This window comes from Mycobacterium sp. IDUB_21 (genome assembly GCF_055419425.1).
Map to the genome: position 1 here is coordinate 1 of NZ_JBVAXQ010000022.1, position 52,222 is coordinate 52,222.

The following is a 52,222-nucleotide window of genomic DNA, read 5'->3' on the forward strand; positions in this document are numbered from 1 at the left end:
CTGACGCCGCCTAACACCAGCACCGAGACCGCTCACCAGTCTTTGGTCACCTTGAATTTTCGAGTGAGGCGGGCAACTATCCCTATGGTCGCCGGCCGCCGGCTTGGTCACCGCGCCTTGTACCACCGGGGAATCAACTCCGGATCCGGCAGCGGGTACTGACCGTAGAACCCGTGCGGATCACCGCGCAGCACCTGGGCGTTCTGGATTTCGGCGCGATGCCGAACCGCCTGTAGACGGCCCTGTTCGGCGGCGCGGTGCTCGGCGTAGCTGCGAACCGACCACCGCGTGACGATCACCACCAGGGTGATCACCGCACCGGCCAGGATGAGCCAGCGCAGCCACCACAGCAGCGCGAGAAACACGATGATGGCGAACCCCGCCCCGCCGCTGTCCGATTGCCTGCGCTTACTCATGGCCGTCACGGTAGAACGGGGGTGTGACAAGCCCGTTATCGTCCCGGGGCAACGGCTGGCAAACCGAGGGTGCCTGCGGCGGTGCGTAGACGTTCGTCGTAGGCGACAAAGGCTGTCAGTCGGGTGCCGAACACCGCGTGACCGGTAGCCAGGTGGATCGCGTCCAACGAACGCAACGTGGGGTCCAGAAAAGCCGCTGCGGCGACCCGCACCACCTCGTTCACCTCGTACCGGGACACCCGTGCCAGCGTTGCCGGGACATCGGCCAGCAACAACGGCTCTGCCCGTCGGATAGCGCGAGGCAGTTCGACCTCGATCAGCGTTGAGGACACCCATGGCGTTGGCTCCTGTGCGGCAAGCCAATCGGCGAGCGCATCACTTTCCGGTTCACGCCGGATGAGCTTCACCAGAGCCGACGTGTCCAGATACAGCATCAGTAGCGCTCGTCATCCCGCATCTCGCGGAGCAGTTCCCCTGCCTCGTGATCGGTGCGAATCGGACCCGTTGGGCGAGGCACCGGCCCGCTGACGGTCGCCGGATGAAGTTGCCCCGCCTTGATCATCTCGGCTAGTGGACTGTCCTGGGCAGGGACAAGGCGGGCGACCACCGTTCCCCGTTCGGTGATCTCGAGATGCTCGCCGCGCTTGACGCGCGCCAGTACACCGGCGGTGTTCTGGTTCAGCTCGCGTACCGGTACCTCGGACATGAGTAAATGGTACTACGAATTTGTAGTACACGACCGGGTTCAGGCCTCTCGCAGCCGTAACGCCAGCCCGGACGCCCGCACCGCCCGGCGATCCAGCGCGGCACGGATCTCCTCCTCGGACCCGACCACCCGCACCTGGTGCTTGGCGCGGGTCACCGCGGTGTAGAACAGCTCGCGGGTCAGCAGCCGCGACTCGACCGGCGGCATCAGCACGGTCACCACGTCGGCTTCGCTGCCCTGGCTCTTGTGGATGGTCATCGCGTACATGCTGTCGACGTCGGAGAGCCGGCCGGTGGCGAAATCGGCCGGGCCCGACGCGGTGGCGATCACCGCGCGCAGTCCATCCGCGCGCGCCACGACCACCCCGGTGTCGCCGTTGCGCACGCCCAGCCCGTAGTCGTTGGCGGTGACCAGCAGCGGCCGACCGGCATACCAGTCCGCCCACACCGGATCCCCGGTCTGCTCGGAGACCCACCGCCGAATCTGACGGTTCCAATGGTTCGCCCCGTGCGGGCCGTCGCGGTGCGCACACAGCAGGCGGTGCTCGTCGAGGTTGCGCAACGCCTCGCCGGCGTCACCGAGCAGCGCCGCCTGGCGCACCCGCAGCGCGTGCGGCACCGCGATCGCCGCCAACTGCTCGCCCAGCGCGGACTGGCTCGCCACGTCGATCCAGTCCCGGTGCTCGTCGCCGGAGCGCAGCAGCTCGATCACGGTGTCGCCGTCGCCGGCGCGGATCGCCGCGGCCAGCTCACCGATCGCCTTCTTGTAGCGGTGTGCGGTGGCCAGCGTGGCCACCCGGGTGCCCGGGCGGGCGGCCAGCCCGTCCACCAGGTCGGCCAGCACCGCCCCGGCCTCCACCGACGCCAGCTGGTCGGGGTCACCCACCAGGATCAGCCGGGCCTGCGGCCGCACCGCCTCCAGCAACCGTGCCATCATCGTCAGCGACACCATCGACGTCTCATCGACCACGACCACGTCGTGCGGCAGCCGATTGCCCCGATTGTGCTTGAACCGCGCCGAATTCCCGGGCCGCGAGCCCAGCAGCGAATGCAGTGTGCTGGCCTGTAGGCCGGCCAGCCGGGCCTGATCCACCGCGTCGAGCCCGGCCACCTCCCCGGCGACCGCCTCGGTCAACCGGGCGGCGGCCTTGCCGGTCGGCGCGGCCAGCGCGATCCGCAGGCCCGGCCGGCCCGAGGTCGCGGCCTGGTCGGCCAGCAGCGCCAGCAACCGGGCAACCGTGGTGGTCTTGCCGGTGCCCGGCCCGCCGGTGAGCACCGTGACCGCCTGGGTCAGCGCGATCTCCGCGGCGGTGCGCTGCTCGTGGTAGCCCGCCGGGAACAACCGCTCGAGCGCGGGCAGCTCGGCAGGCCCGGCGTGCGGGGTGGACAGCGCCAGCAGGTCCGCGCAGACTTGCTCCTCCTCGCGCCAATACCGGTCCAGGTAAAGCAGCCGGTCAGCGTAGAGCCGCAGCACCTGCTTGGCGACCAGCGGACTGGCGCGCACCGCCGCCAGCCATGCCACAGGCTCCGGCCAGCTCAGCTCCGGCAACTCGGTGCCGGCGGCGACGGTGGCCAGCTCCACGCAGACCGACCCGGTGCGCAGCGCGCGCACCCCCAATGCGACCGCCAGCGCGACGGATTCGTCGGCCTCGGCGCCCAGCGCGCAGATCCGTTGGGCGGTATGCACATCCGCGGCATCCAGCACGCCGGCCTCGTTGAACTCCCGCAACACGCCGGTGGCGCGCAGCGCCACCCGGCACGACAGCGGGTCGACGTCGGTTGTGCTCACGCCGCCACCCCCTGGTGCAGCAGGTCGGACAGCGCGAGCACCAGCGCCGCCGGTGGCCGCCAGCTGAACACCCCGGCCGGCTGCCCGCCGAGTATCGGCGTGTCCGGCCCGCACATGCCGCGCACGAACAGATACAGCACCCCGCCCAGATGCCGGTCCGGGTCGTAGCCCGGTTGGCGCCAGCGCAAAAACCGGTGCAGCACCGCGGTGTACAGCAGCGCCTGCAGCGGGTAATCCGAGTGCAGCATCGCCTCGGCCATCCGCGGCGGGCTGTAATCGGCGGCGCTCTCCCCGAGGTTGTTGGTCTTGTAGTCGACCACCAGGTAGCGCTGATCGGGCAGGCGCAGCACCACATCCAGTGAACCGGACAGGTAGCCGCGCAGCGACTGGCCGCCGAGTGCCTCGGATGCCAACCGGTCGGCGTAGACGGCGAACGGATCATCTGGGGCAAGGTGTTCACGCAGCAACGCACCTACGTCGGCGACCCGCACCTGCGGCACCGTGCCGCGCGCATCGCCGCCGGCCAAGGGAATCTCGAAGTCCAACTCCCGCAGCCGATCCGCCGTCCCGATCTGCCGCAACGTCAACCCGTCGGCCAACGGTCCGAGCGGGGTGTCATGCATCGGCACCAGGGCCGCCGCCAGCACCTCGGCGTCTACCCCGATCGGCCACCACGGTTCGTGGGCCCGCACCTGCTCGGTCAGCTCGGCGGTCAAGTTCACGGCGAACGGGTCGGCGGTCTCCAGCACCCCGTGCACCAGCGACCCGAATGTCTTGCCGCCGGGCAGATCCGCCATCGGCGAGCGCAACTCGGCGCCGGTCTCCGAGGCCGCCTCGGTGACGGTGACATCCTCGGACTCGTCGTCGCGGGTGTGGGCGTCGGGTTCACTGTGCACGCCGGTGCCGGCTCCGGCTTCATCGGCGCCACGGATCAGCGCCGAATAGGAGGTGCGCCGCCAACCGGTGTCGATGTGGCGGTGGAAGTGGCGTGCCGCCAGCTCGCCGGGTGCCTCGCGCGGCACCGCCGCCGTCGGCGGGCCGATCACCGATTCCTCCACCACCGGCCCGCCCCGGCCCTGCCAACCGGTGAACACCGCCCAGGCGTCGTCGTCGGAGATCCGCGGGGTACAACGGTCGGGCACCTCCGCCTCCCCGGGCGCTCTTCCGCGCAGCAGCCGAGACAGCCCGCCGTTGAGTTCGTCGCCGGCCGGCGCCCACCAGGCGATGACCTGGGACTGGGCTCGGGTCAGCGCGACATAGGTGATCCGGATGTGGTCGAGCGCTTCCTCGCGCCGGTGCAGTTCGATCACCTCGGCGCTGCGGCCACCACCGATGTGCAGGCAGCGGACCTCTGACCCGTCGGCCCCGATCTCGTGGTAGAGCAGGTTGCCTTTGTCGCCGATGTAGCGGCGAAACATGAACGGCAGGTACACGATCGGGAATTGCAGTCCTTTGGCGGCGAACACCGTCATGATCTGCACGGCGCCGGCGTCACTGTCCAGGCGGCGATTGCGTTCGATCGCGCCGGTCCGGTCCTCGCGTTGGCGGCGCAACCAATCCCGCAGCGCCGGCAATCCGAGCCGGTCGGCATGCGCGGTCTCGTGCAGCAGCTGACCGATGTGGGCCAGATCGGTCATGTGCCGCTCGCCGCCCCGCTGGCCCAGCACGCGACGGCCCATCCCGGCCAGCTGGGCGGCCTCGAACACCGCCGCGACGCCGCGCAACCGGGCATGGTCGGTCCACTCGCGCAGCTTCTGGGTCACGTCGTCGGTCAGCTTGTCGCCACCGCGGGCCAGCGATTCCGCGGTCTCGCCGAAGAACATCGTGCAAGCGGCCGCGCGCGCCAACCCGGTACGGCCCGGCGCCTCGAACGCCTCCAGCAGGCACAGCCAGTCCTCGGCGGCCCGGGAGGCGAACACGTCGGTGTCGCCGGTGTAGACGACCGGGATGCCCAGCTTGGTCAGCGCGTCGCGGCACAATGCCGCGTCTTGGTGCTGTTCGACGAGGATCGCGATGTCACCGGCGCGGACCGGCTGTCCGTCGTAGTGGGCGCCGGAGTTCAGCAGGGCGCCGACGTCGGCGGCCAGGTCGGCCGGGATGTGTTCGCGCAGCGGGCCGATCAGCAGGTTGTCCAGGCCCTGGCGGTTCAACGTGGGCCGCTTGACGACCCGCAGCCGGAAGGGCGCGTTGTGTGGCGCCCCGGTCAGCCGATGTCCGGTGCGGTGGGCCTCGATGGGTGGAACGGTGATCTCGGGGTGGCCCAGCTGGGCGCCGCTCAGCACGGTCTGCAGGCTGTCGACGAGAACCTTGTCGCTGCGGTAGTTGGTGGGCAGGGTGCGCTGGTCGCCGGCGGCGCGGACGGCCGCCAGGTAGGTGTAGATGTCGCCGCCGCGGAAGCCGTAGATGGCCTGCTTGGGGTCGCCGATGAGCACCAGCGTGGAATGGCCGGTGAAGGCGCGGTCGATCACCTGCCACTGCACCGGGTCGGTGTCCTGGAACTCGTCGACCATCACGATCTGCCAGCGCCGGCGCATCCGGTCGGCGGCGTCGGAATCGGTGTGCTGCAAGGCCTCTGCCAGCCGGGTCAGCAGGTCGTTGTAGCCGAGGATGCCGAGCCGGCGCTTGCGGTGTGCGAGCTCGTCGAGCACCGCCTCGGCGAACGCCAGCCGGATGCCGGCCTCGGATTTCGGGTCGGGGTGCGCCGGGCGCAGCTGTGCGGCCGGGTCTTCGACGACCTTGGTGGCCAGGTCGAGCGCGTCCTTGCGTGACAGCGGCGGTTTGTTCTCGTCGCTGCCGAAATGCGCCAGGTAGTGGTCGTCGACGATCTCGGTGACCAGATCGGTGAGGCTTTCCACCAGGGTCGCCGACGACGCGGTATCGCCGGCCACGCCGAGGGATTTCAGCACCATGGCGCAGAACTGGTGGATGGTGACGATGGTGGCGGCGTCGAAGTCGGCCAGCGCGTCCCGCAGCAGGGCGCAGCGCGAAGGCCCGTCGGCGGTGTTGAGCAGATGCGACTCCAGCTCGTTGGCGGGCTCGCGGCGGCCCTCCAGCACCGCGACGGCATCACCGATCTGGGTGCGCACGCGCTCTCGCAGTTCCTGACTGGCCACCCGGCCGAAGGTGATCAGCAGCAACTGGTCCACGGTCGCGGCGCCGTCGGCCAGGTAGCGGGTGACCAGGCCGGCCAGCGTGAACGTCTTACCGGTGCCGGCGCTGGCTTCCAGCACCACGGTGGACCGCTCGGTGGGCAACGGCCCCAGCAGGTCGAAACGATGGGTCATGAGAGCACCTCTCCGCTCAGCAGCGGCGCCCACAGGCGTACCGCCAGCGCTCCCAGCCGGGTGCCTTCCCCGGTGACTTCCTCGCCGACGTGCGGAGTGCCGAGAATCTTCTCCAGTGCGGTATTTGCGCCCCACACCTTGATGTGGGGTGCGTCGGTGCAGTCGCCGAACTTGCCGCCCCAGGCGCGCCGGGCGGCGTCGACCGGGTCTTCGCCTGCCCGGCGGGCCTCGGCCCAGGCGTACGACGTCGGCAGTGGAAGCGGCAGCGGCTCCCGGCGGCCCGCGTCGTAGATCGCCACCAGATCGGCGAGCACCGCGACCGGATCCGGTGGCGGTGTCCACAGCCGCTGCCGGATGTGGGTGCGGCCCACACCCCGGCCGACGCACAGTGCGCTCCACTGCGTTTCGGGATGCTGGGCGGCCAGCGCCAGCAGCGGAATCCAGGACGCCAGCACATGTTTGGGCGCCAGTCGCGAGTAGGTGACCGAGACGGTGCGGCCGCCGTAGACACCGGCGACCGTCCCGGTCAGCCGGCGGCCGTGGAGGTCGACGTCCACGTCGTAGGCGCCCGGTTCCCCGGCGCGGTGGGCGATTGCAGCCTCGGCCAGCGCCCGGGACAGGTCGCGGATCTCGCAGGCGGTGCGCATGCCGAGCCGGCCGGGCGGCAGCGTGCCGCGGCGCCATTCGGCGTTGGCGGCGTCGTCGGGGTGCATGCCGGCGAGCATGTCGGCGAGCATCCGGTCGCCGACCGTCCACTGCTTGAGGCCCTCGATCTCGACGGGCATGGAGTCCTGGACCCCCTCGACCTCCCACGGCAGGGTGTAGTCCAGTGCCCGGAAGTAGCCCTTTACCGGGTCCTTGAAGAATCGGATCAGCTCTTCGAGCTCCACGTCGCCGGCCGGTGGCGGTGGCAGCAGCGCGGCGAAGGTGTCGGTGGGCTCGGTGCGTTTCCCGGCGGCGGCCTCGGCGGCCGTCAACGCCGTCGGGTCGAAGGTGAACGGCTTGCCGGGCACACCCAGTTCGCCCAGCTGGACGTTGCGGACATCGAAGGGCTGCAACGGGTGCCGCACCACGACGTGGTCGCGTACCGGCTCGGCGGTGGTGGCGTCCAGCGCGTCGAGGAGTTCGGCCAGCGGCACCGCAGGCGGGCGCACCTTGCCGGTGCTCTCGTCGGCGCCGGCGTAGGTGATGACCAGTGCCTCGGTGGCCGAGCACACCGCATCCAGCAGCAGCTGGCGGTCCTCGGAGCGGATGTCACGTTCCCCGGTCAGCGGGAGCCGGCTCAGCGCGTCGTCGCCGTCGACGTGATCCACCCGTGGGAACACCCCGTCGTCGAGACCGACCAGGCACACCACCCGGTGCGGCACCGAGCGCATCGGCACCATGGTGCACACCGTCAGGCCGCCGGTGCGGAAGTTCGCCCGGGTGGGCCGCCCGGCCAGGTGGCCGGCCAGCAGGGCACGCACATCGGCCAACTGCAGCGCGGTCCGGGCGTGCGAACCGGCCTGCATCACCACGTCGGACAGCTCCCGCTGCAGCTGGCCGGCCTGCCAGCCGTCGTCGACCGAGACCCGGGTCAGGGCGGTCACGCCGTCGATCAGGGCGGCGATCCACTCGGTGAGCGGCCGCGCCCCACTGAGCGCTTCGGCGGCGTTCTGCAGCCGGTCGATGAACTCGGCCAGTCGCCCGGCCAGCTCCACCCGGTTGCTGCCGACGTCATCGAGTGGCAGCGCGGTGCCCAGCCACGCCCGGGAATCCTCCGACATCGCCACCCCGGTCAGGATCCGGTCCAGTCCGAAACGCCAGGTGTTGTGCTGAATACCCTTGAGCCCATAGGGCTCCCGGTGGTCGGAGTCGAAACTCCACCGCACGTTGGCTTCCTGCACCCAGGCGGTGATGTCCTCGAGGTCGTCGTCGGTGAACGCGAACCGGGCCCGCACCGGCGCCGCCTGCGCCAGGTTGAGCACCGCACTGGCGGTGGCGCGGCTGTCGGCGATGCCCAGCAGTTGCTCGGCCACCCCCAGCAGCGGGTTGGTCTGGGTGAGCGCCCGGTCGGCCAACTGCACCCGCAGCAGGTGCGCGGGATGGTTCTCGCCGACCAGCTCGCCGAGCCCGAAGCCGGCAACGATCAACGGTGCGTAGTTCTCGATGTCCGGGCACATCACCACGATGTCGCGCGGCTGCAGCGTCGGGTCGTCTTCGAGTAGGCCCAGCAGTACCTCCCGCAGCACGTCGACCTGGCGGGCCGGGCCGTGGCAGGCGTGCACCTGCACCGAACGGTCCGCGACTGTGACGCAGCGCCCCTGCGGGCGTACCGCGTTGGCGGCGATATCGGCCTGCAGCCAGCCCAACAGCGTTTCGGGTTGCGTTGCAGCGCCGAGGTATTCATCGCTGTCGGGGGACGCGGGCAGGGCGCGCTGTAGTTCGCGCAGATCACGGCCCAGGGTCTGCAGCAGCGGATGGGTGGCGCTGTGCCGGCTTTCGTCGGTGGCGCGCGGCACCGTCCCGTGCACGTCGCGCAGTGTCTGCCACAGCGCATCGGAGGGGTGCGGCAGCCACAGATGCAGTTCGTGGTGGGTGGCCAGTGCATCCAGCAACGCGATATCGGTGCAGGACAGCCGGGTGTGGCCGAACAGTGACAACCGAGCCGGCAGGGTGTCGGTGGGCGCGTCTCGCAGCCGGTCGACGGCGCGGCGGTGCCGCAGGTGCGGGGGATCGACCGGGATCGCCGCGGCCAGCGCCCGCCACAGCGGTGGCTGCCAAGCAAGGTCGGGGTTCAGCTGCCCGCCCGACCCGTCACCCGAGCCGTCGCCGCAACCGCCGTCGAGCCAATCCGCCAGCATGTCGGGGCGCTGCCGGGCGTAGGAGGCGAACAGCCCGGCCAGCCGCCGCGCCACCGCATAGCGCCGGCCGCGCCGCACCTGCGCGTCATCGCCGGTGTGGAAATGACCCAAATGCCTTGCCAGCGTGCGGCACCAGTCCTCGTCGAGGCTGGCGTCGATCACCGTCAGCAACGGCCAACTCATCGCGTCCGGCGACCACGGATCATCACCGTCGGTCCCGATGATCTGCGCGATCAGCGAGATCGGACTGCGAAACTCCACGCCGGCACACACCCCGTCGCCCCCGGAACCGGCACCCAGCACGTGCGACAGCCGCTGGGACAGCCAGCGTTCCACCCCGCGCGCGGGCACCAGCACCAACTCCTGGGCGAACGGGTCGGCCGGCGGTGTCGCCAGCAGGGCACCCAGCCCGTCGACGAGGCCGTCGGTCCGTTCGGCGCGGTGCAGGTGCAGTCCCATCGCGGTCACCATAAACCGCCACCCCGACAGCGGGCGTCGAGCCTGCGGGTACGGCGCGGCCCGGCTCCGGCTGAACCATCGGCCGGTCGGGATCGTGTGCCTGTCATGAGGATCTACATCCTGGTCGTGGCCGCCGTTGCCGCACTGCTCATGGGGCTGGTCGGCCCACCGGCCGCCACCGCCGCCGATGACCGCTTGCAGTTCACCACGACCACCGTCGACGGGACCCCGTTCAACGGCGCAAGCCTGCAGGGCAAACCCGTGGTGCTGTGGTTCTGGAGGCCGAGCTGCCCGTTCTGCAACGCCGAGGCGCCGTCGGTGAGCCGCGTCGCGGCCGCCAACCCGCGGGTCACCTTCGTCGGGGTGGCGGGGCGCTCCGATGTCGCGGCGATGCAGGACTTCGTGGCCAAGTACCACCTGAACTTCACCAACCTCAACGACGCCGACGGCTCGATCTGGGCGCGATTCGGGGTGCCGTGGCAGCCCGCGTACGTGTTCGAACGCTCCGATGGCACCTCGACATTCGTGAACAACCCGACGTCGGCGATGTCGCAACAGGAGTTGTCCGACCGGGTCGCGGCGCTGACCTAGGTGAACCAGAATCTGCCGGGACTGGCCTTTGCCGCGGGATTGGTGGCGGCCCTCAATCCGTGCGGGTTCGCGCTGCTACCGGCCTATTTGGCATTGGTGGTGCGCGGGGAGAGCGGCGGCAGGTGGGGCGCGGTGGGCCGTGCGCTGGCGGCCACCGCCGCGATGACCCTCGGCTTTCTGGCGGTGTTCGGCGCCTTCGGGCTGCTCACCGTCACGGTCGCGGCGAGGGTGCAGCGATATCTGCCCTACGCCACGGTGGTGATCGGCATCGTGCTGATCGCGCTTGGTGTTTGGCTGCTGGCGGGCCGCCGACTCGCGGTCGCGTCTTTCGGTGGCCGGTGGGCACCGACCGCCCTGATCGGGTCGATGCTCGGGTACGGGGTGGGCTACGCCTGCGCCTCACTGGGCTGCACCATCGGTCCCTTTCTGGCGGTCACCGGAGCGGCGTTGCGCGGTGGCCGCTACGGGGTGACGGCCTATCTGGCCTATGCGGCCGGATTCGGGCTGCTGGTCGGCGTGTTGGCGATCGCGGTGGCGTTGGCTCGCTCGGCGCTGATCGATCGGATGCGCCGAATCACCGCGTACGCCAGCCGGGTCAGCGGTGGGCTGCTGGTGGCGGTCGGGCTCTATGTCGGCTACTACGGCTACTACGAGGTTCGGTTGTTCGAGCTGGGTGCGGGTCCGGACGACCGGGTGGTGGCCGCGGCGGGGCGGCTACAGGGCACCCTCGCCGGGTGGGTGCACCAGCAGGGGGCGTGGCCGTGGCTGGCGGTGTTGGCCGTTGTCACGCTGGCTGCGCTGTTGCATGCTCGCCGCCGCAGTCCCATCGCGGCCACCATAAACCGCCACCCCGACAGCGGTGCCTCGTAGGCTGGTTCGTGTGAAAGCGGTCAGCTGCAGCAATGCGCAACTCGAAGTCGTCGACCTGCCCACTCCGTCACCCGCCAAGGGACAACTGCTGCTGGACGTGCTGCGCTGCGGTATCTGCGGATCGGATCTGCACGCCCGCCAGCACTGCGACGAGGTCGCCGACATGGCGGCCGAGACCGGTTACGACGGCTTCATGCGCTCGGATCAGCAGGTGGTGTTCGGCCACGAATTCTGCGGCGAGGTGCTCGACCACGGCCCCGGCACCCGCAAGGCGCCGCGCCCCGGTACCCGGGTGGTCGCGGTGCCGCTGCTGCGGCGCGGCACTGACGTCCACACGGTCGGGCTGTCGGCGGCGGCGCCGGGCGCTTACGCCGAGCAGATGATCGTCGAGCAGTCTTTGACACTGCCGGTGCCCAACGGGCTGTCGTCGGAGGCCGCCGCGCTGACCGAGCCGATGGCGGTGGCCTGGCATGCCGTGCGGCGCAGCGAAGTGCGCAAGCGTGACGTGGCGATCGTGATCGGCTGCGGACCGATCGGACTGGCGGTGGTGAGCATGCTCAAGGCGCGCGGGGTGCGCACGGTGATCGCCAGTGACTTCTCACCCGGCCGGCGCACCCTGGCGGCCCGATGCGGCGCCGATATCGTCGTCGACCCGACGCAGGACTCGCCGTACGCCGCCGCCGCAGGCCACGGTCATCTGGAGAAGGCGACCGACGCGTTGGGGCTGGCGGTCGGCACCGTGGAGAAGCTGTACAAGGCCCGGCTGCCCTGGTGGCATGTCTGGCGGGCCGCCGAAGCCGTCGGCGCGGCCACCCCCAAACACCCCGTCATCTTCGAGTGCGTCGGGATACCGGGCGTCATCGACGGCATCATCGCCGGTGCACCGCTGTTCTCCCGCGTCGTGGTGGTCGGAGTGTGCATGGGTACCGACGCGATCCGGCCCGCGATGGCGATCAACAAGCAGACCGACCTGCGGTTCGTGTTGGGTTACACGCCAATGGAATTCCGCGACACCCTGCACATGATCGCCGAGGGCCAAGTCGACGTCTCGCCGCTGATCACCGGGACGGTCGGCCTGGGCGGGGTGGGAGCCGCGTTCGACGCGTTGAGTGACCCGGCCAAGCACGCCAAGATCCTGATCGACCCCAAAAGCCCGCTGCAGGAGGTCTCATGACGTCCGGCACCAAGCGCATTGCGATCAGCACCGGCGGTGGCGACGCTCCCGGCCTCAACGCCGTCATCTACGCCGCCACCCGGGCCGCCCGAAACCGCGGCTGGGACGTCGTCGGGATCCGCGACGGCTACAACGGGATGCTCCTGAGCGACGACTACCCCGACGGCGGGCTGATCGACCTGACCCGCGAGCGGGTGCGCGGGATCATCCACCAGGGCGGCACCATCCTGGGCAGCACCAACCGCGGCAACCCGACCGCCTACCCGGTGCAGCAGGCCGACGGCAGCTGGATCGAGGTCGACCGCACCGATGAACTGCTGGGGCGGTTCGCGGAGCGCGGGATCGACGCGCTGATCACCGTTGGCGGCGATGGGTCCCTGACGATCGGCAACCACCTGCATGAAGCCGGGCTGCGTCTGGTCGGAGTGCCCAAGACCATCGACAACGATCTGGACCGCACGATGGCGACATTCGGTTTCGACAGCGCCGTCGATTTCGCCTCGGAATGCATCGACCGGTTGTTCTCCACAGCCACCTCGCACGGCCGGATCATCGTGGTGGAGGTGATGGGTCGCTACGCCGGCTGGATCGCGCTGAACGCCGGCATGGCGTCGGGGGTGCATGCCATCTTGATCCCGGAGATCCCGTACCGCCTGGAACCGATCGCCGAGCTGATCAGGCAACGCGCGCAACGGGGTTCGACGTATTCGATGGTGTGCGTCGCCGAGGGCGCCAAACCGGTGGGTGGTGAGCACACCGTGGCGGGCAAGTCGGTGGGCCAGGCCGAACGCCTGGGTGGCATCGGCGCGAAGGTGGCCGCGCAATTGGAGGAGTTGACCGGGCGGGAGTCGCGCGCGGTGGTGCTCGGCCATCTGCTGCGCGGCGGTTCGCCGTCGTCGACGGATCGGCTGCTGGGGCTGCGGTTCGGGGCCGCCGCGGTGCGGGCCCTCGACGAGGGGCGCAGCGGGGTGATGGTGGCGCTCAACCCGCCGACGGTGGACTATGTACCGCTGGCCGAGGCCACCAGCCGGCAGAAAACCGTTCCGGTGGACTGTGATTCGATCCAGACCGCGCGCGACATCGGGGTCAGGTTCGGCGACGAAAGGGTCAGCCATGGCTGAGTCGGCACCGCATCGCGGCGACTACGGAATCGACGGATCGTTTCACCGGGTGCCGCTCGGCGGACAGCTTGCCGCGCTGGCGGTCGGGTGCAGTGCGCTGGCGGTCTACGCCGGCATCGCCCTGGCCCGCGGCCAGCACTGGGCCGGCGCGGCGGCGTTGGTGCTCGACGCCGGCATCCTCGCCCAGATCGGGCTGTACTGGCACGCAACCCGGGCCGGCAAGTTCAAGGTCTGGGGAGGCATCCTCGACGGGCTGCGGTTGCGCGGCGACGAAACGGTGCTGGACATGGGTTGCGGACGCGGTGCCGTGCTGTGTGCCGCGGCCAAACGGGTGCCCGATGGCCGCGCGATCGGGGTGGACCTGTGGCAGGCCGACCAGACCGACAACTCCGCCGAGGCCACCCTGGCCAACGCCGCGCTGGAGGGCGTCGCCGAGCAGGTCGAGGTGCGCACCGGCGACATGACCGCGCTGCCGCTGGCCGACGCCAGCGTCGACGTCGTGGTGTCCAACCTGGCGATCCACAACATTCCGTCCCGCGAGGGCCGCCGACGGGCACTGGCCGAGGCAGCCCGGGTGCTGCGCCCCGGTGGCCGGCTGGCGATCGCCGATCTAAGGGCGATCCGCAGCCACGCCGCCCAGTTACGCGAAATCGGTTGGGGCGACGTGCGATGGCGCAATCTGGGCTGGCGGATGTGGTACGGCGGGCCTTGGGCCGCGACCCGGCTGGTCACCGCGACGAAGCCGGGCTGAAGTCGGGGCGTGATCACTTCCGCCTCAGGCGTCACGCGAGGACGACTATGTGTTGTGTGCCCGGCTCATAGCGACAAGCAGCGTTATGTCAGGTTCTGAGGGGAGTTCCGCTTGGCGGAGGCGGGGTGGGATTCGGCGGGGGTGAATCGGCGAGCGGGATTGGGCGGGGCGGGAGCGGGATTGGGCGCCGGCACAGCCGATGCGGGTTGACATAACTGTGGTTGTCGCTGTGAGCCGGGCACACATCCGTATACCCGGGCGACGGTAGTGGGGGGCGGCGGCGATGGGCCAGTCGGCCGGGGAGGGGACGGTGGGCCGGTCGGTGCGCTGAGCAACCGGGCAAGCAACAATCCCAGTAGCTCAGTACGCAACGGTAAACCCGTGCCGCAGCACCAGATCGGCCGTCACGTCGGCGCGCTGCACCAGCGGCCATGACTCGACCGAGAACGCCTCGATGGCGAAGAACGCGTAGTTCACCGAGGTCTCCGGGGTGGTGCGCGACCGGTACACGATCGCGTCCGGGCATTCCTCGGGCTCGGGCCACCAGCGCCGCACCGCGTCGGCCAAGTGCTGGCAGGTGGCCCACACCGCGTCGTGCTGGCCGGTGCTGATCTGATCGTCGACCCCCAGGGCGTCCAGGTTGCGCTCGGTGCGCAGGTCGAGCACCCGCAGGTGCCGGGCGGCGGTCAGTCGCACCAGGTGGTGGCCGGCGTGATCGGCGGGGATCATCAGCCCGGTCAGCCGGTAGCGCTCCCGGAACGCACCCAGGAGATCGGTTGCGCCATAGCGGCTTCGGAATGCCCCCGAGGCAGGGTCGAAGCGGTAGCGCGGTTCGGTGAACCCGTCCCACATCCAGGCGTCCGGGTCCTCCGCATCCAGGCGCCACAGTGGTGTCCCGGCGGTGATGCGGCGGCGGCGCAGCCCGGTCGGCCGGACGTCGGGCAGCGGGGACCGGTAGCCGGCGGGAAGTTCAGGCACCGAGTGCGGTGAGCATTCGCCGGGCGGCCTGCGCGGTGTCCGGGTGGCGCAGCGCCTCGGCGATCGAGACACCGCCCAACTCGTCATGGGTGAGCCGCATGATGCGGTCGACGGCCAGCGGGTCGGTGGTGAACCGCCCCAGCGCCTCCAGGATCTCGGGCAGGTCGGTGCGAACCCGGGCGTCGTCGAATTGCCAGGCCGGGAACCAGGTTTGGTTGCCCACGGCCGCTCCGGTCAGCTTGCCGCGGCTGCGCAGCCGGTGCACGGCCTGAGGCGTGCCGAGCCGCAGCAGCGCCTGCACCTTCGGGGTGGGCAGCGCCCCGGCGACGAAGTCGTCGACAACCGCGGCGCGACGCTGGTCGTTCAGCGCGTGCGCGGCGATGCGCTCCAAGGTGCCCTGCGGCCCCGTCGGTGCCTCCAACAGGGCGTCGAGCACCTGGGCGAACCCGGCGTCGGCGCGGGCGCGTTCGGCGACTTGGCGGGCGATCGGTGCGACGGCGGTGGGCATGAGCCCATACTACCCGCAGCAACCCCGAATTGAAACAATCGAAACAGCTAGTCGGGAGTCGACCGGCGGCGGCGCATCAGCGTGCGCCCGCCCACCGCCACGGCCGCCAGCGCGATGATCATCCCCAACAGCGGCCAGACCCCCAGCGTGTCGACCCGATCGGCCAGCCAGGACTGCACCGTGCCGGCCGCATGGATCACCGGATCGTCGGGGTCGGCGCCGGAGAAGTACAACCGGATCTCGTAGTAGCCGTAGTAGGTGACGTACAACCCGGTCAGCAGCACGATCACCCCGGCGATCCGGCCCACATACGGCAGCACCCGGCGCATCGCCGAGGTGGCCGACGAGCCGGCCAGCGCCACCGCCAGCGCCGCGACCCCGACGGTGATGCTCATGCCTGCGGCGTAGGCGACGAACGCCAGCACGCCGGCCAGCGTCGAACCCTGTTGGAAGGTGGTGCTGATCACCGCGAGAAACGGAGCGATCGTGCAGGACAGCGACGCGATTGCGTAGCCGACGCCATAGCCGTACATCGACCCCAGCCGCGCGCTCGGCGTCCCGCCCGCCGCCTTGGGCAGCAGCACCGAGATGTCCCGGCCAGAGAGCAGCCAGGCGCCCATCGCCAGCAGCAGCACGCCGATGACCACCGTGGCGAACGGCAGATACTTCTGCGCCGAGGCGATCAACGGCGACACGGCCAGGCCGAAAATCCCGAACACCGTCAGGAACCCGGCCGCCATCGTCACCGTCGCCGCACCGGCCCTGGCCAGCGCGACCGGACGCGACGTGCCCCGGCTGTCGGCGATCACCAAACCCAGATACCCGGGCAGAAACGCGAACCCACACGGGTTGAGCGCCGCCACCAGCCCGGCGCCCAGCGCGAAACTCAGCGTGGCGGTGTCGATCACGACTTGGTCAGCGCCTGCACCCGCGCATTCAGATCAGCTTCGGGCAGCGAGCCCTTCACCACCTCGACCTGCCCGTCCGCGCTGACGAAGGCGTACGCGGGCTGGCGGGTCACCCCGAAGCGCGCCCAGACCGCGGCGTCGGTGTCGGCCAGCTCGGTGAAGCCGTCGACGCCGTACTTGGCGGTGAACGCCCGCAGTGCGTCCAGCTGGTCCTGGGCGCCTACGCCGACGAACGTCACCGCCGGGTGCGCGGCGGCTACCCGCGCGACCAGCGGCGCATCCTTTTGGCAGGTGGGGCACCACGGCGCCCAGAACCACAGCACCGCCGGCCTGCCCTTCAGGCTGGCACCGGCGAACGGCCGGCCGTCGAGGGTTTGGGCGGTGAAGTCCAGCTGCGTGCCTTCGGCCGTTGTCCGCGAACTGCATCCAGGCACCAGCAGGGCCATCGATGCGAGGAGCAGGGCGGCCAGCAGGCGCAGCCCAGGAGTGGTCTGACGGGGCATGCCGCCGAGTATGCCATCGGTTGCCGCCGGGCTAAGGTCGCTAGCATGGCACGCGGACGCCTGGAGCACACCGCCGACATCGCTGCGCCGCCGGACGCCGTTGCGGCGTTTCTGGGCGACCTGGTCAACTACGAAGCCCTGCACCCGATGCTGGTGGATGTGCGCGAGATTCCCGGCGGCGCCGACGGCGCCACCCGTTATCTGGCGCCGCACCGCATGCGCTTGTGCGGCATACCGATCCGCTTCACCTGCCGGGTGGACCTGCGCACCGACGGCCTCGGCAACATCTTGAGCCACACCCTGCAGCGGCCCGGCATCGAAATGTGGTCGACGGTGACGGTGCACCCGCACGGCGACGGCGCCCGGCTGCACGAGCAGGTCGACATCAGCGCCCCCCGCCTGTTGATGAACACGGTGCTGCGCGACGGCGGCAGATCGCACGCCGCGATGTGGGAGAACCTGCGCAGCTATTTCGAAGGCTGACCGATCCGGGCATGCTGGAAGCCATGAACCGAAGCGAGATCACCGAGCAGATCGTCGCCGCCCGGCTGGCCAAGGGGCTGAGCTGGCAGGAGTTGGCCGACGCGATCAAGAGGCCGGTCGTATGGACCACGTCGGCGCTGCTGGGCCAGCAGCCCATCCCCGCCGAGCTGGGCGAGATCCTGGTCGAGCTGTTGGGGTTGGAGCGCTCCGCGGTGCCGGTGCTGGCCGCGGTGCCGATGCGCGGCGGGTTGCCCACCCGACAATCTCAGGCCTCGACCGACCCGACCATCTACCGGCTCTACGAGGCGGTGGACGTCTACGGCCCGGCGATCAAGGAGCTGATCCATGAGCAGTTCGGCGACGGCATCATGAGCGCGATCAACTTCCATATGGACATCGACAAGAAGCCGCACCCGGGCGGTGATCGGGTGGTGATCACCTTCGACGGCAAATTCCTGCCCTACGAGTGGAATTCGGCGTCGGAGTGACGCGCCGCAGAAAGTAGGCAAACCGATGGCCGCTCGATCCGAGACCCAGCCGCTGACCGCCGACCTGGTGCTGTCCGGTGGGGGAGTGCGGTTCATCGGGCTGGTCGGATCGGTGGTCGCGCTGATGGACGCCGGATACTCGGTGCAGCGCATCTCCGGGGTGTCCGGCGGCTCGGTGGTGGGCACCATCCTGGCTGCCGCCGCCCAGGGCGATCAGCTGAGCGCGGCGCAGGTCAAGGAACTGGCGCTGTCGGTGCCGCTGGACACCTGGCGCGACGCGACGGTGCCGGTCCCGCTGCTGGGCGCGGCGTACGGGTTCCTGCGCGACAGTGGCCTGTACCGCGGCGACGTCGCCCACGACTGGATCCGCAGTGAGCTGGCGAACCTGGGGGTGCGTACCTGGGGCGACCTGTCCTACGACGATGACAACCTGCTGACCGAGCGGCGCTACCGGGCGGTGGTCACCGTGACCGACGTGACGACCGGACAGCTGGTCCGGCTGCCGTGGGACTACCGGCGGGTCTATGGGCTCGACCCCGACGAGCAGTCCGTCGCCGACGCGGTGCGCGCCTCGATGTCGGTGCCGTTCTTCTACCGCCCGATGACGCTGACCAGTGCGGCCGGGCTGCGGTCCACCCTGGTTGACGGCGGGGTGCTGTCGAACTTCCCGATCTATACGTTCGACCGGCTCGACGGCCGGAAACCGCTGTGGCCCACCTTCGGGGTGACGGTGGTGCCGGAGCTGTCCGGTGGCGACATCGGCGACATGGTTCCCGGCCTGCGGCCGCTACGCATGTTCGGACAGTCGCGACTGCTGGAGAACCTGATCAGCACCCTGCTGGTCGGCCACGACCAGACCTACCTGAACCAGCCGTGGGTCAGTGTGCGCGCCATCAAGGTCGACCCGACCGACATCGGTGTGCTGGACTTCGGGATCTCCCGCGACCGGCTCGAAGTGCTCTACGAGAACGGCTACACCGCGACGCAGCAGTTCCTGTCGACCTGGGACTGGCCGGCCTACCTACAGCGCTTCCGGGTGTCGCACTACCCCGGTGCAAGCTCGGACTGAAGCAGGCTCAGTGGCGGTGCTTGCCCAACTCGGCGCTGGCGTCGCCGAGCCGCACCGTGATGTCGGTGTTGCCGGCGCCATCCAATTGCTCGCGGCCACGCAGCCGGTCCTGGATCTCGCGGGCTGCCCCGTTGATCCGCTCGATCTCGCCGCGGAACACGTCCGGGCGGGTCTCCTTGCTGGCGTAGTGGAAGTAGCTGAGCAGGCTGCGCAACAACTCCAGCTTCTGCTTCTCCCGCTTGGCCAGGTCGTGCGTCGTCATCAACTCGACGCGCCGCACCGGAGGCAGGTCACCCCAGTCCAGCGTCACCTTGTTCTCGTAGCGGACGCGCTTGCCACGCCCGAACCAGCCCTTCGGCTCGTCGGGCGTGTCGGAGTAGCTGACCGTCCCGGTGAACCGCGACTCGATGCCCTCACCGAGTTCGGCCCGGTCGATCGCCGAGTCCCACACCGTGCGCCACTCCTGGCTCGGTGCCAGCACCGTCAGTTCCTCGGGTAGCTGCAAGGCGACCACGTCGGCGTAGCCGTCGGAGGCCGTCTCATAGCGGGCCACCGTGGGGGGCTGGGCGAAGGCGAACCTGATGTCATAGGCGGCGGTCTTGCCGAAGTTGCGAACCACCAGCTCGATGACGTGCCAGTCCGCGGCGTGCGGCTCCATGAACATGGCAACGTGCGGGCGGGTCTGCTCGGCGGCTGCGCGGCGATTGCGCTGCAGCTGCCGGTTCAGATAGATCAGCGCCAGCACGGTGATCGCGATCGCCAGCCATGCGGCAAACGCCAGCCAGGTCTCCGCCCCCGCATGCGTGACGTCGTACCAGCGATCCTCGACTGATCCCATCGACTATCCCCTCAATCCCCTCATCCGCCCATCAGCATGCGCCACCGGTCCAGGCTTCCGGCGCTGAATACGTAGTTGGATCGCTTGACCTCGGAGAGTGCAGCGCTGGGGTCGGCCGAATACCAGTGGCCGGGAAACACCGTCGGGTCGCCCGGCAGGGCGGCCAGCTGTTGCAGGCTGCGGTACATCTCGTCGGAGTCGCCGCCCGGGAAATCGGTGCGACCGCAACCGTCCAAGAACAGTGTGTCGCCGGCGACCAGTCGGCCGTCCAGCAGAAAACATTGACTGCCCGGGGTGTGCCCGGGCGTGTGCAAGAGCTCGATCTCGATGTCGCCGATGCTGACCTTGTCGCCGTGTTCATGCGAGGTCAGGTCCGTCATCGCAATCCCTGTGATTCGCGAAACCCACTGTGCCTCATGGGTATTCACATGAACCGGAACGCTGACCCGCTCCAGCAGTTCGGCGAGGCCCTTCAGCTCGAATCCCATCATCGACCCGCCCACGTGATCGGGGTGGTGGTGGGTCACCAGCACGCCGGACAGCTGCATGCCGTCGGCCTCCACGGCGTCGAGCAGATCACCCGCGGCGTAGGCCGGGTCTACCACCACGGCGTCGCCGGTCTGCCGGTCGCCGATCAGGTACGCGAAATTGCGCATCTGGGCGGCCATCGGGTCCCCGACCGCGAAATCGCGTCCAGAGAGCAGCTGGCGGAAATACAGCCGGTCGGATTCGGGCACGCCCTCCACCCTAAAGCAGGCGATTGCAAGCGCGGCGGAGCCGGGCGCCGCAGGTCGCCGTCGTGGGTAAAGCAGGCGGGGACCCGGATCGCTCATTGCGGTTTGGTGACCTCGTGGGCGAGGTTGTAACCTTCTACAGGCTTACGGCGCCGCTAGTGGTCGCCGTGGGCGAGGCCCCCTTAGCTCAGTCGGTAGAGCGTTTCCATGGTAAGGAAAAGGTCAACGGTTCGATTCCGTTAGGGGGCTCGGTGGACGCCGGGCCTGACTGGCAGGTGGATTACCCGCGGCGATGTAGCTCAGTTGGTTAGAGCGAACGACTCATAATCGTTAGGTCGCCGGTTCAAGTCCGGCCATCGCTACAACGAGAACCAGTGCAACAACAGATGAAAGAGGGCAGCTGACGTGGCCTCCAGCACCGATGTGCGGCCGAAGATCACTTTGGCCTGTGAGGTGTGCAAACACCGCAACTACATCACCAAGAAGAACCGCCGTAACGACCCCGATCGGCTGGAGTTGAAGAAATTCTGCCCCAACTGCGGCAAGCACGAGTCGCACCGCGAATCCCGCTAGATACCGCGAACCGTGTCGTTGGCCGATCGCCTCGCCGGGGCGCACTATCGATACCCCGACTACTACGACGTGGAGCGGGAAAAGATCCGCGAATACGCTCGCGCCGTCAAGTCACTGGACCCGTCCAGCTTCGACCTGCGGTCGGCTGCCGGGCTCGGTTACGATGGTCTGCTGGCTCCGCTGACCTACATCTCGGTGTTCGGGCACATGGCGATTTCGGCTTTCTTCGAGCACGCCGGCGTCAAGGTCGATGACGCCCAGATCGTCCAGGTCGACCAGAAGATTGAGTTTTATCACCCGATCAAGGAAGGCGACCGGTTGTACTGTGATGTGTCGGTCGAATCGGTCCGCCGCGCACACGGCACCGACATCATCGTGACCAGGCAAGTGGTCAGCAACGACGTAGGTGACATTGTGCAGAGGACATACACCACGCTGGCGGGTCGCGCCGGCGAAGGAGACAAGGGTTTCACCGATGGCGCTGCGTGAGTTCAGTTCGGTCAAGGTCGGCGATCAGCTGCCGGAGCGGGTCATCTCGCTGAGTCGCCAGGATCTGGTGAACTACGCCGGCGTGTCCGGCGACCTGAACCCGATCCACTGGGACGACGAGATCGCCCAGCAGGTCGGCTTGGACACTGCGATCGCCCACGGCATGCTCACCATGGGCCTGGGCGGCAGCTACGTCACGGCCTGGGTGGGTGACCCGGGCGCGGTGACCGAATACAACGTCCGATTCACCGCCGTGGTGCCGGTGCCCAACGACGGCAAGGGCGCCGAGATCGTCTTCACCGGCCGGGTGAAGTCCGTCGACCCCGAGTCGAAGTCGGTGACGATCGCACTGGCCGCCACCACCGGAGGCAAGAAGATTTTCGGACGGGCGGTCGCCTCGGCGAAGCTCGCCTAGGGGACACAAGTCGATGGCGCTCAAAACTGACATCCGCGGGATGATCTGGCGATACCCCGAGCCGTTCGTGGTGGGCCGCGAGAAGGTCCGCGAATACGCCCGGGCCGTCAAGGCCGATGATCCCTCCTCCCACGACGAGGCCGCCGCGGCCGAACTGGGACATGACTCCCTGCTGGCACCGCTGACCTTCGTGGCGATCCTGGCGAAGCTGGTGCAGGCCGACTTCTTCCGCAATGTCGACACCGGCTACACCACCATGCAGATGGTCCAGGTCGACCAGGGGTTCACCTACCACAAGCCCATCAAAGCCGGCGACTGGCTCTACGCCCGGATGGAGATCTCGTCGGTCAACGAGCGGTTCGGCGCCGACATCGTGACGACCCGCAACATCTTGACCAACGCCGACGGCGACGTGGTGTTGGAGGCGTTCACCACGATGATGGGCCACGACGGCGACGATTCGGTGAACCTCCGGTGGGACGCCGAATCCGGTCAGGTCGTCCGAACAGCCTGATTAGTAACTGGCCGCAACGGCGAGGTACACTCGTACCTCGGGGTTTTCCCAGCACTAGCGCGCTTTCCGTGAATCCGGGGGGCGCGCGAATTGTGTGAGCCGGAGACGGTGCACAGGTGAAACCTCGGAACGCGCAGGTTGGTCTGCCAACCGCGAAGGGGCGTAGCTCAACTGGCAGAGCAGCGGTCTCCAAAACCGCAGGTTGCAGGTTCAAGTCCTGTCGCCCCTGCTGACGTGCCATGGTGGACACTGGACACTGGACGCTGCCAGGCGCGGTGCGGAAATACGTAAGCGAGAAGAACGAAGGAGCATGCGGTGACCGACGAGCTCGACCGTCCCGACGCCGCAGCCGACGGCGACAGCGAGGCCGACTCCACCAGCCGTCACGGTCGCACGGCCGTGGCGAGCAGGCAGGTCGGCGACCCGCTGCGGCCCACCGGCAAGCGCTCCCGGCGCCGCGGTGGCGCCGATGACGTCGAGGAGCTCGAGTCCACCGCGACGGAGCTGGGTGGCGACGACACCGGCACCAAGAAGGCCAAGAAGGCGAAAAAGAAGTCGGACGGGCCGTCGCGCAATCCGTTCCTCTTCGTCTTCAACTATCTCAAGCAGGTCGTCGGCGAACTTCGCAAGGTGATCTGGCCGAACCGCAAGCAGATGGTCACCTACACCGCGGTGGTGCTGGCGTTCCTGGTCTTCATGGTGACCTTGGTCGCCGGAGCTGACTACGGATTCGCCCGGCTGGTGCTGCTGGTGTTCGGCGAGTGAAGTTATAGGAAGGACTGACAACCGTGACTACCTTCGACGGCGATACGCCTGCGGGCGAGCCGGTCGACGTGGCGGAGACCACCGAGGCGCCTACCGAGGCCTCGGCCGAGGGGACCGCTGAGGCTGCTGAAGCCGCTGAGACCCCGGAGATCGCCGAGGCGGCTGAGGCTGATCCTGCCGAGCCCGCCGAGCCTGCCGAGGAGGAGCTCGACCCCGCGGTGGCCCTGAAGGCGGAGCTGCGCAGCAAGCCGGGCGACTGGTACGTCATCCACTCCTACGCCGGCTACGAGAACAAGGTCAAGGCCAACCTCGAGACCCGCGTGCAGAACCTCGACGTCGGCGACTACATCTTCCAGGTGGAAGTGCCCACCGAAGAGGTCACCGAGATCAAGAACGGCCAGCGCAAGCAGGTCAACCGCAAGGTGCTGCCGGGCTACATCCTGGTGCGGATGGACCTGACCGACGACTCCTGGTCCGCGGTGCGCAACACCCCGGGCGTCACCGGATTCGTCGGCGCCACCTCGCGGCCGACCTCGCTGCCGCTGGACGACGTGGTCAAGTTCCTGCTGCCGCAGGGCGCGGCCAAGAAGCAGGGCAAGGGTGCGGCGAGCACCGCCGCGGCAGCCGCCGCAGGCGGCCTCGAGCGGCCGATCATCGAGGTCGACTACGAGGTCGGCGAGTCGGTCACCGTCATGGACGGCCCGTTCGCCACGCTGCCGGCCTCGATCAGCGAGGTCAACGCCGAACAGCAGAAGCTCAAGGTGCTGGTGTCCATCTTCGGCCGCGAGACACCTGTGGAACTGACCTTTACCCAGGTCTCCAAGATTTAGTACGTAGGAAAGGAACACCCCCTCATGGCCCCGAAGAAGAAGGTTGCCGGGCTGATCAAGCTTCAGATCGAAGCCGGTCAGGCCAACCCCGCGCCGCCGGTCGGACCCGCGCTCGGTCAGCACGGTGTCAACATCATGGAGTTCTGCAAGGCGTACAACGCCGCGACGGAGAACCAGCGCGGCAACGTCGTCCCGGTGGAGATCACCGTCTACGAGGACCGCAGCTTCACCTTCGCGCTCAAGACCCCGCCCGCGGCACGGCTGCTGCTCAAGGCCGCCGGTATCGCCAAGGGTTCGGCCGAGCCGCACAAGACCAAGGTCGCCAAGGTGAGCTGGGACCAGGTCCGCGAGATCGCCGAGACCAAGAAGGCCGACCTCAACGCCAACGACATCGAGGCCGGGGCCAAGATCATCGCCGGCACCGCCCGGTCGATGGGTATCACCGTAGAGTGATCCCGTCCCTCGGCGAATAGACCGAGCAGGACCGAGCGGGGCGAGGAACGAGCCCCAGCGAGGGAATGCGAGGGAGCATTCGACGAGAAACAAACCCGTGGGAGGGCCAGCTTCGGCCCGTGAACCACAACCAACCACGAGATTGGATAACCGATGAGCAAGAACAGCAAGGCATACCGCGCCGCCGACGCGTTGGTGGACCGCGACAACCTCTACACCCCGCTGCAGGCCGCCAAGCTGGCCAAGGAGACGTCGTCGGCCAAGCAGGACGCCACCGTCGAGGTGGCCATCCGGCTCGGCGTGGACCCGCGTAAGGCCGACCAGATGGTCCGCGGCACCGTGAACCTGCCGCACGGCACCGGCAAGACCGCTCGGGTTGCAGTGTTCGCAGTCGGCGAGAAGGCCGATGCTGCCGTCGCCGCCGGGGCTGATGTTGTCGGCAGCGACGACCTCATTGAGCGGATACAAGGTGGTTTTCTAGACTTCGACGCCGCGATCGCCACCCCGGACCAGATGGCCAAGGTCGGCCGCATCGCCCGCGTGCTGGGCCCGCGTGGCCTGATGCCCAACCCCAAGACCGGCACTGTCACCCCCGACGTCGCCAAGGCCGTCGCCGACATCAAGGGCGGCAAGATCAACTTCCGGGTGGACAAGCAGTCCAACCTGCACTTCGTCATCGGCAAGGCCTCCTTCGACGAGTCCAAGCTGGCGGAGAACTACGGCGCCGCCTTCGACGAGGTGCTGCGGCTCAAGCCGTCGTCGTCCAAGGGCCGCTACGTCAAGAAGGTCACCATCTCGACGACGACCGGCCCCGGCATTCCGGTGGACCCGGCCGTCACCCGCAACTTCGCGGCCGAGTAGGAGCTACGGAAAAGCCCCCGCACGCTCGCGCGTGGCGGGGGCTTTTCGCTGTGCTCGTGGGCGTCAGGCGGCTTGCTTGACGTAGCTGACCAGGCTGACGTCCAGGGCCTCGTCGGCGAAGTAGTGCTCGCAGCCGCGCAGGTACTTCATGTAGCGCTCGTAGACCACTTCGGACTGGATCGCGACGGCCTCGTCGTGATTGGCTTCCAGCGCGTCGCCCCAGATCCTGAGGGTCTTGATGTAGTGCGGCCGCAGTGAAATCGCCTCGGGCACAGTGAAGCCGGCCTTCTCGCCGTGCGCCACCATCATCTCGGTGGTGGGCAGGCGCCCACCCGGGAAGATCTCGGTGAGGATGAACTTGATGAACCGCGCCGTCTCGAACGTCAGCTTCTTGCCGCGGGCATTCAGGTCATAGGGGTGGAAGCTGACGCTGCTCTGGATGGCCATCCGGCCGTCGGCCGGCATGATCTCGAAGCAGCCCTTGAAGAAGTCGTCGTAGTTCTCGAAGCCGAAGTGCTCGAACGCCTCGATCGAGACGATCCGGTCCACCGGCTCGTGGAACTCTTCCCAACCCTGCAGCAGGACCCGACGGGTCCGCTGGGTGTCGATCTGGTCGAGCAGGTTCTGGGAGTAGGCGTGCTGGTTCGTCGACAGGGTCAGGCCGATCACGTTGACGTCGTACTTCTCGACGGCACGCTTCATGGTCGCGCCCCAGCCGCAACCGATGTCGAGCAGCGTCATGCCGGGCCGCAGGTCCAGCTTGTCCAGGTTCAGGTCGAGCTTGGCGATCTGCGCCTCCGCCAGGGAGATGTCCGGCGGCTCGAAGTAGGCGCAGCTGTAGGTGCGGCTCGGGTCCTGAAACAGCGCGAAGAAGTCATCGGATAGGTCGTAGTGGGCCTGGATGTTCTCGAACTTTGGCCGCATTCCCGCGGTGTGCGTCGTTTTCTCCACCATCGGTGCCTGACTGCCTTCCTGATGAAACTCGATATGACCGGAACGCCGTGTCCTGACGTGTCGCCTGCGGGTGCCGGTCAACTGTTGCAGCATACCGGGCCGGTAGCCGCTACTCGGTCAAGCTGGACCGGGTTGCCGTCAATGTAGCCAAGCGGGAATCGCTTCGCACATCGAGTCGACAGGCGGGCGGCGACTCGGACTAGCTGATGTGGCTGAGCCGGCCCTGCGCTACTTCTGCAGGGTGTACTGGTGGACGCTGTTGTAGCCCTCGCGGAACAGCTTGACGCAGCCGTTGAGGTACTTGTCGAAACGGTCGTAGGCCTCCTGGCCCTGCACTTCGATGGCCCGGTCCTTGTTGGCTGCCAACATCGCCGCCCAGTCCTCGAGGGTGCGCGCGTAGTGCGGGCCGATCTCGTCATCCCGGGTGACGGTGAAGCCGGCCTCCGCGGCGAACTTGCGGGGCAGCCACGCCGAAGGCACCTGCCCGCCGGGGAAGATCTCCTTCATGATGAACAGCGTGAACTTGGCCAGATCCATCGTCAGCGGCAAGCCCTTGGCCAGCGCATCCTCCGACCCGGCGATCGCGGTGATGGTGTGCAGCAGCATCCGCCCGTCGGCCGGCAACGCGCCGTAGGTGATCCTGAAGAAATCCGTCCAGCGGTCGCGGCCGAAGTGCTCGAACGCACCGATCGACACGATCCGGTCCACCTTGTCGGTGAACTCCTCCCAGCCCTGCAGCCGCACATCGAAGTTGCGGTTGGTGTCGACCTTGGACAGCTTCTCGATCGCATACTGGCGCTGTTCGCCACTCAGAGTGAGCCCGATGACGTTGACGTCGAACTTCTCCATCGCGTGTTGCATGCAGGCCCCCCAGCCGCAACCGATGTCGAGCAGGGTCATTCCGGGCTGCAGGCCCAGCTTGCCCAGCGCCAGGTCGAACTTGGCGATCTGCGCCTCGTCGCAGGTGGTGTCCTTGTCCGGGTAGAACCCGCAGGTGTAGCCCATGGTGGGACCTAGAAACAGCTCGTAGAACTCGTTCGAGATGTCGTAGATCGACTGTAGTTCCTCGTACTTTGGTTCCAGTTTGGACATTCCTGCTTTACTCGCGATCTGGTAAGGGGGGAGTGCAAGGCCAACACAGACTACCGGTTGCCGGCAGTGCGCCGCCCCTCCCTACCGGCTCACGGCAAACGTGGCAGTCAATTCACCGATGACCTGATCCCACAGCTCCTCGGGCAGGTCATGTCCCATGCCCTCGATCAGTACCAGCCGGGCACGGTCGATGGCGTCGGCAACCGCCCGTCCGCCCGCCGGGCGCATCAGCTTGTCGGCCAGACCGTGGATGACCACCGTCGGCGCGGTGATCAGCTGGTCGTAGGCGGCCAGGCTGCCGCTGGCCAGGATGGCGCCGAACTGCCGGGCGATGCCCCACGGGTAGTAGCTGCGTTCGTAGGCCTCGGTGACGTTGGCCCGCAGCTGCTCCTCCGGTGTCGGGTAGCCGGGGCTGCCGATGATCCGGCTGGCCCGCACCGCGTTGTTGATGATCACCTCGCGGGGCGAGTCCGGCGGTGGCCCCGACAGCAGTGCCAGCAGCGCCCGCGGCGCCGGCGGTGGCAGGAACCGCCGGTTGTTGCTGGAGAAGATCACCGCCAGCGACTGGGTCCGGGCCGCGAACCGGGCCGCGAAGACCTGCGCGATCATCCCGCCCATCGAGGCGCCGACCACATGCGCCCGGTCGACGCCCAAGTGGTCCAGCAAAGCCGCGGCGTCGTCGGCCATGTCCTCCAGGGTGTACACCGCCGAGCTGGGCTTGCCCAGCCAGAACCGGGCCATCCGGGGCACCAGTGCGCCGCGGGCGTGCTTGCGGCCCAGCTTGCTGGACAAGCCGACATCGCGGTTGTCATAGCGGATCACCCGCAGGCCTTGGGCCACCAGCCTCTCGCAGAACCCGGTGCGCCACAGTAGAAGTTGAGCACCCAGGCCCATCACCAGCAGCACCGGCGGGTCCTCGGCGTTTCCCATGTCCTCGTAGAAGATGTCCAGGTCTCCAGAGCGGGCGGTACCGCTGCGCACCTCCACTGCTAAACCTCCGGTGAGTCTTTGTGTTCGCGGCTGACGTCGACCATGAAGTTGGCGAAGTAACCGGTCAGCTGTGGGTCCGTCATCATCTGCCAGCGGGGCGCCAGCAGCTTCATGTAGCGCTCCACGTAGAGGAACTGCTTGCCGATCAGCACCAGCTCGCGCGGCAACTTGACATCGTAGGCATCGGCGAGCGCACCGAGCTGCTTGCCGATCTCGGCATAGGACATGTCGCCCAACGACTTCATCGTCAACGGGGCGGCGAACGCCTCCAGATCCTTGGCGGCCTGGCCTTCCGGTTTCATCGTCCCGACCGCGCCCATCAGCACCACGATCTTGCCGGCCGCGGCGTGGTCCTTCTTGACCAGCAGCGCGTACACCAGCTCACGCAGCAGCCAGCGGGTGCGCGGGTCGATACGGCCCATGATCCCGAAGTCCAGGAACACCACCCGGCCCTCGTCGTCGACCAGCAGGTTGCCGGCGTGCAGGTCGCCGTGGAACAGGCCGTGCCGCAGCCCGCCCTCGAAGGTGGAGAACAGCAGTGCCTTGACCAACTCCACGCCGTCGAAGCCGGCTTTGCGGATGGCGGGGGCGTCGTCGATGCGCAGGCCCGCCACCCGTTCCATGGTCAGCACCCGCTCGCTGGTGAAGTCCCAGTGCACGTCGGGCACCTTGATGTTCTTGCCGAGCGGTGAGGCGTGCAGGTGCGACACCCAGGTCTGCATCGACTGCGCTTCGATGCGGAAGTCCAGCTCCTCGGCGAGGTTGTCGGAGAAATCGGCGACGACGTCCTGGGCGGACAATCGTCGGCCCAGCTTGGCCAGTTCGACCAGCTGCGCGAACCGTTTGAGGATCTGCAGGTCGGCGGCGACCCGGCGGCGGATGCCCGGGCGCTGGATTTTGACGACGACGTCCTCGCCGCTGTGCAGGGTGGCGAAGTGGACCTGGGCGATGGACGCCGATGCGATCGGGGTCTCGTCGAAGCTCGCGAACAGCTCCTGCGGCTCGGCGCCCAGTTCCTCGACGAACAGTTCGTGCACCGCGTCCGGGTCGGCCGGCGGCACCGAGTCCAGCAGGCCTCGGAACTCCCGCGACAACGGCTCGCCGAACGCGCCGGGGCTCGAGGCGATGATCTGGCCGAACTTGACGTAAGTGGGACCCAGGTCGACGAATGTCTGCGGCAGCTCCCGGATCACCTTTTGCTGGATCGGTCCCGGCCCGAGCAGCCGGGTGAAGACCCGGGTGACGGCACGGGTGAGCTGCCAGCCTGTCGCACCGATACGGGCGGCCTCGACCGGCAATGGCACCCGGTCCAGTTGGACCACCTGGCGAGGTGGGGTCGAACTCATTGCTGCAGTCTGCCAAATCAGCGAAGGAAGTTCTCCGCCAGCGCACCGCCCTAGGCTTTGGCGCCCGGTCGCCAGGGGGTCAGCCACGCGGTCGGTGCCCAACCCTCGACCCCGGCGATCAGTTCGTACATGGTGGCGTCGTCGATGCTCTCGCGGATGATGTCGGCGTGCCCGGCATGCCGAGCGAGCTCGTTGATCAGGTGATGGAACACCCAGCGCACCGTCCACGCGTCGACGTCGGTTGGGAACCACGGTGCATCGCGCGGTACCGGCACCGCGGCGTCGAGGTCGGCGCACTCCAACAGGCGTAGCGTTTCGGCGTTTTGGGTTGCGAACGCCTCCAGCGCCCCGGCCAGGGTTTCGTCCTGGCGCAGCACGTACTGGTCCTGATACTCGCGTTCCCTCTCCTCGCGCGGCCGGCTGTCCGCGGGCGGGGCGGCCGGTGCGGTGGCGACGCGGGACATCCAGGCGTGCTGCATCCCGGTGGCGTGTTTGATCAACGCGCCGATCGACAGGGCGCTGGCTGTCGGGGTGGCGCGAGCCTGCTCGTCGGTCAGGCCGTAGGCCACCGCGAAATAGGCACCCTGGTGGTAGGTGACGAATTCGCGCAGTGCGTGGCGTTCATCGGTCACCGGTGGGGCAAGTCCGGGCATGGTCTAGTCCTTTCGATCGGGTCGGTGCGCGTACAGATCGCGCAGGCATGCGATTTCGGCTCCGTGATGGATGGCTTCACGGTTGATGTGCAAGACCAGCTCCGCCATGGTGTGGTCGGCCCACGGCCCCTCCGCCGCTCCGATGGGCCGGCCCAAGGCGGCGTCATCGAGGCCACGAACCCCGGCGATCCAGCCCGCATACGCGTCGTCGAGTTGGCGCAGTGCGGTGGCGGCGTCGCGTGCGTATGGCCAGCTCTGGTAATCGGCCGGCGGCCCGCCGAAGTGGTGATGGTTGCGCATGGCGAACACGCCGACGGTGACGTGCACCATTCGCCAGGCGATGGTGGTGAACGGCGCGGGTTCGGGTGCCGGGAACGCGAAGTCGATGCCGCCGCGGTGCACGGTCCAGCAGCCCGGCACCGGCTCCCACAGGTACTCGTCGTCGGTGAGGCCGTCCAGCCGTGGGCGCAGCTGGTTTTGCCAGTGCCAGTCGAGTTGCTCGGCCAGTAACTCGCTCGTGACGGGCATGAACCGAGCCTGCCAGTCCTATCTGACATTTCCCACGCGTGCCGGTCGCGGCCGGTCGCCGAAAGGCTCCGCGGCATCGGGTCGGCTCCGTAGGTTGAACGCATGCAGGTCATCTCCGCCGAATCGACCGAGAAGTTCGTCGGGCCGTCCGATGCACCCGTGCAACTGGTCCGGATCGCCTACCGCAGCGCCGCCGCGCGCACAGCGGTCCGGGTGGACGGGGACGGCCTGGCCGGGGAGGCCGTCGCCGAGCCGGGAAGCGGCGTTGTCGAGGTGCCGGTGAGAGTCGAACACCCGGTGCCCGGCGAGCAGCGGGCCGCCCGGGTCGGCGGCACCGAGTTCACGTTCACCGTGGCCGATCCCGGCTGGACGATGTTCATGGTCGGCCACTTCCACTACGACCCGGTGTGGTGGAACACCCAGGCCAACTACACCAGCGTGTGGACCGAGAGCCCGCTCGGCGCGTGCCGGCAGACCAACGGTTTCAACCTGGTGCGCGGCCACCTGGACTGGGCCCGGGACAACCCCGAGTACAAGTTCGTGATGGCCGAGATCGACTACCTCAAGCCGTACTGGGACACCCATCCGGCCGATCGCGCCGAACTGCGGGCGCTGCTGGCCCAAGGCCGGGTCGAGGTGATGGGCGGCACCTACAACGAGCCGTCGACCAACCTCACCGACGCCGAGACCACGATCCGCAATCTGGTGGCCGGGATGGGCTTTCAGCGCGACATCATGGGCGCCGCACCGGCGACGGCCTGGCAGCTCGATGTGTTCGGCCACGATCCGCAGTTCCCCGGGCTGGTCGCCGACGCCGGCCTGTCCTCCAGCGCCTGGGCGCGCGGGCCGTTTCACCAGTGGGGCCCGATGGCCGATCGGGGCGATCCGCGCCGGATGCAGTTCCCCAGCGAGTTCGAATGGATCGCGCCGTCTGGGCGCGGCCTGCTGACCCATTACATGCCGGCGCATTATGCGGCCGGTTGGTGGATGGATTCGTGTGCGACCTTGGCCGCCGCCGAGGACGACGTCTATCGGTTGTTCACCGAGATGAAGAAGGTCGCCGCCACCCGCAACGTGCTGCTGCCGGTGGGTACCGACTTCACGCCGCCGAATCGCTGGATCACCGAGATCCACCGGGCCTGGAACGCCCGCTACACCTGGCCGAAGTTCGTCTGCGCCCTGCCGAGTGAGTTCTTCGCCGCGGTGCGCGCCGAATTCGAGCAACGCGGCGAAGACCCGTCGCCGCAGACCCGGGACATGAACCCGATCTACACCGGCTGCCACGTCTCCTATATCGACACCAAGCAGGCCAACCGGGCCGCCGAGCAGGCGGTCCTGGCTGCGGAGCGCTTTGCGGTGTTCGCCGCGATGCTGACCGGGGCGGACTACCCGGAGGCGGCACTGGCCAAGGCCTGGGCGCAACTGTCCTACGGCGCCCACCATGACGCCATCACCGGGTCGGAGGCCGACCAGGTGTACCTGGACCTGCTGACCGGCTGGCGCGACGCCTGGCAGCTGTGCACCGACACCCGCGACAACGCACTGGCGGTGCTGTCGGGCTTGGTCGGAAGCCACGACGGTGGCGAAAGCACAGTGGTGTGGAACCCGGTGGCCGCCGACCGCACCGACATCGTCACGGTGCACCTGGACACACCGCTGCCGGCCGGGGTACGCGTGGTTGCCCCTGACGGCACCGAATGTCCGACCCACGTCGAGCATGGCGGCAGCACCGTCAGCTGGCTGGCTCACGTGCCGTCGCTGGGCTGGCGGGCCTACCGGCTGATTCCCGCTGCGGACGCGCAGGGCTGGCAGCCGATCCCCGGAACCCGGATCACCAACGAGCACCACCAGCTGACCGCCGACCCGGACCGCGGCGGCGGCATCTCGTCGTGGCGGCACAGCGGGCGGGAAATGATCGTTGAGGGCGGGCTGGGCAACCAGCTCGCCGTCTACGACGAATACCCCAAACATCCCCAATCCGGTGAGGGCCCTTGGCATCTGGTGCCCAGCGGCAACCTGTTCACCTCGGCGGTCGCCACCGACGTCACCGTGCAGGCCTACCGCGGGCCGCTGGGAGAGCGACTGGTGGCCTCCGGGCGGATCCGCAACGTGCTGGCCTACACCCAGACCCTGACCCTGTGGCATGGCGTGGATCGGGTGGATTGCTCCACCACCGTCGAGGAGTTCACCGGCGCCGATCATCTGTTGCGACTGCGATGGCCCTGCCCGGTGCCCGGTGCCATGCCGGTCGCCGAGGTGGCCGACGCCGTCATCGGCCGCGGTTTCGGCCTGCTGCACGAGCCGAGTGGGCGCTCGGTGGACACCGCGCAGTTCCCGTGGACCCTCGATACCCCCGCCAACCGTTGGTTCGGTCTGTCTGCGACGGCCCGGATCAGCGTCGGCGACGGCAGCCGGGCGGTGTCGGTGGCCGAAATAGTCACCGCTGGCTCGCCGTCGCGGGAGTTGATGGTCGCGCTGGTGCGTGCCGGGGTCACCGCCACCTGCTCGGACGCCGACGGGCCCCGCTACGGCAACCTCGACGTCGACTCCAACCTGCCCGACACCCGCATCGCGCTGGGTGGGCCGGACCGCAACGCCTTCACCCGGGCGGTGCTGGCCGCCGCCGATCCGGCCTACACCGACGAGCTGCATCGCCAGCTCGAGCGGCACGGCCGGGCCCGGGTGTGGGTGCCGGCCCAGAAACCCCTCGCCGAGGTCTGGGTTTCCGGGGCGGACCTCACCGGCCCCCGCGACCTGCCGGTGCTGGTGATCGCCGGCCGCGATGACGACAATCTGGTGGCCGAGATCGCCCGGGTGGTCGACGACCTGGCCGACGCCGAGATCGCGGTGGACCAGGACGTCTGTGCGGAGATGGAGCCCTTCGAGGCGCGCACCGTCGCCCTGATCAACCGCGGCGTGCCCAGTTTCGCCGTGGACTCCGCGGGCACGTTGCACACCGCCCTGCTGCGATCGTGCACCAGCTGGCCGTCGGCGGCCTGGGAAGACGGCCCGCGCCGTACGGCCCCTGACGGCAGCGCATATCAACTGCAGCACTGGACGCACACGTTCGACTACGCACTGGTGACCGGCGACGGCGATTGGCGCCAGGCGGCGATTCCGGCGCGCAGCGCGGAGTTCGCCGACCCGCTGCGGGCCGTTCCGGTCGCCGGCAGCTCCGGTCCGCTGCCAGTGAGTGGCTCGCTGTTGCGCGTCGAACCGGCCGACGCGGTGGGCCTGGGCGCGCTCAAGGCGGCCGGCAACCCGATCGCCCGGGGTAGCGCGCAGCCCGTCGACCCGAACACCATCACGCTGCGGTTGGTCGAGACCCACGGGGGCGACGCCGCTGTCACGCTGCGCAGCGACCTGGGTCCGGTGACCGTGTTGGGCCGGGCGGATCTGCTGGAACAGCCCCGCGAACATCCGGACCCGGACCGGCTGCACGGCTACGAGATCGCCACCGTCACCGCGCGCCTCGATAGTGAAAACCTGGGCACCGGCCGTCCCTTGGCACCCGAATCCGAGGCAGCCCAACCGCTCTACGCCCGCTACTGGCTGCACAACCGTGGTCCGGCGCCACTGGGCGGTCTGCCGGTGACCCCGGCGGTGCATCCGCACCGGGTCGACGCGGATCCGGGCGCACTGCCGAAACTGGAGCTGACCGTGGCCAGTGACTGCATCGATGCGGCCCTGTCCGGTGCGGTGACGTGGCAGTGTCCGCCGCGCTGGGTGGTCACACCGACCGAACAACCGGTGCGGCTGGCGGCCGGGGACCACATGCGGGTCCCGGTGGCGGTGACGGTTCCGGACGACGCCGCCCCGGGGCTCTATCCGCTGCGCGCTCGACTCGGCCTGTCCGGTGACGTGCCGCGGGCCTGGCTCCAGCAGGTCGAAGATGTGGCGGTGATCCGCGTCGGCGATACGGGTCCCGACCGGTTGCTGTACGTGGACGACCCGCCCGAGATCGATGTCACTGCCGGCCGCTCTGCTCGGCTGACGGTCACGGTCGGCACCGACGCCTATGCCGACCTGGCGGTCGAGGCGCACTTGATCAGCCCCTGGGGTACCTGGGAATGGGCCGGCCCGCCGGCGCTGGGTGCGGTGGTGCCGGCCGGTGGCCAGGTGCCGATCAGCTTCGACATCGCCCCGCCCGTCTGGGCTAGGCCGGGCACCTGGTGGGCGCTGGTCCGGGTCGGTGGGGCGGGTGTGCTGGCCTATTCGACCGCGGTGCGACTGGCGGTGCGGGCGCCCGTCACGGTGGATGTCGACTGATGGCCGCGGTCCTGGCGCTGGACGTCGGCGGCACCAAGATCGCCGTCGGCCTGGCCGATCCCGACGGGTCCCTGATCTACACCGCCACCCTGCCCACCCGCGCGGACCAGGGCACCGAGGTGGTGTGGGCGGTGGTTGCCGAGCTGATCGAGAACGCCCTGGAACGGGCCGGTGGGCGGGTGGACGCCGTCGGCATCGGCTCGGCCGGACCCATCGATGTCAACGCCGGAACGGTCAGCCCGGTCAACATCGCGGGCTGGCGTGGGTTCGCGCTGCGTGACCGGGTGGCCGCCGCGGTGCCCGGGGTACCGGTCCGGTTGGGCGGCGACGGCGTCTGCATGGCGCTGGGCGAACATCGGCACGGCGCCGGGCGCGGCACCCGCTCCATGCTGGGCATGGTGGTCTCGACCGGGGTGGGCGGTGGACTGGTGCTCGACGGCGCACCGGTGCATGGCCGAACCGGCAACGCGGGCCACGTCGGGCATGTCGTCGTCGATCCCAATGGGGAGCGGTGCCGCTGCGGTGGCCGCGGCTGCGTGGAGACCATCGCCTCCGGCCCGGCGATGGTGCGCTGGGCGCTGGCCAACCGATGGGCACCGGAAGCTCCCGTGGCAGATGCCAAGGCGCTCGCCGCGGCTGCCGACGCTGGTGACCCGGTGGCGCTGCGGGCTTTTCGGCGCGGCACCGACGCGCTGGCGGTGATGATCACCTCGGTGGCCGCGGTGTGCGACCTGAATCTGGTGGTGATCGGCGGGGGAGTCGCCCGCTCCGGTGCCTTGTTGTTCGACCCGCTGCGGGCCGCGCTGGCGCAGCGTGCCGGGTTGGACTTCCTGGTCGGCCTGCAGGTGGTGCCTGCCGAACTCGGCGGCGACGCCGGGCTGGTGGGGGCGGCTGTGCTGGCCACCCTGTCTGACTCTGCTTAGGTGGCCTGCGTCATCGCGTGGCTGGGCAGGGAGCAGATCGCGTCCAGGCCGAAGACCCTGTTCAATCGGCCGAAGGCCAGCCAGGCGCCCAGGGACATCGTCAGTTCCACTGCCTCACGCTGGTCGTAGTGGCCCTTGAAGCGGGTCCAGAACTCGTCGTCCAAGCCGTGATGGTCGAGGACGTAGCGTTCCGCGTACTCCGCGGCCAGGCGTGCTCTGTCGTCCAGGCGGTCTGTGGTGCGCCACTGTTCTACTGCTTCGGCGAACTCTTCTTCCACCTTGACGCCGTCGCGTTCCGTTCTCCAGTCCTGGCAGAACAGGCAGCCGTTCAACTGGGCTATGCGCAGTCGCGCGGCCTCGAACTCGCGCAGTCCCAGCGTCGAGTGGGCGTAGACGGCCAGGGAGAAGTTCGCCGCTGCCGGGCCGATCCCGGGGACCAAGGTGCCCCAGACGTACTCGATGGCGTCCTGGCCCTCGGGGATGTCGATGTTCACTTCGTGCCTCCGAAGGTTCGGCCGGGGATCCAGCGCAGCGGGACGTCGAGGGCGTCGTACAGGCCGGGACCGGCGGCGACGAGCCAGTCGAGGGCGCCGACGATGCGGCCGACCGCGGTGGCGTTGCCGCCCTCGGAGCGGTTGCCGTTCTCGGTGGCTTCGACGGTCACCTCTACCCGGGGGCTTCCTTCGATGATGACGCGGTGGGCGCCGTCGTCGCCGTCAGGTGGCTGCGGCCAGTCGGGCGCGCAGGAGGGGTCGATACGGGTGACGTGTTCGATGACGATGCGGGCCTCGCCGTCGACGATGCCCTGGACCTCGAACCGCACGGCGCCCTGGGTGCCCGCCTCGAAGTCGCCCATCGCGGCGGTCGTCACGGTGCTGTCGAGGGTGCGGCGTTCGACGTGCTCGCGGATGTCGTCCAGTTCGATGCCCAGCGCCCGGGCGATCAGCCGGACCTGACCGCCCCACACCATCGACGGGACGGTCGCCATCAGCATCGGCGGGTCGTACTCAAGCGGGTGCCCCATGCCGACGAGGTGGCGGACGGAGTCCGGCTGGTCGTAGGTCGTGTAGTCGAAGATCTCCTGGCAGCGGATCCCGTCGACACGGGTAGCGAGCCCGCTGACGAGCAGCGGCAGGATGTCGTTGCCCCAACCGGGGTCGATGCCGGACACGAACAACGATCCGCCGCCGTCGGCGATGGCCTTCTCAACGGGTTCGCGTATTTCGGGCGGGGCGCTCCGGTGGTCGTACAGGGCATAGAGGGACGGTGTGACTACGGCGGCGCCGGCGCGGATCGCGCGGCAGACGTCGGCGAGGGCGTCGTCGGGGCGGATGTCGCCGGAGGCGGCGTAGACGACGGCGCGGGGACCTGCGGCGAGGGCGGCTTCGACGTCATCGGTGGCGGCGACGCCGAGCGAGCGGCCGAGCCCGCCGAGGTCGCCCGCATCGCGGCCGACCTTGGCCGGGTCGTGGACGATGACGTGCGCGAGTTCGAGTGCCGGGTGGGCGTCGACGGCGCGGATGGCCAGCCGTCCGACGTTCCCGGTGCCCCAGACGAGGGTGGGGATGGTGTCGCTCATCACAGGAGCCTAGCAAGCGATTGGTTGGCCACCTGGAGCCCTGAGTCAACGCGAAAGGTGCGTACGCCCCCAGTCGCAGAGCGCTTCCAGCACCGGGGCGAGCGTCATGCCGTAGTCGGAGATCGAATAGTGCACACACGGCGGCACCGTCCCGGCGTCGTGGCGATCGATGATGCCGTCGTCAACCAGCTCGTGCAGGTGGCGGATGAGCATCCGCTCGGTGATGCCGGCAATGCTGCGCCGCAACTCGGCGGTGCGCATCGGCCCATCGGTGAGCCGCCACAGGATGGTGCCCTTCCAGCGGCCGTCGACCACCGACAGCGCGGCGTCGATCGGGCAGTCGCTGACCTCTTTCTTCGATACCGCCACCAGGCCTCCTTATGCTGACTAAAATGTCAGTACCTTGTTTTTTGTCAGCATAGCCCGCATAGTCGACTCGTGAAAGAAATTGTCGAGATTCTGGCGCTGCTGGTGCTCGGGACCCTGGCGGGCTCGGAGTTCGCGGTGGCCGCGTTCTTCAACCCGCTTATCGGGCGCTTGCCCGACGAGGCGTTCCGCGCCGTCCGCAGCGACGGCAGCCGGCTGCTGGGCCGGGTGATGCCGTTCTGGTACCTGGCGTCGTTCGCGCTGCTGGTGGGAGTCGGCGCAGTCGGTGGTCCGTGGTGGCTGATCGGTACCGGTGCGGGCCTGATGGCGATCGTCGTGCTGCTGTCGGTGGGGGTGTTGGTGCCGATCAACAACCGGATCGGCGACTGGGGCGACGCCGACGAGGTGTCTCGGGGGCTCGCCGCGCGGTGGGATCGGCTGCACTGGGTGCGGGTGGCGCTGTTGGCGGCGGTCTTCGTGCTGTTGGCGATCGGCGTGGTCAGCGCCTGAGGTTCTAAGGCGGCGACGGCCGTTTTGGCTGATCGACATCCCTCGCGCTATGGTGTGTCCCGATCCACCGAAGACCGTCGGTCACCGAGCAATCGGTTGAAGGTCCGGGAACATCCCGGCGGCCCACGCAGGAGGACGAGGCACCGGCCCAGCCGGCACGTAATTGTGACGCCCCGACCGCTTCCTGCGTCGGGGCGTTCGTCGTTTTTCAGGTGGATCACCTGGAGACTTACAGCGACCCCGAGGAGGTATGCATGGCGCGGGCTGACAAGACCGCCGCCGTCGCGGACATCGTCGAGCAGTTCAACGACTCGACCGCCACCGTGATCACCGAGTACCGCGGTCTGACGGTTGCGAACCTGGCGGAGCTGCGGCGCTCCCTCGCCGGCTCGGCTACCTACGCGGTGGCGAAGAACACGCTGGTCAAGCGGGCCGCTTCGGAGGCCGGTATCGAGGGTCTCGACGAGATGTTCGCCGGCCCGACGGCGATCGCGTTCGTCCAGGGCGAGGCGGTCGACGCCGCCAAGGCCATCAAGAAGTTCGCCAAGGACCACAAAGCGCTGGTCATCAAGGGCGGCTACATGGACGGTCACGCGCTGACCGTGGCCGAGGTGGAGCGCATCGCCGACCTGGAGTCGCGCGAGGTGCTGCTGGCGAAGATGGCCGGCGCCATGAAGGGCAACCTGTCCAAGGCCGCCGGCCTGTTCGCGGCCCCGGCTTCGCAGATGGCCCGCCTGGCAGCGGCGCTGCAGGAGAAGAAGCCCGCCGCCGAGACCCCGGCGGTGGCCGACGCCCCGGCCGAGACCGAAGCCCCGGCCGAGACCGAAGCTCCGGCGGAGACCGCCGAGGCTCCGGCCGAAGCCACTGAATAACCAGGCACAACCCCAACCCCCGACTTCCTAACCGGAATCAGAAAGGACCGAAATCATGGCCAAAATTTCCACCGAAGAGCTGCTGGACGTCTTCAAAGAGATGACCCTGCTGGAGCTCTCGGACTTCGTGAAGCAGTTCGAGGAGACCTTCGACGTCACCGCTGCGGCTCCGGTCGCGGTTGCCGCCGCTGGTGCTGCCCCGGCCGCCGCTGAGGCCGCCGAGGAGCAGTCCGAGTTCGACGTCATCCTCGAGGCTGCCGGCGACAAGAAGATCGGCGTGATCAAGGTGGTCCGCGAGGTCGTGTCCGGCCTGGGCCTCAAGGAGGCCAAGGATCTGGTCGACGGCGCTCCCAAGCCGCTGCTGGAGAAGGTCGCCAAGGAGGCTGCCGAGGAGGCCAAGGCCAAGCTCGAGGCCGCCGGCGCCACCGTCACCGTCAAGTAGTTTCAGTTCAGCCCAAGCCCCCGGACGCCGCGAGCGTCCGGGGGCTTTCGGCTATTCAGAGCCGGTCGCTCACCGCGGCCAGCGATTGCGCCACCCGCTCGGGCGTGTCGCCCAGCGCCACCAACAGGGCGGTTGTCATGGGGCCCAGCACCGGCCCCACTGCCATCGCCGGGTCGTTCACGTCGCCGAAGAAACCGGCCAGCTCCAACATGACGAACCCGTGCATCACCGTCCAGAACCGCGCCGCGGTTGCCACCACGGCCGCGTCGGTGGACTCGGTTTCGGCGGTGTTGTCCCGGACCACGGTGATCCGGCCGGCCTGCATCGATCGCTGCACGCCGCGTACCAGATGCGCGAAACTGGGGATGTGGACGTCGATCTGGGCCAGGCTCAGCGTGAGCATGTTGTGAGCCGGCGCGTTGATGCCGTGCGCGCTAGTGCTGCCGAACATCAGCCGATACAGGTGCGGCCGTTCGATCGCGAAGCCGCGGTAGGCGATCCCGGTGGTCAGCAGGTCGGCCACCGGATCGTCGGTCTCCGGGACGCTCAGCGCCGCGTCGAACTGGCGCAGGCCTTCGTCGGTGACCGCCGTGATCAGCTGCGGCATTCCGCCGAAGTGGGTATAGACCGCCATCGTCGAGGTGCCGGCCGCGGCGGCGACCTTGCGGGTCTGCAGCGCGTCGGGTCCGTGCTCGTCGAGCAGTCCGACCGCGGCGTGCAGCAGGTCGTCGCGGACGGTGCGTTCGGGCTGCGACGTCACGGTTGCCATCGTTTCACAGGCCGCGTACGGTATCCATAACGTTGAAATAACATTGTTATAGGAGTCTCCATGACGATCAAGACCACCGGGCAGCCCGCACAGGCGGCGAATCCGTACCTGGAAGGCGTCATGGGGCCGGTGCCCACCGAGGTGACGGCCACCGAACTGCGGGTGACCGGGCAGATCCCGGACTATCTCGACGGGCGCTACCTGCGTAACGGGCCCAATCCGGTCTCCGAGGTGGATCCGGCCACCTACCACTGGTTCACCGGCGACCCGATGGTGCACGGCGTGGCGCTGGGCGACGGCCAGGCGCGCTGGTACCGCAACCGCTGGGTGCGCACCCCGGCGGTCTGTGCCGCGCTGGGCGAACCCCTGCCGGCCCGGATCGACGTCCGTGCCGGGATGCAATCCGTCGGCCCCAACACCAACGTGCTCGGCCACGCCGGCAAGACGCTGGCGCTGGTCGAAGGCGGTGTCGCCAACTACGAACTCACCGAGGACCTCGACACGGTAGGCACCTGCGACTTCGACGGCACCCTGGCCGGCGGGTACACCGCGCACCCGCACCGTGACCCGGCCACCGGCGAATTGCACGCGGTCTCGTACTCGTTCGCCCGGGGCAACACCGTGCAGTACTCGGTGATCGACAACACCGGGCGGGCGCGGCGCACCGTGGACATCGAGGTGACCGGGTCGCCGATGATGCACGACTTCTCGCTGACCGAGAAGTACGTGGTGGTCTACGACCTGCCGGTCACCTTCGACTCGGCTCAGGTACTGCCGGTGAGCATGCCGCGCTGGCTCAAAGCGTCCGCCCGGCTGGTGCTGAGCAGCCTGGTCGGCAAGGTCCGGGTGCCGAGCCCGGTCACCGCGATCGTCAACCGCGACAGCCGGCCGCCGGGCGGACTGCCCTATGCGTGGAATCCCGACTACCCGGCGCGCATCGGAGTGATGCCGCGGGAGGGTGAGCCCACGGTGCGGTGGTTCGACGTCGAACCGTGCTACGTCTTCCACCCGCTCAACGCCTACTCCGACGTCTCGCCGGCTGGGCAGGAACTGCTGATTCTCGACGTGGTGCGCTACGCGAAGGTCTTCGACGTCGACCGGCGCGGGCCGGGTGACGCCCCGCCGACGCTGGACCGCTGGACGATCAACCTGGACACCGGCGCGGTTAGCACCGAGGCCCGCGACGACCGGCCGCAGGAGTTTCCCCGGATCAACGAGACGCTGCTGGGTGGCAAGCACCGCTTCGGCTACACGGTCGGGATCAACGGGGGCTTCATCGGCGACACCCAGGCGGAGCTCTCGACGTCGCTGTACAAACACGACTACGCGACCGGCTCGAGCATCACGGCGCCCCTCGACCCGCAATTGGTGCTCGGCGAGATGTCGTTCGTCCCGCGCCCCGGCGGACGCGACGAGGACGACGGCATCCTGATGGGGATGGGCCACCATCGCGGCGCTGACGAGGGCCAACTGCTGATCCTGGACGCCGCGACCTGTGAGTCGGTGGCCACCGTGCATCTGCCGCAACGGGTGCCGATGGGCTTCCACGGCAATTGGACGCCGGTCGACTGAGGCGGACCGCCGTTGCGGGTCGCACCTGTGCGCTACAGTGGCCCAAGCCACAGGGGCAAACGTGGCACGACGAGACGTTGCGGAAGGACCTCACTAATGGGTGTCGCCATCGAGGTAAACGGGCTTACCAAGTCCTTTGGATCGGCCCGGATCTGGGAAGACGTCTCCATGACTATTCCCGAGGGGGAAGTCAGCGTGCTGCTGGGCCCCTCCGGTACCGGCAAGTCGGTGTTCCTCAAGTCGCTGATCGGCCTGTTGCGGCCCGAGCGCGGCTCGATCGTCATCGACGGCACCGACATCCTCGAGTGTTCGGCCAAGGAGCTCTACGAGATCCGCACGCTGTTCGGGGTGCTGTTCCAGGACGGCGCGCTGTTCGGGTCGATGAACATCTACGACAACACGGCCTTCCCGTTGCGTGAGCACACCAAGAAGTCGGAGAGCCAAATCCGTGACATCGTCATGGAGAAGCTCGAGATGGTCGGTATGCCCAACGACGGCTACAAGTTCCCCGGTGAGATCTCCGGTGGTATGCGCAAGCGTGCCGGCCTAGCCCGCGCCCTGGTGCTGGACCCGCAGATCATCCTGTGTGACGAGCCGGACTCCGGTCTGGACCCGGTCCGCACGGCGTACCTGAGCCAGCTGCTGATCGACATCAACGCCCAGATCGACGCCACCATCTTGATCGTGACGCACAACATCAACATCGCCCGCACCGTGCCGGACAACATCGGCATGCTGTTCCGCAAGCAGTTGGTTATGTTCGGGCCCCGTGAGGTGTTGTTGACCTCTGATGAGCCGGTGGTGCGCCAGTTCCTCAACGGTCGGCGTATCGGCCCGATCGGCATGTCCGAGGAGAAGGACCAGGCGACCGCCGCGGCCGAGGAGGCCATGATGGCTGCCGGTCAGAGCGACGGTGGTGTCGAAGAGGTCGAAGGCGTGCCGCCTCAGCTCAGTGCGACCCCCGGCCTGCCGGAGCGCAAGGGTGTGGGTCGGCGTCAGGCCCGGGTGCGCGAGATCCTGCACACCCTGCCGGCAGGCGCCCAGGCGGCCATCCGCGACGATCTCGAGGGCACCCACAGGTACGCGGTGCACGAATTCCCGGAATCCGACGAAGCCCCCACCGCGTCGCTCCCGACCACTCCTGGCTGAATCCCCGCCGGGCCGCGCCGTGTCAGCTCTTGACGGACGGACCTAAACGGTCCAATCTGGTCCCAGAGTTTGTGCGGGGCTCCGGCGGAGGCTAGTCGGCACCGATAGGGCCCCGGGACACGGCAGTTGAGGTTTGCGTGAGCCTGCGCTATTGTTGGACGTTGCGCTGGCTTCCTCCTGCCCACCCTTACCCGCACCCAGCCCCGCAGTCCTAGCCCTGAGTCGCGTTCGTTGGCTCATTAAGGCTTATGACCTCGTGGTTTGGTTGTGCGTGAGATCGGACAGAGCGTTCGCCAGCCGAACCAACGGTCGATATTCGCAGCGAACGGGGTCTGGTGATTACCGGGACCCGCTGGCCGCATTAGGTGCTGGAAGGATGCATCTTGGCAGTCTCCCGCCAGAGCAAGAAGAACGCCTCAGGTACTACCTCTCAAAATTCTCCCAATAGTTCCGTGCCCGGAGCTCCTAACCGGATCTCCTTTGCCAAGCTGCGCGAACCGCTCGAGGTTCCGGGTCTGCTCGATGTGCAGACCGACTCGTTCCAGTGGCTGATCGGGGCGCCGGAGTGGCGCGAGAAGGTAGAAAAGCTGACCGGCACCGCACCCAAGGGTGGCCTCGAAGAGGTGCTCGAGGAGCTGTCGCCGATCGAGGACTTCTCCGGCTCGATGTCGCTGTCATTCTCCGACCCGCGCTTCGACGAGGTCAAAGCGCCCGTCGAGGAATGCCGCGACAAGGACATGACTTACGCGGCGCCGCTGTTCGTCACCGCGGAGTTCATCAACAACAACACCGGTGAGATCAAGAGCCAGACGGTGTTCATGGGTGACTTCCCGATGATGACCGAGAAGGGCACCTTCATCATCAACGGCACCGAGCGTGTCGTCGTCTCCCAGCTGGTGCGGTCGCCGGGCGTGTACTTCGACGCCAACATCGACAAGTCCACCGAGAAGACGCTGCACTCGGTCAAGGTGATCCCGGGCCGTGGCGCCTGGCTGGAGTTCGACGTCGACAAGCGCGACCTGGTCGGTGTGCGTATCGACCGTAAGCGCCGCCAGCCGGTCACCGTGCTGCTCAAGGCGCTGGGCTGGACCAGCGAGCAGATCCGGGAGCGGTTCGGTTTCTCCGACATCATGATGTCGACGCTGGAGAAGGACAACGCCGCCAACTCCGACGAGGCGCTGCTGGACATCTACCGCAAGCTGCGTCCGGGCGAGCCCCCCACCAAGGAGTCGGCGCAGACTCTGCTGGAGAACCTGTTCTTCAAGGAGAAGCGCTACGACCTGGCTCGGGTGGGTCGCTACAAGATCAACAAGAAGCTGGGCATGCCGGCCGCGCCGGCTGCAGTCGGATCTGCGCCTACCACGCTGACCGAAGACGACATCGTGGCCACCATCGAGTACCTGGTGCGGCTGCACCTGGGCGTTCAGGAAGGCCAGTTCGGCACGATGACGGTGCCCGGCGGCGTCGAGGTGCCGGTCGAGGTCGATGACATCGACCACTTCGGCAACCGGCGACTGCGCACGGTCGGCGAGCTGATCCAGAACCAGATCCGGGTCGGGTTGTCGCGCATGGAACGTGTCGTCCGGGAGCGGATGACCACTCAGGACGTCGAGGCCATCACGCCGCAGACCCTGATCAACATCCGCCCGGTGGTCGCCGCGATCAAGGAGTTCTTCGGCACCAGCCAGCTCTCCCAGTTCATGGACCAGAACAACCCGCTGTCGGGTCTGACCCACAAGCGCCGGCTGTCGGCGCTGGGGCCGGGCGGTCTGTCCCGTGAGCGGGCCGGGCTGGAAGTTCGTGACGTGCACCCGTCCCACTACGGCCGGATGTGTCCGATCGAGACCCCTGAAGGCCCCAACATCGGCCTGATCGGTTCGCTGTCGGTGTACGCGCGGGTCAACCCGTTCGGTTTCATCGAGACGCCCTACCGCAAGGTCAACGACGGTGTGGTCAGCGACGACATCGAGTACCTGACCGCCGACGAGGAGGACCGCCACGTCGTGGCGCAGGCCAACTCGCCGCTGGAGGACGACGGTCAGTTCACCGAGGACCGGGTTCTGGTGCGACGCAAGGGCGGCGAGGTCGAGTACGTGTCGTCGGCCGAGGTCGACTACATGGACGTCTCGCCGCGCCAGATGGTGTCGGTGGCCACGGCCATGATCCCGTTCCTGGAGCACGACGACGCCAACCGTGCCCTGATGGGCGCCAACATGCAGCGCCAGGCGGTTCCGCTGGTGCGCAGCGAGGCGCCGCTGGTGGGCACCGGGATGGAGTTGCGGGCCGCGATCGACGCCGGCGACGTGATCATCGCGGAGAAGGCCGGTGTCATCGAGGAGGTGTCCGCCGACTACGCCACGGTGATGGCCGATGACGGCACTCGGCAGACCTACCGGATGCGCAAGTTCAACCGGTCCAACCACGGCACCTGCGCCAACCAGCGTCCGATCGTCGACGCCGGCCAGCGCGTCGAGGTCGGCCAGGTCATCGCGGACGGTCCGTGCACCGACAACGGCGAGATGGCCCTGGGCAAGAACCTGCTCGTGGCGATCATGCCGTGGGAGGGGCACAACTACGAGGACGCGATCATCCTGTCCAACAGGCTGGTCGAGGAGGACACGCTGACCTCGATTCACATCGAGGAGCACGAGATCGACGCCCGCGACACCAAGCTGGGCGCCGAGGAGATCACCCGGGACATCCCGAACGTCTCCGATGAGGTGCTGGCAGACCTCGACGAGCGCGGCATCGTCCGCATCGGCGCCGAGGTCCGCGACGGCGACATCCTGGTCGGCAAGGTCACCCCGAAGGGTGAGACCGAGCTGACCCCCGAGGAGCGACTGCTGCGCGCGATCTTCGGTGAGAAGGCCCGGGAGGTCCGGGACACCTCGCTGAAGGTGCCGCACGGCGAGTCCGGCAAGGTCATCGGCATCCGGGTGTTCTCCCGCGAGGACGACGACGAGTTGCCCGCCGGGGTCAACGAGCTGGTGCGCGTCTACGTCGCGCAGAAGCGCAAGATCTCCGACGGTGACAAGCTGGCCGGCCGCCACGGCAACAAGGGCGTCATCGGCAAGATCCTGCCGGCCGAGGACATGCCGTTCCTGCCGGACGGCACCCCGGTCGACATCATCTTGAACACCCACGGTGTGCCGCGACGGATGAACATCGGTCAGATCCTGGAGACCCACTTGGGCTGGGTCGCCAAGACCGGTTGGAACATCGATGTGGCTGCCGGCGTGCCGGATTGGGCCGACAAGCTCCCCGAGGAGCTGTACTCGGCCGGCCCGGACACCCGCACCGCGACGCCGGTGTTCGACGGCGCCCGGGAGGCCGAGCTGCAGGGCCTGCTGTCCTCGACGCTGGCCAACCGGGACGGCGAGGTCATGGTCAACGGCGACGGCAAGGCGATGCTGTTCGACGGTCGCTCCGGTGAGCCGTTCCCGTACCCGGTGACTGTTGGCTACATGTACATCATGAAGCTGCACCACCTGGTGGACGACAAGATCCACGCCCGCTCCACCGGTCCGTACTCGATGATCACCCAGCAGCCGCTGGGCGGTAAGGCGCAGTTCGGTGGCCAGCGGTTCGGTGAGATGGAGTGCTGGGCCATGCAGGCCTACGGTGCGGCGTACACGCTGCAGGAGCTGCTGACCATCAAGTCCGATGACACGGTCGGCCGCGTGAAGGTCTACGAGGCGATCGTCAAGGGCGAGAACATCCCCGAGCCGGGTATTCCGGAGTCGTTCAAGGTGTTGCTCAAAGAGCTGCAGTCGCTGTGCCTCAACGTCGAGGTGCTGGCGAAGGACGGTGCGGCGATCGAATTGCGCGAAGGTGAGGACGAGGACCTGGAGCGGGCAGCCGCCAACCTGGGAATCAACTTGTCCCGCAACGAATCCGCTTCGGTGGAAGACCTCGCTTAGTTATCAGCTACTAAACCCGCAAGGGGAAAGGAAGTTACGTGCTCGACGTCAACTTCTTCGATGAGCTCCGCATCGGCCTGGCTACCGCGGAGGACATTCGGCAATGGTCCTACGGTGAGGTCAAGAAGCCGGAAACGATCAACTACCGCACGCTCAAGCCCGAGAAGGACGGCCTGTTCTGCGAGAAGATCTTCGGACCGACTCGCGACTGGGAGTGCTACTGCGGCAAGTACAAGCGCGTGCGCTTCAAGGGCATCATCTGTGAGCGCTGTGGCGTAGAGGTGACCCGCGCCAAGGTGCGTCGTGAGCGGATGGGCCACATCGAACTGGCCGCCCCGGTCACCCACATCTGGTACTTCAAGGGCGTGCCGTCCCGGTTGGGCTACCTGCTGGACTTGGCGCCGAAGGATCTCGAGAAGATCATCTACTTCGCCGCCTACGTCATCACCGCCGTCGACACCGAGATGCGCCACAACGAGCTGTCCACCCTGGAAGCCGAGATGGTCGTCGAGAAGAAGGGTGTCGAGGACCAGCGGGACGCCGACCTGGAGGCGCGCGCCCAGAAGCTGGAGGCCGACCTGGCTGAGCTGGAGGCCGAGGGAGCGAAAGCCGATGTGCGGCGCAAGGTTCGCGATGGTGGCGAGCGCGAGATGCGCCAACTGCGCGACCGCGCCCAGCGTGAGCTGGACCGCCTCGACAACATCTGGGACACCTTCGTCAAGCTGGCTCCCAAGCAGCTGATCGTCGACGAGACCGTCTACCGCGAGCTGGTCGACCGCTACGGCGAGTACTTCACCGGTGCGATGGGCGCGGAGTCGATCCAGAAGCTGATCGAGACCTTCGACATCAATGCCGAGGCCGAGTCGCTGCGCGACACCATCAAGAACGGCAAGGGGCAGAAGAAGCTTCGTGCTCTCAAGCGCCTCAAGGTGGTCGCCGCGTTCCAGATGTCGGGCAACTCGCCGATGGGCATGGTGCTCGACGCGGTGCCGGTGATCCCGCCGGAGCTGCGCCCGATGGTGCAGCTCGACGGTGGCCGGTTCGCCACGTCCGACCTCAACGACCTGTACCGCCGGGTCATCAACCGCAACAACCGCCTCAAGCGACTGATCGACCTCGGTGCGCCCGAGATCATCGTCAACAACGAGAAGCGGATGCTGCAGGAGTCCGTCGACGCGCTGTTCGACAACGGCCGCCGCGGCCGGCCGGTCACCGGACCGGGTAACCGTCCGCTGAAGTCGCTTTCGGATCTGCTCAAGGGCAAGCAGGGCCGGTTCCGCCAGAACCTGCTCGGCAAGCGTGTCGACTACTCGGGCCGTTCGGTCATCGTGGTCGGCCCGCAGCTCAAGCTGCACCAGTGCGGTCTGCCCAAGCTGATGGCACTGGAGCTGTTCAAGCCGTTCGTGATGAAGCGTCTGGTCGACCTGAACCACGCGCAGAACATCAAGAGCGCCAAGCGAATGGTGGAGCGGCAGCGTCCCCAGGTGTGGGACGTCCTCGAAGAGGTCATCGCCGAGCACCCGGTGCTGCTCAACCGTGCACCCACGCTGCACCGCCTGGGTATCCAGGCCTTCGAGCCGCAGCTGGTGGAGGGTAAGGCCATTCAGCTGCACCCGCTGGTGTGTGAGGCCTTCAACGCCGACTTCGACGGCGACCAGATGGCGGTGCACCTGCCTTTGAGCGCCGAGGCGCAGGCCGAGGCCCGCATCCTGATGCTGTCCTCCAACAACATCCTGTCGCCGGCTTCGGGTCGTCCGCTGGCCATGCCGCGACTGGACATGGTGACCGGTCTGTACTTCCTGACCACCGAGATCGAAGGTGACACAGGCGAATACACTCCTCCTGCCAAGGACCGTCCGGAGACCGGCGTGTATTCCTCGCCGGCCGAGGCGATCATGGCCGTCGACCGCGGTGCGCTGTCGGTGCGGGCCAAGATCAAGGTGCGTCTCGACCAGCTGCGGCCGCCGGCCGCGGTGGAGACCGAGTTGTTCGGCGTGAACGGCTGGCGGCCGGGCAACGCCTGGATGGCCGAGACCACCCTGGGCCGGGTGCTGTTCAACGAGCTGCTGCCGATGGGGTATCCGTTCGTCAACAAGCAGATGCACAAGAAGGTCCAGGCCGTCATCATCAACGACCTGGCCGAGCGCTACCCGATGATCGTGGTCGCCCAGACCGTCGACAAGCTCAAGGACGCCGGTTTCCACTGGGCCACCCGCTCCGGGGTGACGGTCTCGATGGCCGACGTGCTGGTGCCGCCGCGCAAGAAGGAGATCCTGGACTCCTACGAGGAGCGCGCCGACAAGGTCGAAAAGCAGTTCCAGCGTGGCGCTCTCAACCGTGACGAGCGCAACGAGGCGCTGGTGGAGATCTGGAAGGAAGCCACCGAGGAGGTGGGTCAGGCACTGCGTGACCACTACCCGCCGGACAACCCGATCATCACGATCGTCGAGTCCGGTGCGACGGGTAACTTCACCCAGACCCGGACGCTGGCCGGCATGAAGGGTCTGGTGACCAACCCCAAGGGTGAGTTCATCCCGCGGCCGATCAAGTCCTCCTTCCGTGAGGGCCTGACGGTGCTGGAGTACTTCATCAACACCCACGGCGCCCGAAAGGGTCTGGCGGACACCGCGTTGCGTACCGCCGACTCGGGTTACCTGACCCGCCGTCTGGTGGACGTGTCCCAGGACGTGATCGTGCGCGAGCACGACTGCGGCACCGAGCGCGGGATCTTGGTGGAACTGGCCGAGTTGGCCGCCGATGGATCGCTGATCCGCGACCCGTTCATCGAGACCTCGGCGTACGCCCGCACCTTGGCGGTCGACGCGGCCGACGAGAAGGGCAAGGTGGTCGTCGAGCGGGGTCACGACCTCGGCGACCCGGCGATCGAGGCACTGCTGGCCGCCGGCATCTCGACGGTGAAGGTGCGTTCGGTGCTGACCTGCACCACCGGCACCGGCGTGTGCGCGACCTGCTACGGCCGGTCGATGGCCACCGGCAAGCTGGTCGACATCGGTGAGGCCGTCGGTATCGTCGCGGCCCAGTCCATCGGTGAGCCCGGTACCCAGCTGACCATGCGCACCTTCCACCAGGGTGGTGTCGGTGAGGACATCACCGGTGGTCTGCCGCGTGTGCAGGAGCTGTTCGAGGCCCGGATCCCGCGCGGTAAGGCGCCGATCGCCGACGTCGCCGGACGGGTGCAGCTGGAAGAGGGCGACAAGTTCTACAAGATCACGATCGTGCCGGATGACGGTGGCGAGGAAGTGGTCTACGAGAAGTTGCCCAAGCGTCAGCGGCTGCGGGTGTTCAAGCACGAGGACGGCTCCGAGCGACTGCTGTCCAACGGCGACCACGTCGAGGTCGGCCAGCAGCTCATGGAGGGCTCCGCCGACCCGCACGAGGTGCTGCGTGTGCAGGGCCCCCGCGAGGTGCAGATCCACCTGGTCAAGGAGGTCCAGCAGGTCTACCGGGCCCAGGGTGTGTCGATCCACGACAAGCACATCGAGGTGATCGTCCGGCAGATGCTGCGCCGGGTGACCATCATCGACTCGGGCGCCACGGAGTTCCTGCCCGGTTCGCTGACCGAGCGGGCCGAGTTCGAAACGGAGAACCGCCGGGTGGTGGCCGAGGGCAACGAGCCCGCGGCCGGGCGTCCGGTGCTGATGGGAATCACCAAGGCGTCGCTGGCCACCGACTCGTGGCTGTCGGCGGCGTCGTTCCAGGAGACCACCCGCGTGCTGACCGATGCGGCGATCAACTGCCGCAGCGACAAGCTGCAGGGCCTCAAGGAGAACGTGATCATCGGCAAGCTGATCCCGGCCGGCACCGGGATCAACCGCTACCGCAACATCGCGGTGCAGCCGACCGAGGAGGCCCGGGCCGCTGCGTACACGATCCCGTCCTACGAGGATCAGTACTACAGCCCGGACTTCGGCGCCGCCACCGGTGCCGCGGTTCCGCTGGACGACTACGGGTACTCCGACTACCGGTAGTGAATTACGAAAAGAGCCCCCGAGAATCCTCGGGGGCTCTTTTCGTCGGCTTTCGTGGGCCCCGACAGAGCAGCACTGGCGCGGGCAACGGGCCCAGGTTGCGGGCCGCGCGTGCGCAAGGTTGCATCGTGGGTATGGGGGATGAGGTCAACCGCACCACCTACGGTCGCACCCAACGGCAGCGCTACCGGCGCAAGATCCAGCAGTGCCTGGACGTTTTCGAGACGATGCTGGCACAGTCGAGCTTCGACTGCGACCAGCCGCTGACCGGCATGGAGATCGAGGGCAACCTGATCGACGGCGACTACCGGCCCGCGATGTCGAATTCCCACGTGCTCGCCGCGATCGACGACCCGGCGTATCAACGCGAATTGGGCGCCTACAACATCGAATTCAATGTTCCGCCCCGGCCGTTGCCCGGGCGGTTGGGGCTGGAATGGGAAACCGAGGTGCGCGCCAGCCTCAATGCCGCGGAGGCCAAAGCCCACGCCGATGGTGCACGCATCGTGATGATCGGCATCCTGCCCACGCTGATGCCCGAGCACCTGACCGGTGACTGGATGAGTGACTCGGCCAGGTATGCCGCGCTCAACGATTCGATCTTCGCCGCACGCGGTGAGGACCTCGCCATCGACATCGACGGGCCGGAGCCGCTCAGTCTGCACGCAGGGACCATTGCGCCGGAATCCGCTTGCACCAGTATGCAGTTGCACCTGCAGGTGTCGCCGGCCCAATTCGCCGACCACTGGAACGCCGCCCAGGTGTTGGCCGGCCCACAGTTGGCCTTGGGCGCCAACTCCCCGTTCTTCTTCTGTCGGCGGACATGAAAAAATGCCCACAGGCGGACATGAAAATGCCCATTCGCGGCCAATAAGACCTGCCCACCG

The 52,222-nt window shown here is 68.2% G+C and carries 47 protein-coding genes, 3 tRNA genes and 1 pseudogene; 29 read left to right on the forward strand and 22 right to left on the reverse strand.

Translation table 11 applies throughout. The annotated features are described in order from the left end of the window. Positions 1-107: 107 nt before the first annotated feature. From ACZYY4_RS22360 to recC, 6 genes are read right to left on the reverse strand one after another with little or no spacing between them, the layout of a single operon-like run. The gene (locus ACZYY4_RS22360; protein WP_463812248.1) at positions 108-416 is read right to left on the reverse strand and encodes a hypothetical protein; all 309 of its coding nucleotides are present in this window, start codon (positions 414-416) and stop codon (positions 108-110) included. Positions 417-451: 35 nt separating this feature from the next. Continuing rightward, positions 452-850, reverse strand: coding sequence for a type II toxin-antitoxin system VapC family toxin (locus ACZYY4_RS22365; protein WP_463812249.1), 399 nt, complete (start codon positions 848-850; stop codon positions 452-454). Beyond that, positions 850-1,122 (reverse strand): type II toxin-antitoxin system Phd/YefM family antitoxin, encoded by a 273-nt coding sequence (locus ACZYY4_RS22370; RefSeq protein WP_463812250.1) that lies wholly within the window; start codon positions 1,120-1,122, stop codon positions 850-852. The genes ACZYY4_RS22365 and ACZYY4_RS22370 overlap by 1 nt, the downstream gene beginning before the upstream one ends. A 39-nt stretch (positions 1,123-1,161) precedes the next feature. Next, on the reverse strand, positions 1,162-2,910 hold the full coding sequence (gene recD, locus ACZYY4_RS22375; protein WP_463812251.1) for an exodeoxyribonuclease V subunit alpha: 1,749 nt from the start codon (positions 2,908-2,910) through the stop codon (positions 1,162-1,164). Next, complete coding sequence (gene recB / locus ACZYY4_RS22380) at positions 2,907-6,194, reverse strand: exodeoxyribonuclease V subunit beta (RefSeq protein WP_463812252.1); 3,288 nt, start codon at positions 6,192-6,194, stop codon at positions 2,907-2,909. Before recB ends, recD begins: the two co-directional genes overlap by 4 nt. Beyond that, the gene (recC, locus tag ACZYY4_RS22385) at positions 6,191-9,496 is read right to left on the reverse strand and encodes an exodeoxyribonuclease V subunit gamma (RefSeq protein ID WP_463812253.1); all 3,306 of its coding nucleotides are present in this window, start codon (positions 9,494-9,496) and stop codon (positions 6,191-6,193) included. The genes recB and recC overlap by 4 nt, the downstream gene beginning before the upstream one ends. A gap of 150 nt (positions 9,497-9,646) precedes the next feature. Here recC and ACZYY4_RS22390 point away from each other — a divergent pair, with 150 nt between their 5' ends. From ACZYY4_RS22390 to ACZYY4_RS22410, 5 genes are read left to right on the forward strand one after another with little or no spacing between them, the layout of a single operon-like run. Continuing rightward, positions 9,647-10,087, forward strand: coding sequence for a protein disulfide oxidoreductase (locus tag ACZYY4_RS22390; RefSeq protein ID WP_463812292.1), 441 nt, complete (start codon positions 9,647-9,649; stop codon positions 10,085-10,087). Next, complete coding sequence (locus tag ACZYY4_RS22395; protein WP_463812254.1) at positions 10,088-10,957, forward strand: cytochrome c biogenesis CcdA family protein; 870 nt, start codon at positions 10,088-10,090, stop codon at positions 10,955-10,957. A gap of 10 nt (positions 10,958-10,967) precedes the next feature. Further along, on the forward strand, positions 10,968-12,131 hold the full coding sequence (locus ACZYY4_RS22400) for a zinc-binding dehydrogenase (protein WP_463812255.1): 1,164 nt from the start codon (positions 10,968-10,970) through the stop codon (positions 12,129-12,131). After that, on the forward strand, positions 12,128-13,252 hold the full coding sequence (locus tag ACZYY4_RS22405; protein ID WP_463812256.1) for a 6-phosphofructokinase: 1,125 nt from the start codon (positions 12,128-12,130) through the stop codon (positions 13,250-13,252). The genes ACZYY4_RS22400 and ACZYY4_RS22405 overlap by 4 nt, the downstream gene beginning before the upstream one ends. Continuing rightward, positions 13,245-14,003 (forward strand): class I SAM-dependent methyltransferase, encoded by a 759-nt coding sequence (locus ACZYY4_RS22410; RefSeq protein ID WP_463812257.1) that lies wholly within the window; start codon positions 13,245-13,247, stop codon positions 14,001-14,003. The genes ACZYY4_RS22405 and ACZYY4_RS22410 overlap by 8 nt, the downstream gene beginning before the upstream one ends. A gap of 360 nt (positions 14,004-14,363) precedes the next feature. Here ACZYY4_RS22410 and ACZYY4_RS22415 read toward each other — a convergent pair whose 3' ends face one another. The 4 genes from ACZYY4_RS22415 to ACZYY4_RS22430 are packed head-to-tail and all read right to left on the reverse strand — an operon-like array spanning position 14,364 to position 16,900. Continuing rightward, positions 14,364-14,981: an RES family NAD+ phosphorylase gene (locus ACZYY4_RS22415; RefSeq protein ID WP_463812258.1), complete on the reverse strand. Its 618-nt coding sequence runs from the start codon at positions 14,979-14,981 to the stop codon at positions 14,364-14,366. Then, entirely contained in the window at positions 14,974-15,489 is a 516-nt protein-coding gene (locus ACZYY4_RS22420; protein WP_463812259.1) for a hypothetical protein, read from the reverse strand. Before ACZYY4_RS22420 ends, ACZYY4_RS22415 begins: the two co-directional genes overlap by 8 nt. A gap of 47 nt (positions 15,490-15,536) precedes the next feature. Beyond that, complete coding sequence (locus tag ACZYY4_RS22425; protein WP_463812260.1) at positions 15,537-16,397, reverse strand: cytochrome c biogenesis CcdA family protein; 861 nt, start codon at positions 16,395-16,397, stop codon at positions 15,537-15,539. Beyond that, on the reverse strand, positions 16,394-16,900 hold the full coding sequence (locus tag ACZYY4_RS22430; RefSeq protein ID WP_463812261.1) for a redoxin family protein: 507 nt from the start codon (positions 16,898-16,900) through the stop codon (positions 16,394-16,396). The genes ACZYY4_RS22425 and ACZYY4_RS22430 overlap by 4 nt, the downstream gene beginning before the upstream one ends. Positions 16,901-16,945: 45 nt before the next feature. On the opposite strand from ACZYY4_RS22430, the gene ACZYY4_RS22435 reads away from it, so the two are divergent. From ACZYY4_RS22435 to ACZYY4_RS22445, 3 genes are read left to right on the forward strand one after another with little or no spacing between them, the layout of a single operon-like run. Continuing rightward, positions 16,946-17,383, forward strand: coding sequence for an SRPBCC family protein (locus ACZYY4_RS22435; protein ID WP_463812262.1), 438 nt, complete (start codon positions 16,946-16,948; stop codon positions 17,381-17,383). A gap of 23 nt (positions 17,384-17,406) precedes the next feature. Beyond that, entirely contained in the window at positions 17,407-17,871 is a 465-nt protein-coding gene (cynS, locus tag ACZYY4_RS22440; protein WP_463812263.1) for a cyanase, read from the forward strand. A gap of 25 nt (positions 17,872-17,896) precedes the next feature. Then, entirely contained in the window at positions 17,897-18,940 is a 1,044-nt protein-coding gene (locus ACZYY4_RS22445; RefSeq protein WP_463812264.1) for a patatin-like phospholipase family protein, read from the forward strand. 7 nt (positions 18,941-18,947) lie between these two features. Here ACZYY4_RS22445 and ACZYY4_RS22450 read toward each other — a convergent pair whose 3' ends face one another. Together ACZYY4_RS22450 and ACZYY4_RS22455 are read right to left on the reverse strand one after the other, a co-directional pair. Continuing rightward, positions 18,948-19,778: a hypothetical protein gene (locus ACZYY4_RS22450; RefSeq protein WP_463812265.1), complete on the reverse strand. Its 831-nt coding sequence runs from the start codon at positions 19,776-19,778 to the stop codon at positions 18,948-18,950. Positions 19,779-19,798: 20 nt separating this feature from the next. Continuing rightward, complete coding sequence (locus ACZYY4_RS22455; protein ID WP_463812266.1) at positions 19,799-20,515, reverse strand: MBL fold metallo-hydrolase; 717 nt, start codon at positions 20,513-20,515, stop codon at positions 19,799-19,801. Between the two features lie 173 nt (positions 20,516-20,688). On the opposite strand from ACZYY4_RS22455, the gene ACZYY4_RS22460 reads away from it, so the two are divergent. The 11 genes from ACZYY4_RS22460 to rplA all read left to right on the forward strand — a co-directional run bounded on the left by ACZYY4_RS22460 (position 20,689) and on the right by rplA (position 25,412). Then, positions 20,689-20,761: transfer RNA gene (locus ACZYY4_RS22460), tRNA-Thr, on the forward strand. A gap of 39 nt (positions 20,762-20,800) precedes the next feature. Then, positions 20,801-20,874: transfer RNA gene (locus ACZYY4_RS22465), tRNA-Met, on the forward strand. A 43-nt stretch (positions 20,875-20,917) separates the two neighbouring features. Next, on the forward strand, positions 20,918-21,085 hold the full coding sequence (gene rpmG, locus ACZYY4_RS22470) for a 50S ribosomal protein L33 (RefSeq protein ID WP_024440978.1): 168 nt from the start codon (positions 20,918-20,920) through the stop codon (positions 21,083-21,085). Positions 21,086-21,097: 12 nt separating this feature from the next. Next, positions 21,098-21,574: a (3R)-hydroxyacyl-ACP dehydratase subunit HadA gene (gene hadA, locus ACZYY4_RS22475; RefSeq protein WP_463812267.1), complete on the forward strand. Its 477-nt coding sequence runs from the start codon at positions 21,098-21,100 to the stop codon at positions 21,572-21,574. Next, positions 21,561-21,989, forward strand: a complete 429-nt coding sequence (gene hadB, locus ACZYY4_RS22480) for a (3R)-hydroxyacyl-ACP dehydratase subunit HadB (RefSeq protein WP_463812268.1) — start codon at positions 21,561-21,563, stop codon at positions 21,987-21,989. Before hadA ends, hadB begins: the two co-directional genes overlap by 14 nt. A 13-nt stretch (positions 21,990-22,002) precedes the next feature. Continuing rightward, entirely contained in the window at positions 22,003-22,503 is a 501-nt protein-coding gene (gene hadC / locus ACZYY4_RS22485; protein ID WP_463812269.1) for a (3R)-hydroxyacyl-ACP dehydratase subunit HadC, read from the forward strand. 156 nt (positions 22,504-22,659) lie between these two features. Next, positions 22,660-22,732: transfer RNA gene (locus ACZYY4_RS22490), tRNA-Trp, on the forward strand. Positions 22,733-22,818: 86 nt separating this feature from the next. Next, positions 22,819-23,268, forward strand: coding sequence for a preprotein translocase subunit SecE (secE, locus tag ACZYY4_RS22495; protein WP_463812270.1), 450 nt, complete (start codon positions 22,819-22,821; stop codon positions 23,266-23,268). Between the two features lie 23 nt (positions 23,269-23,291). Continuing rightward, positions 23,292-24,098 carry a transcription termination/antitermination protein NusG gene (nusG, locus tag ACZYY4_RS22500; RefSeq protein ID WP_463812271.1) on the forward strand — a complete coding sequence of 269 codons (807 nt, stop codon included), beginning with the start codon at positions 23,292-23,294 and terminating at the stop codon, positions 24,096-24,098. 24 nt (positions 24,099-24,122) lie between these two features. Continuing rightward, the gene (gene rplK, locus ACZYY4_RS22505; protein WP_064855581.1) at positions 24,123-24,551 is read left to right on the forward strand and encodes a 50S ribosomal protein L11; all 429 of its coding nucleotides are present in this window, start codon (positions 24,123-24,125) and stop codon (positions 24,549-24,551) included. Positions 24,552-24,704: 153 nt separating this feature from the next. Continuing rightward, on the forward strand, positions 24,705-25,412 hold the full coding sequence (rplA, locus tag ACZYY4_RS22510) for a 50S ribosomal protein L1 (RefSeq protein ID WP_463812272.1): 708 nt from the start codon (positions 24,705-24,707) through the stop codon (positions 25,410-25,412). 63 nt (positions 25,413-25,475) lie between these two features. Here the strand turns inward: rplA and ACZYY4_RS22515 are convergent, their stop codons facing one another. The 6 genes from ACZYY4_RS22515 to ACZYY4_RS22540 all read right to left on the reverse strand — a co-directional run bounded on the left by ACZYY4_RS22515 (position 25,476) and on the right by ACZYY4_RS22540 (position 30,975). Continuing rightward, entirely contained in the window at positions 25,476-26,366 is an 891-nt protein-coding gene (locus ACZYY4_RS22515) for a cyclopropane mycolic acid synthase family methyltransferase (RefSeq protein ID WP_463812273.1), read from the reverse strand. Between the two features lie 228 nt (positions 26,367-26,594). Continuing rightward, positions 26,595-27,458 carry a cyclopropane mycolic acid synthase family methyltransferase gene (locus ACZYY4_RS22520; protein WP_463812274.1) on the reverse strand — a complete coding sequence of 288 codons (864 nt, stop codon included), beginning with the start codon at positions 27,456-27,458 and terminating at the stop codon, positions 26,595-26,597. Positions 27,459-27,539: 81 nt separating this feature from the next. Further along, the gene (locus ACZYY4_RS22525; RefSeq protein WP_463812275.1) at positions 27,540-28,445 is read right to left on the reverse strand and encodes an alpha/beta fold hydrolase; all 906 of its coding nucleotides are present in this window, start codon (positions 28,443-28,445) and stop codon (positions 27,540-27,542) included. Positions 28,446-28,447: 2 nt separating this feature from the next. Then, positions 28,448-29,794 (reverse strand): ABC1 kinase family protein, encoded by a 1,347-nt coding sequence (locus tag ACZYY4_RS22530; RefSeq protein WP_463812276.1) that lies wholly within the window; start codon positions 29,792-29,794, stop codon positions 28,448-28,450. Positions 29,795-29,844: 50 nt separating this feature from the next. Next, positions 29,845-30,447 carry a DinB family protein gene (locus ACZYY4_RS22535; protein WP_463812277.1) on the reverse strand — a complete coding sequence of 201 codons (603 nt, stop codon included), beginning with the start codon at positions 30,445-30,447 and terminating at the stop codon, positions 29,845-29,847. Between the two features lie 3 nt (positions 30,448-30,450). Next, on the reverse strand, positions 30,451-30,975 hold the full coding sequence (locus ACZYY4_RS22540) for a DinB family protein (protein ID WP_463812278.1): 525 nt from the start codon (positions 30,973-30,975) through the stop codon (positions 30,451-30,453). Between the two features lie 102 nt (positions 30,976-31,077). Between ACZYY4_RS22540 and ACZYY4_RS22545 the strand changes: the two genes are divergently transcribed. Then, complete coding sequence (locus tag ACZYY4_RS22545) at positions 31,078-35,244, forward strand: glycoside hydrolase family 38 N-terminal domain-containing protein (RefSeq protein ID WP_463812279.1); 4,167 nt, start codon at positions 31,078-31,080, stop codon at positions 35,242-35,244. Continuing rightward, on the forward strand, positions 35,244-36,167 hold the full coding sequence (locus ACZYY4_RS22550) for an ROK family protein (RefSeq protein ID WP_463812280.1): 924 nt from the start codon (positions 35,244-35,246) through the stop codon (positions 36,165-36,167). Before ACZYY4_RS22545 ends, ACZYY4_RS22550 begins: the two co-directional genes overlap by 1 nt. Here the strand turns inward: ACZYY4_RS22550 and ACZYY4_RS22555 are convergent. Genes ACZYY4_RS22555 through ACZYY4_RS22565 form a run of 3 tightly spaced genes read right to left on the reverse strand, consistent with a single transcriptional unit; the run spans position 36,164 to position 38,115 of the window. Next, the gene (locus ACZYY4_RS22555) at positions 36,164-36,661 is read right to left on the reverse strand and encodes a carboxymuconolactone decarboxylase family protein (RefSeq protein ID WP_463812281.1); all 498 of its coding nucleotides are present in this window, start codon (positions 36,659-36,661) and stop codon (positions 36,164-36,166) included. The genes ACZYY4_RS22550 and ACZYY4_RS22555 overlap by 4 nt on opposite strands. Next, positions 36,658-37,746 (reverse strand): NAD(P)H-dependent amine dehydrogenase family protein, encoded by a 1,089-nt coding sequence (locus tag ACZYY4_RS22560; RefSeq protein ID WP_463812282.1) that lies wholly within the window; start codon positions 37,744-37,746, stop codon positions 36,658-36,660. The genes ACZYY4_RS22555 and ACZYY4_RS22560 overlap by 4 nt, the downstream gene beginning before the upstream one ends. 45 nt (positions 37,747-37,791) lie before the next feature. Next, positions 37,792-38,115 (reverse strand): winged helix-turn-helix transcriptional regulator, encoded by a 324-nt coding sequence (locus ACZYY4_RS22565; protein WP_463812283.1) that lies wholly within the window; start codon positions 38,113-38,115, stop codon positions 37,792-37,794. A gap of 69 nt (positions 38,116-38,184) precedes the next feature. On the opposite strand from ACZYY4_RS22565, the gene ACZYY4_RS22570 reads away from it, so the two are divergent. The 3 genes from ACZYY4_RS22570 to rplL all read left to right on the forward strand — a co-directional run bounded on the left by ACZYY4_RS22570 (position 38,185) and on the right by rplL (position 39,936). Further along, the gene (locus tag ACZYY4_RS22570) at positions 38,185-38,622 is read left to right on the forward strand and encodes an anthrone oxygenase family protein (RefSeq protein WP_463812284.1); all 438 of its coding nucleotides are present in this window, start codon (positions 38,185-38,187) and stop codon (positions 38,620-38,622) included. 254 nt (positions 38,623-38,876) lie between these two features. Beyond that, positions 38,877-39,494, forward strand: coding sequence for a 50S ribosomal protein L10 (gene rplJ / locus ACZYY4_RS22575; protein WP_463812285.1), 618 nt, complete (start codon positions 38,877-38,879; stop codon positions 39,492-39,494). Positions 39,495-39,549: 55 nt separating this feature from the next. After that, positions 39,550-39,936: a 50S ribosomal protein L7/L12 gene (gene rplL, locus ACZYY4_RS22580; protein WP_463812286.1), complete on the forward strand. Its 387-nt coding sequence runs from the start codon at positions 39,550-39,552 to the stop codon at positions 39,934-39,936. Between the two features lie 55 nt (positions 39,937-39,991). On the opposite strand, the gene ACZYY4_RS22585 is transcribed toward rplL, so the two are convergent. Continuing rightward, on the reverse strand, positions 39,992-40,696 hold the full coding sequence (locus tag ACZYY4_RS22585) for a TetR/AcrR family transcriptional regulator (protein WP_463812287.1): 705 nt from the start codon (positions 40,694-40,696) through the stop codon (positions 39,992-39,994). A gap of 69 nt (positions 40,697-40,765) precedes the next feature. Between ACZYY4_RS22585 and ACZYY4_RS22590 the strand changes: the two genes are divergently transcribed. The 5 genes and pseudogenes from ACZYY4_RS22590 to ACZYY4_RS22610 all read left to right on the forward strand — a co-directional run. Beyond that, complete coding sequence (locus ACZYY4_RS22590; protein WP_463812288.1) at positions 40,766-42,277, forward strand: carotenoid oxygenase family protein; 1,512 nt, start codon at positions 40,766-40,768, stop codon at positions 42,275-42,277. Between the two features lie 96 nt (positions 42,278-42,373). Further along, entirely contained in the window at positions 42,374-43,426 is a 1,053-nt protein-coding gene (locus tag ACZYY4_RS22595; RefSeq protein WP_463812289.1) for an ABC transporter ATP-binding protein, read from the forward strand. 383 nt (positions 43,427-43,809) lie between these two features. Then, positions 43,810-47,346: a DNA-directed RNA polymerase subunit beta gene (gene rpoB / locus ACZYY4_RS22600; protein WP_463812290.1), complete on the forward strand. Its 3,537-nt coding sequence runs from the start codon at positions 43,810-43,812 to the stop codon at positions 47,344-47,346. 38 nt (positions 47,347-47,384) lie between these two features. After that, entirely contained in the window at positions 47,385-51,335 is a 3,951-nt protein-coding gene (locus ACZYY4_RS22605; protein WP_463812291.1) for a DNA-directed RNA polymerase subunit beta', read from the forward strand. 134 nt (positions 51,336-51,469) lie between these two features. Further along, a pseudogene (locus tag ACZYY4_RS22610) lies at positions 51,470-52,147 on the forward strand (glutamate-cysteine ligase family protein); the annotation flags it as partial. Positions 52,148-52,222: the final 75 nt, after the last annotated feature.

What these genes read in the sequence shown, in the direction of transcription:
- ACZYY4_RS22360 (WP_463812248.1), bottom strand. Translation starts at nt 416, where the DNA reads ATGAGTAAGCGCAGGCAATCGGACAGCGGCGGGGCGGGGTTCGCCATC.
- ACZYY4_RS22365 (WP_463812249.1), bottom strand. Translation starts at nt 850, where the DNA reads ATGCTGTATCTGGACACGTCGGCTCTGGTGAAGCTCATCCGGCGTGAA.
- ACZYY4_RS22370 (WP_463812250.1), bottom strand. Translation starts at nt 1,122, where the DNA reads ATGTCCGAGGTACCGGTACGCGAGCTGAACCAGAACACCGCCGGTGTA.
- recB (WP_463812252.1), bottom strand. Translation starts at nt 6,194, where the DNA reads ATGACCCATCGTTTCGACCTGCTGGGGCCGTTGCCCACCGAGCGGTCC.
- recC (WP_463812253.1), bottom strand. Translation starts at nt 9,496, where the DNA reads ATGGGACTGCACCTGCACCGCGCCGAACGGACCGACGGCCTCGTCGAC.
- ACZYY4_RS22390 (WP_463812292.1), top strand. Translation starts at nt 9,647, where the DNA reads ATGGGGCTGGTCGGCCCACCGGCCGCCACCGCCGCCGATGACCGCTTG.
- ACZYY4_RS22405 (WP_463812256.1), top strand. Translation starts at nt 12,128, where the DNA reads ATGACGTCCGGCACCAAGCGCATTGCGATCAGCACCGGCGGTGGCGAC.
- ACZYY4_RS22410 (WP_463812257.1), top strand. Translation starts at nt 13,245, where the DNA reads ATGGCTGAGTCGGCACCGCATCGCGGCGACTACGGAATCGACGGATCG.
- ACZYY4_RS22420 (WP_463812259.1), bottom strand. Translation starts at nt 15,489, where the DNA reads ATGCCCACCGCCGTCGCACCGATCGCCCGCCAAGTCGCCGAACGCGCC.
- ACZYY4_RS22430 (WP_463812261.1), bottom strand. Translation starts at nt 16,900, where the DNA reads ATGCCCCGTCAGACCACTCCTGGGCTGCGCCTGCTGGCCGCCCTGCTC.
- ACZYY4_RS22435 (WP_463812262.1), top strand. Translation starts at nt 16,946, where the DNA reads ATGGCACGCGGACGCCTGGAGCACACCGCCGACATCGCTGCGCCGCCG.
- cynS (WP_463812263.1), top strand. Translation starts at nt 17,407, where the DNA reads ATGAACCGAAGCGAGATCACCGAGCAGATCGTCGCCGCCCGGCTGGCC.
- ACZYY4_RS22445 (WP_463812264.1), top strand. Translation starts at nt 17,897, where the DNA reads ATGGCCGCTCGATCCGAGACCCAGCCGCTGACCGCCGACCTGGTGCTG.
- ACZYY4_RS22450 (WP_463812265.1), bottom strand. Translation starts at nt 19,778, where the DNA reads ATGGGATCAGTCGAGGATCGCTGGTACGACGTCACGCATGCGGGGGCG.
- hadB (WP_463812268.1), top strand. Translation starts at nt 21,561, where the DNA reads ATGGCGCTGCGTGAGTTCAGTTCGGTCAAGGTCGGCGATCAGCTGCCG.
- hadC (WP_463812269.1), top strand. Translation starts at nt 22,003, where the DNA reads ATGGCGCTCAAAACTGACATCCGCGGGATGATCTGGCGATACCCCGAG.
- rplK (WP_064855581.1), top strand. Translation starts at nt 24,123, where the DNA reads ATGGCCCCGAAGAAGAAGGTTGCCGGGCTGATCAAGCTTCAGATCGAA.
- rplA (WP_463812272.1), top strand. Translation starts at nt 24,705, where the DNA reads ATGAGCAAGAACAGCAAGGCATACCGCGCCGCCGACGCGTTGGTGGAC.
- ACZYY4_RS22515 (WP_463812273.1), bottom strand. Translation starts at nt 26,366, where the DNA reads ATGGTGGAGAAAACGACGCACACCGCGGGAATGCGGCCAAAGTTCGAG.
- ACZYY4_RS22520 (WP_463812274.1), bottom strand. Translation starts at nt 27,458, where the DNA reads ATGTCCAAACTGGAACCAAAGTACGAGGAACTACAGTCGATCTACGAC.
- ACZYY4_RS22530 (WP_463812276.1), bottom strand. Translation starts at nt 29,794, where the DNA reads ATGAGTTCGACCCCACCTCGCCAGGTGGTCCAACTGGACCGGGTGCCA.
- ACZYY4_RS22535 (WP_463812277.1), bottom strand. Translation starts at nt 30,447, where the DNA reads ATGCCCGGACTTGCCCCACCGGTGACCGATGAACGCCACGCACTGCGC.
- ACZYY4_RS22540 (WP_463812278.1), bottom strand. Translation starts at nt 30,975, where the DNA reads ATGCCCGTCACGAGCGAGTTACTGGCCGAGCAACTCGACTGGCACTGG.
- ACZYY4_RS22545 (WP_463812279.1), top strand. Translation starts at nt 31,078, where the DNA reads ATGCAGGTCATCTCCGCCGAATCGACCGAGAAGTTCGTCGGGCCGTCC.
- ACZYY4_RS22550 (WP_463812280.1), top strand. Translation starts at nt 35,244, where the DNA reads ATGGCCGCGGTCCTGGCGCTGGACGTCGGCGGCACCAAGATCGCCGTC.
- ACZYY4_RS22560 (WP_463812282.1), bottom strand. Translation starts at nt 37,746, where the DNA reads ATGAGCGACACCATCCCCACCCTCGTCTGGGGCACCGGGAACGTCGGA.
- rplJ (WP_463812285.1), top strand. Translation starts at nt 38,877, where the DNA reads ATGGCGCGGGCTGACAAGACCGCCGCCGTCGCGGACATCGTCGAGCAG.
- rplL (WP_463812286.1), top strand. Translation starts at nt 39,550, where the DNA reads ATGGCCAAAATTTCCACCGAAGAGCTGCTGGACGTCTTCAAAGAGATG.
- ACZYY4_RS22590 (WP_463812288.1), top strand. Translation starts at nt 40,766, where the DNA reads ATGACGATCAAGACCACCGGGCAGCCCGCACAGGCGGCGAATCCGTAC.
- ACZYY4_RS22595 (WP_463812289.1), top strand. Translation starts at nt 42,374, where the DNA reads ATGGGTGTCGCCATCGAGGTAAACGGGCTTACCAAGTCCTTTGGATCG.